Below are 57,671 nucleotides of genomic sequence, written 5' to 3'. Positions count from 1 at the left end.
CATCCTCGACCGACGCCTGCGATTCGGTAGGGGCTTTCGAGACAGGCGCACGCTTCGGAGTTCGCTTCTTCGGAGCGTGCAGCCCTTTCTCCTGCTCCTGCCGATACCGGTAGTGGTTCAATGCCAACAGCTTGTCCAACACATCAAGCTGCGCCTGCGGGCTGATCGTGAACCGCACACCTTGCCGCGTCTCATGAAACCCATGCCCAAGCTCGATCTCCCGCCAAGAAGGCAGCGGCGCAGACGCAACCCGCTCCTCGAACTCCCGAATCCCCGGCTCCCGCTCCTCATCAAGCGCATAAGCCTCCCGCACCGCCTCATCGATCTCGATGTGGCTCTCCCGCAGTCGCAAGATGTCTGCGTCTGTGGTTAGGGAATCGTTCACCAATTGGTAGATTGCTGTTAGGCCAGCTTGAGAAGATCTTCTCGTATTGAGAATGGAACGTCGGTACTCGTCCATGCTCGCTCCCGCCTGATCCATCTTATTTGTTTGACGGGGGAGAGGAAATGTTTCAAAACCGTCGGACGGTGTATATCTGGCATCGGTTCGGAGTGTTGATTGGCCCTTCGAGGTCCACCACAGGAAGTGAAAAGAGCTGCTAAGGAGACAGAGTGAGTGGTCTCGGTCTGTTGCGAATATGGCAAGCATATGCGAAAAAACTTGACCAGTTCGTTGCCAAGTGGGCATTCCGGTTCTGCTGACGAGTGCGATCGCCAGGACGCGTTCCAATGTGGAGGTTTGCTCGTAGAGTTCGATTGTCGGCCTAGTGAATCTCCACCAGATCTCACGGCGTCTTGCGTCTCTATTCTTGGCGCGCTCGGGCTTGACTTTCTGCTCCACTATCCTGAAGGGAGAAATGTATTTCCGTGCTTCCTCTATAGACCAGTTGTGAAAATTAATAACCCAGCGGCTCGCGGAAGAATTCCAGGTCTGATTTAGATCCTCTCCGTTCAGATACGGGAAGATTACTTCTTTGTTCTTTGGGTCTTCAGTGATCAGTTCCTGAGCTTCCTCAGGAGTGAGGATGAAGCCTTTACCTAGAACGTTGGAGCCTTGGAATGCTTGGTCCTTGTTGGCGGCGAGGCGGTAGGGCTTGCCGGTTACTCGCGAGATGGGGTCGAGGGACGTGGTGATGGCCGGGACTTTGTTGCCGTCCAGCACTCGGGTCTCGTCCTTGGGTGCATGCCCTTCCCAGACCAGGGAGACTTCAAGTGACGCTGTTCCTGGCCAGGGTTGGGACTTTACGGCGCGGTAGATGTCCCAGTTCCAATCGGCGGCTTGGTCGAGGCCGACCTCTCTGGTGTCTCCCTGGGCGATCGTGTTGGTGGCGATGATGCCCGTCCGGCCCTGCGGTGCCAGCTCCAGGTCGCGCAGTAGGAAGTAGGAGCAGAGGTCCGCGCTGCCTCGCTGGTCTCGGGCGATCCAGCGGACGAGGTATTCGCGGACGTCGTCGCCGATGCTGCCGGTCAATTTCTGTCCGCCGATGAAGGGTGGGTTGCCGACTACGGCGTTGAAGCCGTCACGGCCCATGACTTCGGGGAATTCCAGGGGCCAGTGCAGGGGGCGGATGGGGTCCTTGCGGGGGCCTTGGAGCATCGGGGTGGTGAGTTCGCGGACTTCCTTGGCGGCGCGTTCGGATTCTTCCTGGAGGGTGATCAGGTCTGCGGTTCCGGCCCAGCCGTGTAGGAGGGCGTCTAGGCGCGTGGTGTATTCGGATGGGTCGAGGTTCTCGTCTTCGAGGGAGCGCAGGGCGGCGGCGACTCCGGCCAGTGCCGTTTCCACGTCCTCGGTGAGGCGGGAGAGGCGCTGCGCGTAGTGGTCCTCTTCGGGTTCGTCCGGGTTCTCCCAGTGGGGCTTGCGGTTCTGCTTCTTGTCGAGCGCGGCGGTGAGGGCGGCGGCCACGACGGCGTCGGCGGCGAAGCGCAGGTCGTCCACCAGCCTGTCGGCCAGGGCGAGCTTTCTCGCGAGTTCCTCGCCGTGGACGGCGTCGCGGACGGGCTCGGCCTCGATCTCCCGGCGCAGCCGCTCGACCTGCTTCACGATCACCTTTGTCGTGTCGGTGAGGGTGTTGGTCAGCCGCGAGTTGACCCGGAACCCCTCCTGCGGGTCCAGGTGGAAGGCGAGGAGCTGGTCGATCGATGTCAGCCCCACCAGGGAGTCGCCCGCGCGCAGGGCGTGGTCCAGGAAAGAGAACGGCTTGTCCTTGGCGAGGGTCACCAGCCACATCGACAGCTTCGCCAGTTCCACCGCCATCTCGTCGCGGTCAACGCCGTAGATGCAGCGGGAGGCGACGCGGCGGCGGGCCTCCAGGACGAGGTCCTCGCGGTCGTGGCCGGGCCCGGCCGCCGTCCGGACGTCGTCGGGGAGGCCGTCGCGGTCCCAGGCGTCCATGACGCGGTCGGCCAGGTATCGGCAGGCGGAGACGAGGAACGCGCCCGAGCCCATCGCGGGGTCGAGCACCTTCAGCTCAAGGAGTTCGTCCGCCGACCTGGCGCGCCAGGCCGCGGGCTCGGCGCCCTGGGCGGGGCCGGGAGAGAAGCAGAGTGGTGCGAGGGTGTGCTCGACCACCTCGTCCGCGAGTTCGCGGGGCGTGTAGTGGGTACCGGTCGCCCGCCGGTCGCCGACGCGGCTGATGATGAGCGAGCCGGCCGGGGACACCACCGGACGGCCGCGCAGGTCCTTCTCGTAGAGGCCGAGGAAGGGCAGCGCGCGGGCCGCGAGGTCATGGTCGTTGTCGCAGGCCGCGTCGAGCCTGCCGACATCGGCCTGGGCGGGCTCGGCGGAAAGGGCCCTGGTGAGCTGGGACGGTGTCGCGCCGCTCCGCTGGGCCAGCCAGTCCTTGAAGCCGTCGCCGCTTTCGGCCGCGGCTTCCAGCGCCGACAGCGGGACCTTCGCCTCGTGCTTGCCGATGAGCCGTACGTACGGTTCACCGGTGATGGTGCAGGAGAACTCCAGAAGGCCCTCGTAGACGTGGCCGATCTGCTCGACGCCGAGGCCCTTGTAGGACAGGCGCTCGCCGCGCTTCTTCAGGAACAGCAGCGCTTCGAGGACGGCGTGCACCACCAGGTCGGAGACGGGGAGGTGCTCCAGCCAGGGGAAGCGCTCGGGATCGAAGAGCCGTCCACCGTACGGGGGGATGCGCATCGCGTCGTGCTGGGAGCCGCCGTGCACCGCGCGGAAGGTGGCGACCAGCCGGGGCCACGCCGCCGACCTGCGGTCGCCGACCCCCGGGCCGTGCCGGGAGCGGTCGTCTTCCAGCTGGTCGAACAGTTTGCTGACCGAGTACGACAGGTCGTACAGCCGGGTGCCGACCGGCATCAGGCGGGCCTCCTCGGCGTACAGGAGGAACACCAGCCGCATCATGACGACGAGGGCGCTGCGGTAGGCGTCGCGCGGCTCCACTCCCGCGAGCAGGCGGCCTCCCACGGCACGGTCGAGCTGCCCCATCTCGGCGACGAGCAGTTCGACCGCGTCCCGCACCTGGGCGCCGAGCGTGGTGGTGATCTCGGCCTGCGCTTCGGCGCTGCGCGCGAACAGGGCCGCGAGGCTTGTGGAGTGGCCGCCGTCCGGCGCCGTCGCGGAGGGCAGGACGCGCTGCGCCGACAGCAGGGTGGTGAAGGCGCGCAGGAGGTCGGTCTCCTCAAGCCAAAGGTCGGCGTCGAACTTCGCGATGGTGGTGGGCACGGCGGGGCGCGCGTGAACGAGGATCCAGGACCGGCCGTTCGTCAGCAGGGCGAGGGGCGTTCCCCTGCGGCGGCACAGATCGGCGGCGTGCTCGACGGGAGTGCCGATGGCTCGTCCCGGCCTGTCCAGTGCCTCGGTCCACGGGCGCCGGTACAGCAGCAGGCGCTCGGCCCGGCCGCCCTTGCCGTCGGGGCCGTACAGGACGCCGTCCGGCCGGGCCCGATGGTCTCCGGGAGCGGCGCGCAGCGCGCCGGGGAGCGCCGCGCCCTCAGCGATGACCGCGCCCGTGAGGCGCAGAACCTCTCGGAGGATGAAGTCGCACCACGCGGCGTTGAGGAGGTCCGGCGCCTCCTGGACCTCCTTCCACGCGCTCCGCAGGCGATCCATCACCGGCGCGGGGACGGTGTCCAGCCCCTGCCCGAAGACCGCGGTGAGGACGGGGACGGCGATGAACGGGCCTTCGGCCGGCAGCAGCCGGACCCAGGCGGCGTGCTCCTTAGCGATGGACGGGGCCTTCGGCCTTCTTCCGCGCGGTGGCATTACCGGTTGCTCCCGTGGGCGATCGAGGCGGGCACGAGGAACGTCACGGCGGCGGGGAACCACCGCGCCTTCGGCTCGGCATAGCGGCGGCGGAGGGCGTCGGTCTCGTCCTGGAGCTGCGCGGGGATCGTCGCGAGCCGGCTGCGGAGGGCTTCGCGGTCGGCGCGCAGCTGGCGCTGCTCGACCTCGAACAGGCTCGGCTGCTCCCACTGCTCGTCGTCGTCGAGGGCGGTGCGGATCGACTGCTCCAGCTCGGCCAGGACCCGCTCCATGGCGGCGATCTCCTGGGCGCAGCGGGTGTCGAGGTCCGAGCCGAGCCGTCCCTTGCGCTGGTTGGCCCGGGTCTCCAGGACGCGGGTGAGGCGCGGGTCCAGCTCGTCGTCCCAGAGGGCGGTCAACCGGTCGAGCACGTGCGCGGGCGGTCGCTCCTGCGTGGCGGCGGCCAGCCACTCCTCCAGGTCTTCGGCCTTCACCCGGACGAGCCTGCCGCCTTCCAGGATCCCGCCCGCGACGATGATCTCCTCGTGCAGGCGGGTTCCTTCCGCCCCGGTCACCACCACCCGCATGTGCGCGGCGATGGCGGGGACCCGCAGGAGGTCGCCGGGGACGATCCGGGCGGTCACCCGGTTCAGCTTCGTCTTCCGGGCGATGTCGTGGGCGCTCGACCACAGTTCCGCGCGCAGCAGGCGCAGGCACATCTGGACGAGGCGATGGCCGAGGTGCAGCAGGACCAGGTCGGTGCGTCCGCCGACGGCGTCACCGTCGAAGGTCACCACGCGCTCGGCGCCGGTGAGCGGGTGGTGCAGGCCGTCGTTGCGGGCGGTGGCCCATGAGCCGGACAGTGCGGGCAGCCGGAAGCAGGCCGCCGGGAAGTCCGGGGGCGAAGGCGCCGGGATCAGGTCCTTGTTGTGCTCCAGCCGCAGGGCGGTGCGCACGACCCGCTCGATGGTCTCTGGAGACAGGTTCAGCTGGGTGCGGCTCCCGGCCAGGGTTTCGGCGAGCCGCTGGAGGTCGCGGGCGAGGTCGTGCTTGACCTTCAGGGCGGCCCGGCCGCCGCGCGTGGAGATCTCGGCGTCGGCGGTCTGCCAGTCCGCGCGCCTGCCGAGCATCTTCTGCTCGACCTGGACGGCGATGACGTCACCGGCGCTGCCGAGGTCCTCGCGGATCTGCTCGACCTTCTTGGCCGCCACGTACAGGAAGTGGAGCTCGTCCTCCAGCGAGCCGTCCTCGCGGGGCCGCGTCCCCTCCCAGCCCTCGGGGACGAAGTGGAACACCTCGACCCGGTCGGCGGTCTGGCCGTGCCGGTCGATGCGGCCGTTGCGCTGCTCCAGCCGGTTCGGGTTCCACGGGATCTCCCAGTGCAGCAGCCGGTGGCAGTGGTTCTGCAGGTTGATGCCCTCGCTGGCGGCGTCGGTGGCGAGCAGCACGCGCACCTCGCCGCCCTTGATCCGCGGGTCCTCCTGGAAGACGTTCTTGACGTGCTCGCGCTCCTTGACGTCCTGACCGCCGTAGAGCTGCGCGATCCGCGCCGCCGGATAGCCCGCGGTGATCAGGCGGTCGCGGAGCCAGCGCTGCGTGTCCAGATACTCGGTGAACACGATGACCCGCTGGTCGGTCCAGCCGCCGTCCGGGGTGCGCACGATCGGCTCCAGCCACTTCAGGAAGGCCTTGAATTTGGCGTCCTGCCGGTCCTTCGCCTCGCCCGCCCAGGTGTGGAGCTCTTTGAGCAGCCGTTTGTCGTCGGCACTGAGCGGCGCCATGACGCGGCGTGCCGCACCGAGCGCCTCGCCCTCGGTCTCGGTGTAGGCGTCGTCCTGCTCGGCGGTCTCTTCGAGACGTTCGATGAGGGGACGCAGGACGCGCTCGCCCGCCTTCCCGGCGGCCCGCTCCAGCTCGTCCGGCCGGTCGGCTGCACGCTCCCGCTCGGTCATCGTGCGCAGGTGCGTGCCGACCGTCTCGTAGAACGCCTTCGGCGAGGAGAACAGGCGCTTCTTCAGCAGCATCGTCACGAAGTCGGCGGCGGTCCGGCCGCTCTCGGAGGAGGCGGCCTTCCGGCGGCCGTTCGCGTAGGCCGCGAGCTTGGCGTGCGCCTGGCGCTCCTCGTCGGAGTAGGCGGTCTCCAGGTAGGACGTGACGCGCTCGGGGAACTCCGGTGACCCGTCCCAGCGCCTGGGCAGCTCCCGCTTGAGCCGCCGGACCATGATCTGGGCGAGCTGCTCCTCGCTCGGCGGGACGTTGCGCGCGAAGCGCTGGTCGTCGAGGAGTTCCAGGAGGGCCGTCCAGGACTCCGGGTAGCCGTTGTGCGGAGTCGCGGACAGGAAGAGGCGGTGCTCGCAGTGCGGCGCGAGCAGGCGGATCGCCTCGGTCCGCCTGGAGTCCATCGCGTACCGGCCCCGGGTCGTCGGCGCGCACGTGTGGACCTCGTCGACGACGAGCATGTCGAACCTGCGCGGATACTTCGGGACGTCGGGAAGGATGTCGCGCAGCAGGCGTCTCGGACGGTCGCGCTTGAGCCAGTCGATGCTGACGATGATGCGCGGGTAGTGCTCCCAGGGGTTCACGTACAGGCCGCGGGACCTGCGCAGCTCCTTCAGCAACGCCGAGTCCAGCACGACGAAGTCGAGGCCGAACTTGTCGCGCATCTCGGCCTGCCACTGCAACGTCAGGCCCGCCGGGCAGACGATCAGCATCGTCCGGGCCCGGTGGCGGAGCATGAGCTCCTGCATCACCAGCCCGGCCTCGATCGTCTTGCCGAGGCCGACGTCATCGGCGATCAGCAGGTTCGTGCGGGGCATGGACAGGGCCCGCACGACCGGGTCGAGCTGGTAGTCCTTGATCTGCACGCCCGAGCGGAACGGCGCCTGGAGGACCGTGCGGTCGGCGGACGCGATGGCCCCCCACCGGACCGCGTCCAGGAACGCGTCGAGTTCGCCCGGGTCGTCGAAGCCCCTGCCCGGATGGGGGAGCGCGTGCTGGTCGTGGGCGACCGCACCGGGCTCCAGCTCCCAGACCACCTCCAGGCGCTCGTCGCGGGCGTCGTCCTCGATGCTGATGAGCTCCACCAGGTGGGGCGTGCGGCCGGTCAGCATGTTGTCTGTGGCGCCGCTGACCGTCCCCGGCACGACGTTGGCGGCGACCCATACGCGGTTGCGCACCGTGACGAGCTGCCCGTGGGCGGGAACGTCGCTGTCGAGTGCCACCGTTTCCGCCATGCGTTCTCCGCTCCCCGCTTCACTTCAGGTGGACATCGTGCCCTACCAATCACGAGAATTCACCGGGAACCGCCCGCATCACCGTGCCCTCTGCTCAAGAACCACGGAGGCGAACAAGCGTGCCGAGACTCGCGATCGCGAAGAGCTTTCTGACAGGCTATGCAAACCTGGAGAAAACGGTGCGCAAGTCGGTCGATGAGGCCATTGACCGATTCGAGCACCACACCTTCGCGGGCCTCCACCTGGAGAAGCTGCACGCCGCCGAAGACCCCAACGTGCGCACGATCCGCATCGACGGGAGCCGACGCGGCATCGTCCTCAAACCCGAGACCGGCGACGTCTACTGCCTCATCGCGGTGATGGAGCACGACGCCGCGATCAAGTATGCCAAGAGCCGCAAGTTCAGCGTGAACCAGAAACTGGGTGTACTCGAGGTCCGCGACGCGACCGCACTCGCCCAGGTCAAGCCCGCACTCGACGCGCTGGCGCAGACGCAGCCCGAACGGCTGTTCGCGGCGTACGGCGACGGCGAACTGATCAATCTCGGGCTGGACGCGGACGTGCTCCCGATCGTCCGGCTGCTGACAAGTGAAGACCACCTGGTCGCGCTGGAGAGCATGCTCCCCCAGCCGCAGTACCTCGCGCTCGTGGCCCTCGCGAGCGGGATGAGCCCGCAGGAGGCATGGGAGGAGATCTGCGGGCTGCTGCCGGACTCCTCGCCGCCGGAGGCCGTGGACACCTCCGACCTTGTCACGGCCATGGAACGGTCGCCGGGCGACGTGGTGTTCGTCTCGGGCCCGGACGACCTGGCGCAGATGCTCGCCCACCCCTTCGCGCTCTGGCGCATCTTCCTGCATCCTTCCCAGCGCAGACTCGCCGGGCGACGCTCGTACAACGGTGCCGTCCAGGTCACGGGAGGGGCGGGAACGGGGAAGACGGTCACGGCGCTGCATCGCGCCCGTCACCTCGCCGAGCTGGGGGAGCCCGTCCTGGTGACCACTTTCACCACGACCCTCGCCGAGACCCTCGACGGCCAGCTCGACCTGCTCATCGACGATCCCGAGGCCCGCGACCGGGTCGAGGTGATCAATATCGACAAGCTCGCCTACCGGATCGTGAAGGACGCCGGCGGGCACAATCCCAAGATCGCGGGAAAGGCCGAGATCCAGGCGCTCTGGAACATCGCGATTGAGCACACCGCCGCGCCGTTCTCGGCCGCGTTCCTGCGCCGGGAGTGGGAGCAGGTCATCCTGGCCCAGGACCTCTCGGGGCGGGAGGCGTATCTCGGCTGCGTCCGCCGTGGGCGGGGAAGACAGCTCAACCCCGCCCAGCGGGAGAAGGCGTGGGCGGCGATCGCGCGGTTCCTGGAGTTGCTCGCAGGTACGGGCGCCCGCACCCACATGCAGATCGCGGCCGAGGCCGCGCGGATCCTGGCCGCCGAGCCCGCTCCGCGCCACCGGCACATCGTCGTCGACGAGGCCCAGGACCTGCACCCCGCCCAATGGCGGATCCTTCGCGCCGCCGTCGCGGTGGGACCGGACGACCTGTTCATCGTCGGCGACCCGCACCAGCGCATCTACGATCACCGGGTCTCGCTGAAGAGCCTGGGCATCACCGTCACCGGGCGCAGCCACAAACTGAAGCTCAGCTACCGCACGACCGCGGAGATCCTGAACTGGGCCGTCCGCCTGCTCGGGGTCGAACCGGTCGCAGGCCTGGACGACACGCAGGACAGCCTGGCCGGTTATCGGTCGTCCCTGCACGGGCGGCGCCCGGTCGTCAGAGGATTCCCCGACCGGAACGCGGAGCTCGACGCGCTGGTGGAGCAGGTCAGAGCCTGGCTCGACGCCGGTGTCGAGCCCCACGCCATCGGGATCGCGACCCGCTTCGTCAGCGGCGTCGGCAGGATCGAGCAGGCGCTCGCCGCCGAGGGGATCAGCACGGCGTCCCTGGCGGCCAGCGGGTCGGCCCAGGAATGCGTGCGGGTCGGCACGATGCACCGCATGAAGGGGCTGGAGTTCCGCTGCGCCGCGGTGACCGGCGCGGATGCCGAAGCCTTGCCCGCGGCCGTCGCGCTCACCGACAAGGACGAGGACCCGACCGCGCACGCCCACGACCTTCAGCGCGAACGCTGCCTGTTCTTCGTCGCCTGCACCCGGGCACGTGACTCGCTGTACGTCTCCTACACCGGTGCACCGAGTCCGTTCCTGCCTGGCCGTGCCGGCTGAGGGAAGCGGGGCGCCGGTCTACGTGCCCGGCTGAAGAAGGTCGTATCGGCGGAAGGGGGAAGTGATGGCGCCGCCGCGGGTCCCAGCGGAGATGTTCCAGTTCACCACCACCGAACGCGGTGATCTGCACACCGCGGTCATGTACGCCTTCGGGGACGCCAACGAACGCCTGGAGACCTTCCTGACGTTCGACCAGGTCCGTGAACGGCTGCGGGCGATCGGCTGGTTCGCGCCGCTGGACGACACCGGTCTGAATCGGACGCTCGGGCAGCTCGTCCAATGGAAGCTCCTCGACGTGGTGCAGAACCATGCCGGCGCCTATGCCACGGCCGAGGAGTACGAACGCAAGAACCTGCAGTACTCGCTGACCCGCCGCGGGGAGGCGGCATTCGCCGGAGTCCAGCACGCTCTCACCGTCCTCGAATCTTCAGGTGCCCTGCAGACGGCCGTCCTGGACGCGATCGCCGACCGGCTCGGTGAGCTGGACGCGTTGCTCGGAACGGGCGACGCCACGGTGAACCGCCGGATCTTCACCACCCTCCAAGAGCTCGAAGGACACCTGGACGCACTGCGCAACAACACCAAGCAGTTCAACGGCGAGCTGCAGCGCCTGATGCGGGCCGAGGGCGCCGACCTCGCCACCTTCCACGAGGTCAAGAGCGCCACCATCGCCTATCTCCAGGAGTTCGTCACCAACCTGGACTCGCGCGCCGAGGCGGTCGGCACCGTTCTCGCGCAGGTCGAGCGGCGGGGCGTCAGCGTCCTGCACCAGAGGGCGCTCGTCGGAGCCGAGCTGCCGCCGAGCCCCGGAGCCGATCCGGCGGCGGCCTGGCTGACCGCCCGCCGCGCCAAGTGGGACGGCCTGCAGCTGTGGTTCCTGCCCGACGGTGACGCCGTCCCCCGCGTCCGCCAGTTGCACGATGTCGCCCGCCGGGCGATCGTCTCGCTGCTCCAGGTGCTCGACCGCATCACCGAGTCGCGACGGCGTTCGTCCAGTGCGGCCGCGGACTTCCGGGCGCTCGCCCGCTGGTTCGCCAACGCCCCGTCGGAGCAGGACGCGCACCGACTGTGGGGAACGGCCTTCGGACTGGCGCCCGCCCGGCACGCCCACCTCGCCCACGAGGACACCGAGCTGATCCCCGCCGGGGTCCCGTGGGCCGAGGCGGAGCCGGTGCACGTCTCCGCGCACCTGCGCACCAGCGGCAGGACCGAGCACATCGGCCGCACCGCGAAGGTGCGTGATGTGGCCTCGGTCCGCGCCGCGCGGCGGGAACGCGCCCGCCGTGAAAGGGCCGAACTGGAGGCCGCGTGGCAGCGGCTCGCCACCGGCGGGCGGGTGGAGCTGTCCTCGTTCGGCTCGCTCGAACACGACACCTTCCGGCGGCTCCTCGACCTCCTCGGACGGGCCCTGGCGGCACGCCCCGACGCGAGCGGCCTGCGTCGCGCCGTCACCACCGACGGCCGCATCGAGGTCACGCTCTGGCCCGCTCCCGACGGGCCCGGCGTCGAACTGCGCACCGAGCTGGGGCGGTTCACCACTCCCGACCATCCGGTGGAGATCCGCTTCATCGGCGGCGGCCCGAAGGCGCCGCGGGAGGTGCCCGGCACATGAGCACTCTGGCGAACCAGCTCGTCAAGGCGGAGAAGGAGGAGCTGGCCAGGGCGATCCGGATCCTGCTCGGACGGCCCCTGATCTCCCTGCAGGCCGATCCCGAGGTCTTCGACCTGATCCGGAGACGCCATCACGCGCTCGCCCGCTGGTTCGACTACTACTGCGGATGGCGGCTTCTCGTGGAACCCCGTCTCGGCTACGCGCGGCTGGTCAAGGTGACGGAGTCGGCCGACCCGAGTCGTCCGGCCAGACGGCGGCGCTCGACCCGCGCCCCGTTCGACCGGCGCCGCTACACGCTGCTCTGCCTGATCGCCGGTGAGGCGCTCACGACGCCCGTGACCACGATCGGGATGCTCGCGCAACGCGTCGTCCAGGCCGCGGCCGCCGACGAGCACATCACCGGGTTCGACCCGGTGCGCGGCGACGAACGCGCGGCGTTCGCCGACGCGTTGCGGCTGCTGGAGCACTACGGGGCGGTGACGGCCATCGACGGCGTCACCGACTCCTACGTCGACAGTGCCGAGGCCAAGGTGCTGTACCGGGTGGACACCACACGCCTGCTCAGGTTGCTGGCGGCACCAGTGGCGCCATCGGCGGTCGCGGACTCCTCGAACGACCCGGCGGCCTGGCCCGACCTGCGGGAACTGACCGTCGAACCCAGATACGGGGCCGCCGCCGATCCCGCGGTTTCCGCCGAGGGGGCCTCGGAGACGCAGCGCAACCTCTGGGCCAGACATTCACTGCTGCGCAGGCTTCTCGACGACCCGGTGGTGTACCGCGCCGACATGACCGCCGCGCAGCTCGCCTACGCGGGCTCGCCGACCGGCCGGCAGATCATCCGCCGCGCGGCCGCGGAGGCGGGCTTCGAACTCGAAGAACGGGCCGAGGGCTACCTTCTGATCGACCCGGACTCGCTCGCCTCCGACGGCAGGTTCCCCGACGAGGGCGCACACGCCAAGGTGGCCGCGCTGCTCCTGCTCGACGTGCTGGCGGCCCAGCCCGGGAACCGAGCGTTCAACGACCTGGTCGAGGAGTCCGCTCGGCTCCTCGACCGCTTCCCGAAGTGGGCCAGGGCCTACCAGTCGGAAGGGGGAGCGAGCCGCCTCACGGGCGACGCCGTCGCGGTGCTCTGCGATTTCGGGCTGGCGCGCCACGCCGGTGGCTCCGTGCGCCTGATGCCCGCGGCCCTTCGTTACACCGTCGATCGCGAGGAGGCATGATCGTCACCGAATCCGGCACGGACGAGGCGAACCTGGCCCGATGGCGGCCCACCCGGGCCGGCATCCTCAACGTCTGGCGCTACTACGACGAGGTCTTCGAGTTCCATCGCGGGCGGTTGCTCCTGCGCGGGCCGAACGGGAGCGGAAAGTCCAAGGTTCTGGAGCTGCTGCTGCCCTACCTGCTGGACGCCAGCCTCAAGCCCAACCGGCTGTCCACGTTCGGCGGCAGCGAGCGCACCATGCACTGGAACCTCATGGGCGACGGTCATACCGGCAGTACCAGGGTGGGCTACGTCTGGCTGGAGTTCGCCCACCCGGGAGACGATGAGGACGAGCCGCGCTGGTTCACCTGCGGTGCCCGCCTGCAGGCAACGGTCAACACCAAGAACGTCACCGTCGCCTATTTCACCAGCGGACAACGGATCGGAGGCCAAGGCGGCCTGAGCCTCACCGGTGAAGGTGGCCAGCCTCTCACCCGGGCCGCGCTCGACGATGCGCTGGGCACCGCCGGAAAGGTTCACGAATCGGCGGACGCCTACCGGACGACGGTACGCCGGACGCTCTACCGCGGCCTGACCGAACAGCGCTACGACTCGCTGCTCACGGCGCTGCGGCAACTCCGCACCCCCAAGCTCTCGGAACGGCTCGATCCCGGCCTGCTCTCGCAGCTGCTCTCCAGTGCCCTGCCGCCGCTCGGCGAAGGTGAGATCCACGAGATCGCCGAGGGCTTCGAACGGCTGGACCGCCAGCGGGAAGAGCTGCACCGGCTCGACGGGCACGTCGCGGAGGCCGGGCGGCTCGCGGCCCGGCAGCGCACCTATGCACAGCGAGTCCTGCGTGCCGCGGCCGCATCCTTGATTTCGGCGACGACGACCATGGACCGGCTCACGGGCACGGCCCGCGTGGACAAGGAGAAGCAGGCCCATGCCGTCGCTGAGCATGAGGCCTCCAGCGTGCGGCTGGAAGAGGAAGAGCGCCGGGAGCAGACCCTCGGCGGGCGCATCGAGGGTCTCCTCGCCAGCCCGGCGTACCAGGCTGGACATGAGCTCGACGACCTGCGGGAGAACGCGCGCAAGGCCGAGCGCGCAGCGGCCGAATCGCGGCGCACCGCCGAGCGCCATGCCGCCGACGCGCGGCGCAGACGGGACGAGGCCGAGCAGGCCGTGTCCGACGCCGCCGACCGGCGATCACTGACCGAGCGAGCCCGCGCCGAGGCCGCCCGTGCGGCAGAGCGTGCGGGCTTCGCCGTGTCCCATCAGGAGGCGGCGGACTGCCTTGAGCCGCTCCTCCGCCTGTCGCGTTCCGCCGAGCCGGGCGATGCCGCCGGCGCGACAAGGCGGGCCCGGGATCTCCTGCGCGCGTCGACGATCAGTCGCGAGAAGCAGATCGGTGAAGTGCGGAAGGCGATCGACGTCCACGAACGGGCCCGTGAGCGCCGCGCCGAGGCCGAGGCCGAGGCCGACCGGAGCCGGACCCGGCTGGAGAGATCGGTGGAAGCCCGCGACGCGGCGCGGGACGAGCATGCGGCGATCCGAAAGACCCTGGCGTCCGAACTGGCCCGCTGGGCGCGCACGTGCCGGTACCTCGCCCCGCTCGACCCCGATGCGCTCGCGTCGGCCGTCGAGGACGAACACGACTGCGACGAGATCATCTTCACGGCACGCGCCGAGGCGATCGAGAGGTTCGCCAAAGAGGAGAACACGCTTCGGACCCGCCGGGAGGAGACCGTCGCAACGCTGGACGCCCGTGCTCATCGCCGCGCCGTTCTTGTGGAACAGAGCGCTGTCGAACCTGAGGCTCGATACACGCACACCGCGGTCCGAACGTCGCGGCCGGGTGGCCCGCTCTGGCGACTGGTGGCCTTCGCGGACGGTGTCACTCAGCCGGTCCAGGCCGGGATCGAGGCCGCACTGGAGGCTTCGGGCCTCCTGGACGCATGGGTGATGCCGGACGGTGCCGTCCTGACCGACGAACTGGACACGTTCCTGTCCGGTCGTCCGACCGTCCCCGCACCCGGCCCGAGCATCGCCGACGTGCTGGTGGCGGAGTCGGACACCGCCGTCGCACCTGAGGTCCTGCATATCCTCCTCTCCGCGGTCGCCTTGGGAAGCACCGCGCGGTACACGGATCATCCGGCCGCCGTGGGCACGGACGGATCCTGGCGCCTCGGCCCCGCGTCCGGCCGGTGGAGCAAGCCCGAGCCCGCCTTCATCGGAGCGACCGCCCGGGAACGAACCCGGCGCCGCCGCATCGAGGAACTCGACGCCGAGATCGGAGAGCTGAACGCGAGGATCAGCGAGATCGACGAACTCCTCGGCCGCCTTCGGACGGGGAGGGCGGCACTGGGCGCCGAACTCGGCGACAGACCTTCGCACCGGCCGCTCAACAACGCCGCGCGGGCGCTGGCCGAAGCGGAACAGAAGGTCGGCGAGCACGGCGACCAGCTGAAGCGGGACCAGGAACGGCTCGGTGATCGGGAGAACCAGCTGAAGTCGGCGCTGAACGCACTCGCCCTCCTGGGAGCGGAGCACGATCTCCCGGTCCAGACTGGCCCCCTCGACGCTCTCACCGACGCTGTACGTGACGCTGGTGAGAGCGGCATCGTCTGGATCGAGCACTGCACGGCTCTGCTGGCCGCAGACGCCAGAGCACGATCCACGACCGAGGCATCCGAGGACTACGCACGCACGGCCTTAGAGTCCGCCGAGTCGGCGGCGGAAGCGGCGGGAGGGGCCGAGGCGCTCGCCGAACGGCTCGCCACGATCGACGCGTCGATCGGTGTCGAGCACCGGCAGGTCCTCGAACGGCTCACGACGACCAGGCGGGAGCACAACGAGTGCCGCCGTACCTGCCAGGACATCCGGAACACGCTGTCCGACCTGCGCGAACGTATCGGCGCGCTGAAGAAATCAGTCACCGCGGCGGAGCAGGCGCGCGACGACGCCGTGGCCGCCAGGGATCGGGCCGCCGCTCGTTTTCGCCATCTCGCCACTGGGCATCTGGCCGTCGACGCCGACCTCAAAGCCAAGGCGGCGCCGGACGACGGTGTCAGAGCGACTCTGGAAAGCGCCCGTGCCGTCGCTGCCGCGCTCGAACGCACCCCGCACGAGCCCCAGCATGTGAGGGACGCCGGCGCTCGCCTGTCCGAGGCCATGCATCATGCTCGCGACGTCCTGGCGGACCAGGCCGACCTGGAACTCGTGCCGGATGAGGACGTCCAGATCCTCACGGCGACCATGCAGGGCATCCGCGTCGGAGCGACCGAGCTGAGCACCGCCCTCGCCGAGGAGCGGAACAGACGGCGCGCCGACATCACGGACAAGGAACGCGACCTGTTCGACCGCACTCTCGCGGGCGACACCCGCCGCCATCTCGCCGACCGGATCCGGCAGGCCGGTGACCTCGTGGACGGCATGAATCGCCGCCTCGAACGCGTGCGGACAGCGTCCCAGGTCGCCGTGCGACTGGTCTGGGAGGTCGACCCGCAGCAGACGGTCGGCATCCGCACCGCCCGTCAGCTCCTCCTCCGCGATCCAGCTGGACTGGGAAACGAGGACAGGGAGGCGCTCTACCGCTTCTTCCGAGAACGGGTCGAGGAGGCGAGGGCCGCCAACACCGCCGCCAGCTGGGAGGAACAGCTGATGGAGGTGCTCGACTACACCGCCTGGCACCGCTTCACCGTGCGTCTCGAACGCGCGGACGGAAAAGGATGGCAGGACCTGACCCGCAAACTCCACGGCGCGCTCTCCGGCGGTGAGAAGGCGATCGCGCTTCACCTGCCGCTCATCGCCGCCGTGGCGGCCCACTACCAGACCGATCCCCGCTGTCCCCGGTTCATCCTGCTCGATGAAGTGTTCGTCGGTGTGGACACCACCAACCGCGGCCAAGTATTCGACCTTCTGGTGAACCTCGGCCTCGACCTCGTCCTGACCTCCGACCACGAATGGTGCGACTACCGCGAGCTCGACGGCATCGCCATCCACCAGCTCATCACCGGAGCCGACGGCGATGGCGACAACGCCGTCACCACCGCCCGTTTCATTTGGGACGGCTACCGCACCGTGCCCGCCGACGACGGCCTGTTCGCGATCGAGGACCTCGATGGCGCTTCCTGACCGGCTCCGGGCCTCCGACCTCGTCCCGCTGTGGAAGGAGCTGCACCGAAGGTTCTCCTCGGGCGCCCCGGTGAGCAGGGTCACCGTCAGCGGGCTCGGAGAGCGCCAACGTGCCGCGCTCGCGGACCTGCTCGGCATGGACAGGTATCCGCCGTCCACACTGACCATCGCGGTCACCCGCCTGGACGCCGTGATGGACGAGATGGCCGGCTGCGACACCCGGACCGCCACTGAGACGATCATCGGACCGATCGGGGATCGGGCGGCCGAGCGCCGTGACTGGGAACGAAGACGCACAGCCCTCTGGAGCTGGCTGGTCGAGCATCCGGTCGTCGTCGCCGAACCGGCGCTCCTCGACTGGGTCGCCGACGTCCGCCGCCGCGGTCTCGTCGCAGGCTCGCTCGAGGACACCCGCGCCATGCTGGAGCAGGCCCTGTCGGTGCTCGCCGTACTGCCGGCCGACGGCCGTCCGCTCGCCGCCTTCGCGACCGACACGCTCGGCGACCCGCACGCGCTGGACGAAGGCCGTCGCCTGTCCGGCGTCGTTCTGAAGGCCCTCTCCTGCGTGTATGCCATCGCCCCTCCGGACGATGCGGTCGAACGCAGAGCACTCTGGGAGAGGGCCGGTATCGCCTGCGACTCCCTGTCCACGACGGTGCTTGTCGCAGGAATGCGTCCGAGCGGCTCGGACGCTCTGGCCCACTCCCTGAACAGCTGGGCGGATGCCGGACAGGCATCCGTCCTCACGCTCGCACAACTCGCAGTTTCTCCCAGCCTGCATGACATCGGACCGACGGTGTGGGTGACGGAAAACCCTTCGATCGTCGCTCTGGCCGTTCAGCACCTCGGACGGCGATGCCCGCCGCTGGTCTGTTCGTCGGGCTGGCCCAACAGCGCCGCCATCCGCCTCCTGCGCGACCTTGCCGCCTCCGGCTGCGTGCTTCGATATCACGGGGACTTCGACGGTGAGGGCCTGCGTATCGCCGCCCATGTCATCGTCAGAACGGGTGCGCGGCCATGGCGGATGTCCGCAGCGGACTACCGGGCGGCCCTGGTCAACGCGCCCGGACCGTTCCCGTCCGCGGGCCGTGTCTCCGACAGCCCTTGGGATACCGAACTCGCCCGATTGCTCGCCGCTCACGACGCCGCAATCGCGGAGGAGGCCGTGGCCGAGTTCCTCCTAGCCGATCTGGAGAGCGAATCAGACGAGCGCATCGATCACTGACGAACCTCCCGTAGAGCGGTCACCGTGGCCGCTAGCGGGTACCGCTCCTGCCGGCTTCAGACGGTCCCGACGGTGCACGAGGGAACTGATGCACCAGGCCGGCATTTGTGCCACGGGATGGTGCAGAGGCGTGCCGGTGGATCGCCGTGCGCCACGCAAACGATCACATCAATGTCGTGGCCACGCTCGCACGTGAGGATGGTCGCAGACCGAACGTCACCCGGGACTATCACAAGGCGCGGAAGGCTGTCAGTTCGTCGAGCGGCGGTACGGCTTGTTCCGGACTGCGCCCGCGGACCGGACGGCGACACCGCGTCCATCGCGCGCTGAACTGGAACGAGCAGAGCGCGCCGGGTCTGGAGGAACCGCCTCGAGTCAGTTTGCGGACCGTGGCTGCGGTGGCAGAGAGCGAGGCAGCGTTCTTCGTGGGTCTGTGTGAGCGCCGGTCTCTTAGTCCGGTTGAGATTCAGTGTCCCGACACCGGGCCAGATCATCGAATACGCGGTAGCGGTTCCGGGATACACGAACAGCGCGAAATCCCCGATCAACTTCTCTAGCGGCAGGCTTGCCGCTGACCTCACATTTGCCGAAGCTGCGGCATCGGTGGGGTGTGGGTGCGGCCGTCCCGACCGCGCGTCCGGTGCCCGGGGCTCGGCAGTCGGCTCTCGGCCATGAGGCGCGAATCGCGGCTTACCGGGAGGCCGCACATGCGGCTACGGCGGCCTGGCACATGGGGCATTCCAGTGATCCTGGAGTGCGCGCGGACGTCGCATCGGCGACTTCTGACGTCTTGCACGTGACACCGGATATCACGGGCAACAGGCCTTGCCCACCACGACGAACGTCGAAACAGCCGCACGTGCCCTTGGGCTGGGGGCGCACGCGCGCTTACGGACTCGCCCGGACGGGAGAGTTCCCCTGCAAATGATCTGTGCGGGTCAGCTACCGCGTCGTCACCGCCTGACCAACGTCGGCTGCTCGGGGTAGGAGCGAACTAGAAAAACGTCCGCTGGCTGATTGCCCGGTTCCCGGCGGGAGCCGGGCAATCAGCGTTGGGCCTGCCTGCTCCTGCGCCGTGTCGACCTTCAATGGGGGCGGTCACGACATGATCATTAAGGTTTGCAGATGAACCAGGATGCGCTCAGGCGTGCCGGATCCCAGTGCCAAAATGGGTGATAAATGATCTTGAAAGAGATTGTCAGGATCGCCCTGCAGGGCTCTGACCTGGAAACGAGAGAGCGGGCGACGGGAATCGAACCCGCGTAGCCAGTTTGGAAGACTGGGGCTCTACCATTGAGCTACGCCCGCGTGCGGAGGAGGGCTGGTGGCCCTCCGATCGCCAACCCGTAGCGTACAGGGTCCGGGGGGCGGACGTGTCATGCGCCGGGCGGGGCCGATCGGGACTAGACTTCTCGCGTCATCGTGCACGGCGGTGGCGTGCGGGCTGTAGCGCAGTTTGGTAGCGCACCGGCTTTGGGTGCCGGGGGTCGTGGGTTCAAATCCCGCCAGCCCGACCGGAACATCGGTCCCGGACGGGCCGGCGGATGTGTCGTTCAGGCCAGCAGGGCGCGGGCGTCGCGCGCCGCGGTGCGGATCGCCTTCGGCAGGTTCTCGGGGTGGCGGCCGCCCGCGTTCGCGATGGGGCCCTTGCCGCCCGCGCCGCCGCCGACCTCGCGTGCCGCGCCGGTCAGGAGGTCGCGGGCCTGGACGCCCTGGCGCGTCGCCGCGACCAGCGCCGCCTTGCCGGACGATTCCGTGCCGAGGATGACGATGCCGCCGGGAAGGCGGTCGAGGATCGTCGTGGCGACGGTGCGGAGGTCCGCGCTGGTCAGGCCGGGGACGAGCGCCGCCACCAGCCGTCCGCCCGGCAGTGGTTCGGCTTGGGACATGAGGCGTTCCGCGTGCGCGTCCAGTTCGGCGCGGCGCATGGTCTCCAGGTGCCGCTGGGTCTCCGCGAGTGTCTCCAGGCGTTGCCGTAGCCGGCCGGGCGCCTGGTCGGGACGGACGTGCAGCAGCTCCGCGAGCTCGCGCAGGAGGTCGCGCTGGTGGTCGTAGTGGCGCAGGGCGTCCGCGCCGGTGAGCGCCTCCACGCGGCGCAGGCCGGTGCCGATGGACGACTCGCCCACGATGTGGACGGGGCCCGCCTGTGAGCCGTGCCCGACATGGGTGCCGCCGCACAGTTCGCGGGACGCGTCGCCGATGTCCACGATGCGGACGTCGTCGCCGTACCTCTCGCCGAACAGCGCCAGCGCGCCCGCCTTCTCCGCCTCGGCGCGGGTCGCCTCCCAGACGCGGACGGCGGGGTCGTCGAGGAGGTAGTCGTTCACGAGGGTCTGGACGGGCGCGGTGTCGACGGGGGAGAAGTGCGCGAAGTCGAAGCGGAGCCGGCCCGGCTCGACACGTGAGCCGCGCTGGGCGGCGTGGTCGCCGAGGAGCCGGCGCAGCATCGCGTGGAGGACGTGGGTCGCGCTGTGGGACCGTGCGGTGGCCGCCCGGCGGTCCGCGTCGACGGTCGCTTCGGCGTCGTCGCCGGGGCGTACTTCGCCGTCCAGGACGCGGACGGTGTGGACGTGCAGGCCGTCCAGGCCCAGCTGGGTGTCGACGACCTGGAGCGCCGCGCCGGAGGTGCGCAGCGTGCCCGTGTCGCCGACCTGGCCGCCCGATTCCGCGTAGAACGGCGTGCGCGTCAGGATCAGTTCGATCTCGTCGCCTTTGGTCGCGGTGCGCAGTGTTCCGCCGGGGCCGACGAGGGACAGGATTTTCGTTTCCGCCGTCGCCGCGGAATAGCCGACGAAAGTGCTGGGGCCGTGTTCCGCGGTGATGCGCCGGTAGGTGTCCTGGCGCGCGACGGCGTCGCCTTTCCGGCCCCGGTTCGCTTGCTGCGCCTGGCGGCGCTGTTCTTCGAGGAGTTCCGCGAATTCGTTCTCGTCGACCATGAGGCCCGCGGAGCGCGCGGCGTCGACGGTCAGGTCGATCGGGAAGCCGTAGGTGTCGTGCAGGTCGAACGCGGTGCGCCCGGAGATGGCGGTCGTCGCGCGGCCGATCGCCGATTCCAGGATCTGCGAGCCCTGGCGCAGCGTTCGTTCGAAGCCTTCCTCCTCGGCCGTGACCACCTGCCGGATGAGGTCGTTTTGCCGCGTCAGTTCCGGCCATGTTCCGCCGAGGTTGTCGATGACGCTGGACGTCAGCGCAGGCAGGCTCAGATCGTCGATGCCGAGTTTGCGCGCGTGGCGGACGGCGCGGCGCATCAGGCGGCGCAGGACGTAGCCTCTGCCGTCGCGCGCGGGCATGACGCCGTCCGCGATGAGGAACGCGATCGAGCGCGAATGTTCGGCGACGATGCGGAAGGACGTGGAATCGTCGCCGCCGTCGCGTCCCGGGTAGCCGCGGCCCGCCATTTCCTGGACGAGCCGGAATGTCGGCGCGAGCAGATCCGTCCCGCAGACCGTGTCGACGTCCTGCAGAATCGCCGCGAGGCGGTCGAGGCCCAGGCCGGTGTCGATGTTCCGCGCGGGCAGTTCGCCGAGAATGGGGTATCCGCTCTTACCGGATCCCTCGCCGCGGAGGTTCTGCATGAAGACGAGGTTCCACAGTTCCTGGTAGCGCTCGCCGTCGGCGGCCGGTCCGCCTTCACGTCCGAAGGACGGCCCCCTGTCGTAGTGGAGTTCGGAGGACGGGCCGCATGGGCCGGGCACGCCCATCGACCAGTAGTTGTCCTCCATGCCGAGGCGCTGGATCCGTTCCGGGGGAACGCCGACGCCGCGCCAGAGTCGTTCGGCTTCGTCGTCGTCCAGGTAGACGGTGACCCATATGCGGCCGGGGTCGAGGTTGTAGTGGCGGGTGAAGAGCTCCCACGCCCAGGAGATCGCCTCCGCCTTGAAGTAGTCGCCGAACGAGAAGTTGCCGAGCATTTCGAAGAACGTCGAATGCCGCGTGGTGCGGCCCACGTTCTCGATGTCGGACGTCCGCGCGCATTTCTGCACGGTCATCAGCCGGGGATGGTCCGGCGTCGTCTCGCCGAGGAAGTATGGCTTGAACTGGTTCATGCCCGCGTTCGTCAGCAGCACCGTCGGGTCGGACGGGATGAGCGGGCTCGACGGCACGACACGGTGGTCGCGCCGCTGGAAGAAGTCGAAAAAGGTCGAACGAATGTCAGAAGAACGCATGGGACGGCCTCACGAGGTCGATGGGATGACGGCGCACACCGCCGAGCCGGGCCGGGCACGACTGCTCGTTCCCCAGCTCGGCGCGGCTAGCTCGCCGTCCCACCTCGTGAAGGTCCATCCCCACCAAGCTACCTCGCCGCCGCTAATGACGGCACACGGTTTTCGGCCGTGGACGGCCCTATGCACGCGCTCAGGACGGCCCTATGCACGCGCTCAGGACGGCCGTTTTAGCGCGTCGATCTCGGCGGCTCGGGCGTCGTAGTCGGCGCGGGCGGCGTCGATCTCGTCGAGGTGGTTCTCGGCCCAGTAGACGAGGGCGTGGGCCGCGTCCATCAGCGTCGCGCCCAGCGGCGTGAGCGAATAGTCGACGCGCGGCGGCATCACCGGATACACGGTCCGGGTGACGATTCCGTCGCGTTCCAGGCCGCGCAGCGTGACGGTGAGCATCCGCTGGCTGATGCCCTCGATCTCGCGTTTGAGTTCGGTGAACCGCTTGGTGCGCTCGCCGAGCAGCGCGATGACCTGCAACGACCATTTGTCGCCGACCCGGTCGAGGATCTCGCGGGCCCGGCAACTCGCCGCGTGCGGCTGCAATCCCATGGTTCTCTCCAGGTGACCGAGGCAGAAAAAAGTGCCTTCTTGTGCCGACTCCGAGGGTGTCCGCACCATGGAGGCGGTTCCGATGGTTCCTGATCGGAACCGCCTTACCATTCATAACCCTAGGAGACACGATGACGACCGAGCTTGTCGAGGTCCCCGGCTACGTCGCGGGCACCTGGACGATCGACCCCGTCCACTCCGGCGTCGGCTTCACGGTCAGGCACCTGATGGTCAGCAAGGTCCGTGGCCGGTTCGGGACGTTCGAGGGCACCCTCGTGACCGCCGACGACCCCCTCGACTCGACCGTGACCGCGTCCATCGACCTGGCCTCGGTCGACACCGGGAACGCGCAGCGGGACGAGCACGTCAGGTCCGCGGACTTCCTGGAGGTCGCCACGTACCCGACCATGACCTACCGCTCCACCGGACTGCGCCGCGGCGGCGAAGGCGAAGGCGACGGCTACGTCCTCGACGGCGAGCTGACCTTGCGCGGGACGACCAGGCAGGTCCCGCTGACGCTGGAGGTCGACGGGTTCGGCCCCGACCCGTTCCGGGAGGACGACCCGTTCAAGGGCGCCCGCGCCGGGTTCACGGCGACCGGCGAGATCAACCGGCTGGAGTTCGGCGTGGGCGACCGCACCACCATCGCGGGCGGCGCGCTGGGGCTGGGGGAGAAGGTCCAGATCGTCCTGGAGATCCAGGCGGTCCTCCAGACCGGCTGAGGGTTCCCGTTCACCTTCCGTTCCCCGGGATGAGTGATCATCCGTAATGGGGTGGAAACGGGCCCGCCGCCCCGCGATCGTGGGGTCGGGACCGGACGGAGGGCGGAGGGACCGGATGCCGGACGAGACGTCCACCGGCGCGGCGCGACCCCTGCCCGAAAGGCGGGCCCGGCTGGCGGCGCCGTGGATCGTCGGCGGTCTCACCGCGGTGATCACGGCGGTGACGACGTCGCTGGACGCGCTGGATCTCGCGGCCCCCGTCCAGATCCTGGTCACCAGCGGCGTCGCGCTCCTGGCGGGGATCGCGGCGTGGGGGACGCAGCAGGCCCCGCCCGGCGGCGAGCGCTCCGCCGACCGGGACGAGGCCGGGTCCGGGGTCGCGCCGGCGCAGCTCCCGCCCGTGATCGCGCACTTCACCGGGCGGGACGGATCGCTCGCCGAGCTGCGCCGCGCGGTCGCCGACGGTTCGGGCTCCCCGGCGTCGCCGCTGGTCGTGTCGCTGCACGGCCCGGCCGGGGTCGGCAAGTCGTCGCTGGCGGCCCGGTTCGCGCACGAGATCGCCGCCGAGTACCCCGACGGCTGCCTGTACTTCGACCTGCGCGGGACGGGCGACGCCCGCGCCGAGCCGGAGGAGGTGCTGATCGGGTTCCTGCAGGCGCTGGGCGTCCGGCTGTCCACCGACCCCGGCGGGCTGCCGGAGCTGCAGAAGTTGTGGTGGACGTGGACGAAGGGCCGCCGCCTGCTCGTCCTGCTCGACAACGCCCGCGACGCCGACCAGGTGCGGGCGCTGCTGCCGCCCGTCGGGGGCTGCGCGGTGATCGTGACGTCGCGGCAGCCGCTGCACCTGCGCAACACGTTCGACCGGCGGCTGCGGGAGTTCACCGACGACACGGCGGTGGAGCTGCTCGGCCGGCTCGCGGGCCGGGAGCGGATCGCCCGCGACCCGGCGGCGGCCGCCGAGATCGCCGAGCTGTGCGGATACCTGCCGCTCGCGATCGGGATCTGCGGCGGCCGCCTCGCCGCCCGCGAGTCGTGGACGCCGCGCGCCATGGCCGACCGGCTCGCCGACGAGCGCCGACGAGCGCCGCCGCCGGCTGGACGAGCTGGAGACCGCCCGCGACATCGACACCAGCGTCCGGGCGAGCCTGGCGCTCAGCTACGACGACTGCAGCCGGACGCAACGCCGCCTGCTGCGCACCCTGGCCATGCTGGACGCGCCCGACGTGCAGGCGTGGGCGGCGGGCGCGCTGCTCGGCGTGTCCGACCTGGAGGGCGACGACCAGCTGGAGGCCCTGGTCGACGCGCAGCTCGTCGAGTGCTCCGGGACGGACGCCACCGGACGGATGCGGTACCGCCTGCACGACCTCGTCCGCCTCTACGCGCTGGAACGGACGGAAGTGGAGGACGCCGAACACGAGCGTGACGCCGCCCTGGAACGCGTCCTCGACGGCTACCGCGAACGCGCCGAACGGGTGGCCGCGAGCCGCTGGCCCCAGGACTGGCACCGCCGAGCGGGCGAGGCGCCCGCCTCCGAGTACTCGGCGCCCGACTGGCTGACGAGCGAGCGTCCCGCCCTTCTCGCGCTCCTCGCGCAAGGCGCGGAACACGAAATGTGGAGTCTGGTGTGGCGCCTTGGCCGCGCCACCTGCTCGCTGTTCCATTCGCTGCGCATGTTCTGGCCGGAGTGGCGGGCGGCGGCCGAACTGACCTACACGGTCGCCACCCACATGAACGACGACCAGTCCCTGGGGATCGCCTTGCTGGAGCGGTCGTCCGTCCAGGGCAACCAAGGGCTCATGGAGAGCGCGTACAACGACGCGTCCGAGGCGCTCCGCATCTTCACCGGCGGCAGGGAGCGGTGGTGGCGCGCCCGCGCGCTCCGCGCCGTCGGCATGTGCCTGCGGGACGCCGGCAACGTCGACGAGGGCCAGGGCTACCTCATCGAGGCGATCGACGCGTTCACCGAGGAGGACGACGCCTGGTGGCGGGCCAGGACGCAGCGCAACCTCGCCGAGCTGAGGCTGGCCCAGCGCCGCTACGCGGAGGCCCGCGGCCTGCTCGAAGAGGCGCTGCGGGTGTTCCAGCGCAACGGCAACCGGTACTCGGAGGCGCAGACGCTCCGCGCGCTCGGGGAGGTCCTGGCCGCCGAGGCGCGGGCGCTCCGCGGGTCCGGCGACCACGCGGCCGCCGACGTGAAGCACAGCCTGGCGGCGCCGACGCTGGAGCGGGCGATCGAGGCGTTCCGGCTGCGCGGCGAGCAGTGGGAGGCGGCCCGCTGCCTGCGCGCCGCCGGCGAGACCGGCGACCCGCGCAACGGGCTGCGGGAGCTGAGGTTCGTCCGCGAGTCCGCGCGGGCGCTGGAGGCGCTCGGCGACACGTGGGGCCTCGCCCGCAGCCGCCTGTCGGAGGGCCGCGCCCTCGGCCGGCTGGGACGGCACGACGAGGCGGCCGAGGCGCTGCGCCGGTCCGTCGAGGCGTTCGACGAGCTCGGCGACCGCTGGTGGCAGGCCCGGAGCCGCCGCACCCTCGCCGAGGTGCTGCTGGACGCGGGCCGCCGCGACCAGGCCGCCGCCCCCGCCCGCGAGGCCCTCGACCTGTACCGCAGCCTCGGCAACGCGTCTGGCGAGGCCCGCGCCCGCGCCGTCCTCGCCCGCACCGACGGCTGACGCAGCGCGTCGCGCTCCGACGGCTGATGCCGCGCGTCGAGTACCGCGCACCGACGGCTGGACGCGGCGCGTCGAGCGCCGCGCGGGGGCCGCCCAGGCTGATCTGGCGCAAGGCCCCCGGACGGACGCCGACCCAGGGCGCGCCCTGGTAGCTCCGGCGCGCCCTGGGAAGGGGAGGGCCCCTGACCGGCGTCCGGTTGGTCAGGGGCCCGATGTCTCGGCTGCCTTAAGGGGCTGGGAGGACCCCCTCTGCGAACAGCTCAGCCGAGACCGCTATTTGATGGCGGAGATGAGCTCACCGTTGCCGGTGTCGCCGCTGAGCTCCCAGAAGAACGTGCCGCCCAGTCCCTCGGACGCGGCCCAGTTCGACTTTCCGCCGATGGTGGAAGGTGTGTCGTAGCTCCACCACTGGTTACCGCAGAAGGCGTAGGCGGTCCCGGCGATGGTGCCGTTCGAGGGGCATCTTCCCTTGATGTCCTTGTAGTCCTCGATGCCCTGCTCGTACTTGCCGGGCGCGGGGCCGGTGGCCGTCCCGCCGGGTTCCTTCTGGGTGACGCCCGTCCATCCGCGGCCGTAGAAGCCGAGCCCCATCAGGAGCTTGTTGCCGGGGATGCCGAGCCCCTTCAGCTTGGCGATGGTGTCCGCCGTGTTGAAGCCCTCGTGCGGGATGCCCGGGTAGGACGTGAGCGGCGAGTGCGGCGCCGTCGGGCCCTTCGCGTCCCATGCCCCGAAGTAGTCGTAGGTCATGGGCAGGTACCAGTCGACGTACTGCGACGCGCCCTTGTAGTCGGCCGCGTCCATCTTGCCGCCCGAGCTGGCGTCCGCGGTGATCGCGGCCGTCACGAGGTTGCTCGACCCGAACTTGGTCCGCAGCGCGGACAGCAGGTTCTTGAACGAGTCCTTGCCGCTGGTGTCGCAGGAGAGACCGCAGGCGTTCGGGTACTCCCAGTCGATGTCGATGCCGTCGAACACGTCCGCCCAGCGCGAGTCCTCGACCAGGTTGTAGCAGGACTCGGCGAACGCCGCCGGGTTCTGCGCGGCCTGGCCGAAGCCGCCGGACCACGTCCAGCCGCCGAACGACCAGAGGATCTTCAGGTTCGGGTGCTTCTTCTTCAGCTTCCGGAGCTGGTTGAAGTTGCCGCGCAGGGGCTGGTCCCACGTGTCGGCGACGCCGTCGACGCTCTGGTCGGCGCCGTACGCCTTCTCGTAGTCGGCGTAACCGTCGCCGATGGTGCACCGGCCGCCCTGGACGTTGCCGAACGCGTAGTTGATGTGCGTCAGCTTGTTGGCGGAGCCGCTCGTCTCGATGTTCTTGACGTGGTAGTTCCGCTGGTAGACGCCCCAGTTGACGAAGTAGCCGATGACCCGGTCGGCGGAGCTGTTGCCCCCTTCGTCGGTGGTGACCTGAAGGGGAGCGGAGGCGAGGGAGCTCTTCCCTGAGGCGTCGTTCGCCTTGACCACGAACGTGTAGGCGGTCTTGGGAGTGAGGCCGCTGATGGAGACGCTGGTCTCGGTCACCGCGGCGACCTTGGTGGTGTCGCCCTGGTACACGTCGTAGCCGGTGACGCCCACGTCGTCGGTGGACGCGTCCCACGCGAGCGAGACGGTCGTGGCGGTCTTGCCGGTGACACGGAGGCCCGCGGGGGTGCTGGGAGCCTCGGTGTCCTCGCCGGTGCCGCTGCCGTCGCAGGCCACGCCGTTGATCTTGCAGCCGGTGAACCAGCCCGACCCGGTCCCGTTGAAGCCGAAACTCGTCGTCGTGTTGGCGCCCAGCGTGTTGCTCCACGTCGGGTTGGTGAAGGTGTAGTGGTTACCGGAAACGGTCTTGGTGGCGTTCCATACCGACGTCACGCTCGTCCCGGATGGCAGGTCACCTTCGACCTTCCAGCCGTTCAAGGGGGCGTTCGTCCCGTTCGTGATCGTGCACGTGCCGCCAAAGCCGGAGCCCCAGTCCTGGGTCTTCTTACACTCGGCGGTGACCGTCCCGGCCGAGGACGCCGGTGGCGCCGCCAGCAGGGCGGTGGCGACCGCCAGGGTTGCTGCGCCGGCGAGCGCGATGGCCCGCCGTCCGCCCGGTCTTGACATGATTCTCCGTTCGTTCGGCCCCCGAAGCAAACAGGAATCCCCGCATAAATTCTTAGGAAACTTTCCTAAGAATTGGGGGGATCGTAACCGGGTGGAACGGTGCGTTCAAGAGCCCAGCGGCTGGTCGGACGCAATGGCGCCGGTGGTCTAAGCGGCTGCCTGGGCACATACGGGCCCGTACCCGCCAAGAAAATTTCAGGCCGAGCCGAACCAGCCCGGCGCGTCGAGCCGCCACGGGTCGTCCGGCGTGACCCGGCGGAGATCGTGCTCCAGGGCCCGGACGCGGCCGGCGCCGAGCCGCCGGACCCAGTCGTCCCGGATCCGGTCGAAGATCCGCGCGGAGCGGGCCAGCGAGTCCGCGCCGCGCGCGGTCAGCCGGACGATCTTGCGCCGCGCGTCGGCCGGGTCCGCGCCCCGCTCGACGTACCCGGCGCGCTCCAGCGACTCGACCATCTTGCCCGCGGCCTGCTTGGACACCCCGAGCCGCCGGCCGAGCTCCACCGCGGTCGTGCCGTCCGGGCCGATGGCCTGGAAGACGAAGCCGTGCATGGGACGCAGGCCGGGATGCCCCTGCTCGGCCAGCTCGGCGTGCACCTCGTCGACGATCACGCGGAAGGCGAGGAAGAGCCGCAGCGGCAGCTCGTACCCGGGCGCGTCGGCGGGCCCCTCGGCGGGCTCGTGGCTTGACATAAAAGACAACCTCATTGACTATAAGGACAACCGTGTTGTCCAATCTAGGGGATCGGGTCCCATGACGCTCATCCGCGACACCGAAAGCCGCCGCACCGGCACGCCGAACGGCACCATGACCACCCTCGCGACGCCCACCCAGGGCGGCACCGAAGGCATCGCGCTCTGGCGCGTCGACATGGCGCCCGGCAGGACCGGGCCGCTGCACGCCTTCGACACCGAGCAGATCTGGACGTTCCTGGACGGCACCGCCACCGTCGACCTGGACGGACGCAAGCTGGAGGCGGGCCCGGGCGACACCGTCGTCCTGCCCGCCGGCGTCCCGCGCCAGCTGACCTCGCGGCCCGACGCCGGATTCACCGCCGTCGTCGCCGCCCACGCCGGCTGCCTCGCCTACGACCCGGACGCGCTCGTGGACGAAACGAGATGCGACATCGCCCCCCAGGGCGACGAGCGGCTCGTCCCACCCTGGGCGAAGTAGACCGGCGAGGTAGACCGGCGAGAAGGTCAGGTGCCCAGGTAGGCGAGGACGGCGAGGACGCGGCGATTGTCGTCCTCGGACTGCGGCAGCCCGAGCTTGCCGAAGATGCTGTTCGTGTGCTTGCTGATCGCCTTCTCGGTGACGAACAGCTTCCCGGCGATCGCCGCGTTCGACCGGCCCTCCGCCATCAGCCCGAGCACCTCCCGCTCGCGGGGGGTCAGCTGCTGCAGCGGCTCCTCGCGGGCGTGCCGGGTCAGCAGCTGCGCGACCACGTCCGGGTCGAGGGCGGTGCCGCCGTCCGCGACCCGGCGCACCGCCTCCACGAACACCTTGACGTCCGACACCCGGTCCTTCAGCAGGTAGCCGATGCCGCCCGTGCTGTCCGACAGCAGCTCCCGCGCGTAGAGCTGCTCGACGTGCTGCGACAGCACGAGCACCGGCAGCCCCGGGATCTCGCGCCGCGCCTCAAGCGCCGCCCGCAGGCCCTCGTCGGTGAACGTCGGCGGGAGCCGCACGTCCACGACCGCCACGTCCGGACGATGCGTCATCAGCGCCCGCTGGAGGGAAGGCCCGTTGTCGACGGCCTCGACGACCTCGAAGCCGAACGCGCCGAGCAGGCGGATCAGCCCGTCTCTGAGGAGGGCGAGATCTTCGGCGATGACAACGCGCACGGCAGCTCCATGGTCACGACGGTCGGCCCGCCGGGCGGGCTCGTCACCGCCATGGTCCCATCGAAGGCCGCCAGCCTGCGCTCGATCCCGCGCATCCCGGACCCCCGCGCGGGGTCGGCCCCGCCCGTCCCGTCGTCCCCGACGATCATAAGCAGCCGGCCGTCCGCGTGCTCGATCTGCAGCCACGCGCTGTGCGCGCCCGAGTGCTTGACGACGTTCGCCAGCATCTCCGCGACCGCGAAGTACGCCGCCGACTCGACCGGCGCGTCGGGACGTCCAGGCAGATCGGTCCGGACGTCCACCGGCAGCGGCAGGCTCAGCGCCAGCGCCCGGACGGCCCCGTCCAGCCCCCGCTCGGCCAGCACCGGCGGGTGGATCCCCCGCACCAGGTCGCGGAGCTCCGTCAGCGCCGTCCCGCTCGCCGCGCGGGCCTCGGCGAGGAGCTGCTGCGCGGTCTCCGGATCATGCTTCATCATCTCCTCGGCGAGCCCGATGTTCATGCTCAGCGCGACCAGCCGGGCCTGCGCGCCGTCGTGCAGGTCCCGCTCGATGCGGCGCAGCTCGGCGGCCGACGCGTCCACCGTCTCCGACCGCGTCTCCGTCAGCCGCTGGACGCGCTCGGTCAGCGCGGCCCGCGTCGGCGCGAGCAGCGCCTGGCAGAACAGCGCGTGCGCCTTCAGGAAGAACGGCCCCACCGGGACGGACACCGCCACCAGCACCGCGCCGAGGACGACGGTGGCGAGGCTCCCGAGCACCCCGTAGTCGTCCAGCGGCCAGAACGGGCCCCAGCCGTACTCGGTGATCTGCGCGAGCCACGGCGCGACGAACACGCCCTCCAGCCCGTAGATCCCCAGCAGCCCGCCGAGGATCCCGAGGACGAGCGCGACGGGCACGTTCAGGAACGTCCACAACAGGTCACGCCACGTCGCCGGGTCGGAGAACAGCCACCTCAGCCGCGCGAACGGCCCGAGCCCGCCCGGCGGCTCCGGCCGGTACGGGACGGGGATCTCCACGCCCCACCACTCGGCCGCCCACACGCGCTGCTGGTTGGCGACCGCGCGGATCGCCTGCATCATCACCGGCGTGAGCACCACGCCCACCCCCAGCGGGATGAACGCGATCGACAGCACCGCGAGGATGAACAGCGGCAGGTTCGCCACGTACGCCATCACGATCTGGATCACGGCGCGGACGATGCTGGTGAAGGCACGCCGCCCATACGCGCCGAATCGCGGCCCGATGACGACTTCGCGGTCGCTCACCATTCCTCCACGGGGTGCTGTGTCCGGTAGGTCCCGACTCCTTCATTGTGGTCGACCGGCGCCCGCCGCTCGGTGGTGCCAGGCCCCCTATTCGCGGCGCGGACGGTGGACCTAGACCTACCCTGCCCTTGTGCGATACCTGTTCGGCGGGGCCGGGGGCCACCTCGTCCCGCTGTCCGGCGCCGACTGTGGGATAACTCAGACTGAAAGCGAAAACGAGCTGTGACAGCGACCATCAGCCAGACGTCCGCAGGCCAGGACGGCCCGCCGCCCATCACCCAGCGCATCGCCGAGGAGATCGGCGTCGGCGAGGGCCAGGTGCGGGTCGCGGTGGACCTGCTCGACGGCGGGGCGACCGTCCCGTTCATCGCCCGCTACCGCAAGGAGGCGACCGGGACGCTCGACGACGCCCAGCTCCGCGCGCTGGAGGAGCGGCTGCGCTACCTGCGCGAGCTGGACGAGCGCCGCGCAGCGATCCTGGAGTCGATCGAGTCGCAGGGCAAGCTCACCGGCGAGCTGAGGTCCCAGATCATGGCGGCCGACTCCAAGGCGCGCCTTGAGGACATCTACCTCCCGTACAAGCCGAAGCGGCGCACCAAGGCGCAGATCGCCCGCGAGGCCGGGCTCGAACCGCTCGCTGACCTGCTGCTGAACGACCCGTCCCACGACCCGCAGGCCGCCGCCGCCAGCTATGTGGACGCCGGCAAGGGCGTCGCCGACGCGGCCGCGGCGCTGGAGGGCGCCCGCTCCATCCTCGTCGAGCGGTTCGGCGAGGACGCCGACCTCATCGGCGCGCTGCGCGAGCGCATGTGGAACCGGGGCCGGATGGTGTCGCGCGTCCGGGACGGCAAGCAGGAGGCGGGCGCGAAGTTCTCCGACTACTTCGAGTTCGCCGAGCCGTTCGCGAAGCTGCCCTCGCATCGCGTGCTGGCGCTGTTCCGCGGCGAGAAGGAAGAGGTCCTCGACCTCGACCTGGAGCCGGAGGACGAGCCGGAGCCGGGGGAGCGCACCTCCTACGAGATGGAGATCGCGCGCCGGTTCCAGATCGTCGACCAGGGCCGTCCGGCCGACAAGTGGCTGGCCGAGGTGGTCCGCTGGGCGTGGCGCACCCGGATCCTGGTGCACCTCGGCATCGACCTGCGCACGCGGCTCCGCCAGGAGGCCGAGGACGAGGCCGTCCGCGTCTTCGCCGCGAACCTGCGCGACCTGCTGCTCGCCGCGCCCGCCGGGACCCGCGCGACCATGGGCCTCGACCCCGGCCTGCGCACCGGCGTCAAGGTCGCCGTCGTGGACGCCACCGGCAAGGTCGTCGCCACCGACACGATCTACCCCCACGAACCGCGCCGGAAATGGGACGAGTCGATCGAGACCCTCGCGGGGCTCGCCCGCGCGCACAACGTCGACCTGGTCTCCATCGGCAACGGCACCGCGTCCCGGGAGACCGACAAGCTCGCCGCCGACCTGATCGCCCGGCACCCCGACCTCAAGCTCACCAAGATCATGGTGTCGGAGGCGGGCGCGTCGGTGTACTCGGCGTCGGAGTACGCGGGCCGCGAGCTGCCCGGCATGGACGTGTCGCTGCGCGGCGCCGTCTCCATCGCCCGCCGCCTCCAGGACCCGCTCGCCGAGCTCGTCAAGATCGACCCGAAGTCGATCGGGGTCGGGCAGTACCAGCACGACGTGTCCGAGGTGAAGCTGTCCCGCTCCCTCGACGCCGTCGTCGAGGACTGCGTGAACGCCGTCGGCGTCGACGTGAACACCGCGTCCGCGCCGCTGCTCACCCGCGTGTCCGGCATCGGCGAGGGGCTGGCCGAGAACATCGTCGCGCACCGCGACGCCAACGGCCCGTTCCGCAGCCGCCGCGGGCTGAAGGACGTCCCGCGGCTCGGCCCGAAGGCGTTCGAGCAGTGCGCCGGGTTCCTGCGCATCCCCGGCGGGGACGACCCGCTCGACGCGTCCAGCGTGCACCCGGAGGCGTACCCGGTCGTCCGGCGGATCCTGGACGCGGCGGGCAACGACCTCAAGGCCCTCATCGGCAACTCCGCCGCGCTCCGCGCGCTGCGGCCCGCCGACTTCGTGGACGGCGCGTTCGGGCTGCCGACCGTCACCGACATCCTCGCCGAACTGGAGAAGCCCGGCCGCGACCCGCGCCCGGCGTTCAGGACCGCGACGTTCAAGGAGGGCGTCGACAAACTCGCCGACCTCGAACCCGGCATGATCCTGGAGGGCGTCGTCACCAACGTGGCCGCGTTCGGCGCGTTCGTGGACGTCGGCGTGCACCAGGACGGGCTCGTCCACATCTCCGCGATGTCCGCCAAGTTCGTCTCCGACCCGCGCGAGGTCGTCAAGCCCGGCGACATCGTCCGCGTGAAGGTCCTGGACGTCGACCTGCAGCGCAAGCGCATCTCGCTGACGCTCCGCCTCGACGACGAGCCCGGCCGCGACCAGCAGGGCGGCGGACGGCAGAAGGGGCGTCAGGGCGAGCGGCGCGACGGCGGCGGCCGCCAGAACCGCGGCGGTCAGGGCGGTCAGGGCGGCCAGGGCGGTCAGGGCGGCCAGGGCGGCCAGGGCGGCCAAGGCGGTGGGCGAGGCCAAGCCCGCGGCGGGCAGGGCGGCGGACGCGGCCAAGGCCGTGGCGGCGGCGAGGGCCGTGGCGGTCAGGACGGCGGCGGGGGCGGCGGCGCCATGGCCGACGCCCTCCGCCGGGCCGGCCTGGACAAGGGCCTCCCCGGCAAGGACGGCAAGGACGGCAAGAACCGCAGGGGCCGCTAGTCGCTGAACCCGCGCCAGCGCCCGTCCGACCCCGTCTCGGTCGGAGTGGGGGCATGCGGACGGACGGGACGCCGCGGCGGCGTCGGCTCCGGACGCTCGTCCCGGCCCCGGCCGAGCAGGTCCTGCGCGTGCGGGGAGCGCTGCTGCGGCACCGGCGCGGCATACGGCATCCGCTGATCCGCCTGCGCGGCCGGTCGCCTGCCGGACGCGCGCTCGCCGAACGGGTCCCGCGCGGACGACGCGCCCTCGCGGGACGACGTCCGCGGCTCGTCCGCGATGGGCCGGTGCCGCGGGAACTGCACGACGGCGACCGCGCCGAGCACCAGCGCGCCCAGCCGCATCCCCGAGTGCGCCATGTCCCGCGGCCACGGCTCTCCGTACAGGAACGTTCCCATCGTCAGCAGGTACGTCTTGGCCGCCACCGTCATCACGGTCGACACGATCGAGACCCGGCAGCGCTGGAACGCCATGACCATGATCCCGAACCCGATCGCCGCCGAGAACACCGTCAGGTACGGCCACGGCGTCAGGACGATCTCCAGCCGGGCGGCGTCCGCGTGGTCGCTCCACCCCTTGATCGCCAGTTCCGCCGTCCCGACCGGGAAGCCCGAGCCCAGCCCGTAGGCGATGCCGGTGACCGGGCGGGCGTGCCGCCCGTCCGGCCGGTGGTCGCCGAGCATGAGGATCAGCACCGGCACCGCGATCGCCGGGGCGACCACGACCGCGATCCTCCACAGCGGCGCGTCCGCCCGGCCGATCGGCTCGTCCCCGCTGAGCGAGGCGGTGAGCAGCAGGATCGCGCCGCCGATCAGCAGCAGGCTCAGCCACTCGCGCGCGGTGAGCCGCTCGCCGAAGAACACCAGCGCGATCAGCAGCAGCGGGACCATGCCGGACATGAAGATCGGCACGGCGGTGGACAGCGGCAGGTTCCGGAGCGCCATGATCTGCAGGCTGAGGCCGCCGAGCACGAACGCCAGCGCGATCAGGAAGACCCAGTTGCCGACGATCGTCCAGGTCATGTGCAGGATGCGGTTGCCCCGGAGCGGGGCCATCCGGTCCGCCGCCACCTTGAAGAAGGCGAACCCGAGGTAGTAGAGACCGGTCGCACTGAAGGCCGCGGCTATCCCGTTCATCCCGGACGAGTATGGGGGTTCTGGTGCTGGATGTCACTGCCTGTGCGGGATTGCTAACGCTGATTCGCCGGTATCGGGGGCGTCCGATGTCCGCAGCCGCCGCCGCTACCCCATAGACTTGGCCGCGCGAAGGCGCGGAGCCGTGTCCGGCGTGCCCGCGCCGCCGAGAGACTGACCGGCCGATGGACGACGCGGACGGGCCCACGAGACGGAGGCCGCCGCGCGGAGGCCGAGGGCCGCCGGCAGCACCCAGAAGCACGCGTCGAACGCCGCGGCGAGAAAGCGCCCGATCAAGGAGACCGACCCCAGTGAAGACCGATGTCGAGGAGCTGACCCCCACGCGGGTCAAGCTCACCGTCGAGGTTCCGTTCGACGAGCTCAAGCCGAACCTCGACAAGGCGTACAAGGAGATCTCGCAGCAGGTGCGGATCAAGGGCTTCCGGCCCGGCAAGGTCCCCGCCCCGCTGATCGACAAGTACGTCGGCCGGTCCGCGGTGCTGCAGGAGGCGGTCAACGACGCGCTTCCCGGGCTGTACGGCCGCGCCGTCGAGGAGACCGAGATCTTCGTGCTCGGGCAGCCCGACGTCGAGGTGACCGAACTGGAGGACGGCACCCAGTTCGCGTTCACCGCCGAGGTCGACATCCGGCCGAAGTTCGAGGTGCCCGACTACGACGGCCTGGAGGTCGTCGTCGACGACGCCGAGGTCACCGACGAGCAGGTCGACGAGACCATCGGCAACCTGCGCGAGCGGTTCGCGTCGCTGACCGCCGCGGAGCGGGCCGTCGAGGAGGGCGACTTCGCCACCGTCGACCTGGTCGCCAAGATCGACGGCGAGGAGGTCGAGGACGCGTCCACGTCCGGCTACTCCTACGAGGTCGGCAGCAAGTCGGCCGTCGAGGGCTTGGACGACGCGCTCATCGGGCTCGCCGCGGGCGAGGACGCCACGTTCACCAGCACCCTGACCGGCGGCGAGCACGCCGGCGAGGAGGCCGAGATCACGGCCACCGTGCAGAGCGTGAAGATCAAGAACCTGCCCGACCTGGACGACGAGTTCGCCCAGCTCGCCAGCGAGTTCGACACGATCGACGAGCTCCGCGACGACGTCCGGACGCGGCTCGGCCGCCAGGTCAGGGCGCAGCAGCTGTCCGACGCCCGCGACAAGGCCCTCGAGGCGCTGCTGGAGAAGATCGACATCCCGCTCCCCGAGAAGGTCGTGGACGAGGAGGTCGGCCGCCGCAACCAGCAGCTGGAGCAGCAGCTCCAGATGGCCGGCATGACCAAGGAGGACTACCTCAAGGACGAGGAGAAGTCCGAGGAGGAGTTCGACACCGAGGTCGCCGACGCGGCCAGGCTCGCGGTGAAGGGCGGCTTCGTCCTCGACCAGCTCGCCGTCCAGGAGGAGCTGAACGTCGAGAACGAGGAGCTCAGCGAGTACGTCGTCACGCAGGCCATGCAGATGGGCGTGCAGCCGCAGCAGCTCGCCCAGTACCTCACCGACAACAATCAGCTTCCGGCGATCGTGTCCGAGGTGCTGCGCAGCAAGGCGCTGAACCTCGTCGTCGGGCACGTCACCGTCAAGGACGAGTCGGGCAACGTCATCGACGTCGAGGCCGTCCAGCGCGAGCTGAGCGGCGAGACCGTCGATGCCGAGACCGACACGGACACCGCCGAGCCCGACACGGACACCGCCGACGCCGCCGAGCAGGCCGCCGAAGTCGACCAGACCGACGCCGCCGCGCAGACCGAGCCGGAGCCGGAGCCGGAGGCCTCGGAGGCCGAGGAGACGCCCGAAGACGTGGCTGAGGCCGCCGCTGACGAGTCCCCGGCCGCCCAGCCGGAGGAGGCCCAGGACAAGTCCTCCTAGGACTTTCTGGACGTTCTGCACAGCACGGGACACGCCCCGCATCCGTACACCGGGTGCGGGGCGTGTCGCGTATTCCCGTGACACGCCCGGTCGCGAGCGGGTACGCCCCTGGCGAAAAGGCGGCCCCACGGGCTTAAGCGGGCCCGTGAGCGCGTTAATGTCCAATCATCCGAACCGATTAAAAGGACCGGAGGAACACCCGGTGAGCATGCCTCCGACTTTCGACGAGTCGTCGCGGATCCAGGCGCGGGTCGCCGAGGCGCCCCTGGCGCCTCTGGGCGACCAGCTGTTCCAGCGGCTGCTGCGCGAACGGATCGTTTTCCTCGGCCAGCAGGTCGACGACGACATCGCCAACCGCATCTGCGCGGAGCTGCTGCTCCTGTCGGCCGAGGACGGCCGCCGCGACATCACGATCTACATCAACTCGCCAGGTGGCTCCGTCACCGCGGGCATGGCGATCTACGACATCATGCAGTACGTCCCGAACGACATCGTCACGGTGGGCATGGGCCTCGCCGCGTCGATGGGCCAGTTCCTGCTGTGCGCGGGGACGCGCGGCAAGCGCTACGCCCTGCCGCACGCGCGCATCATGATGCACCAGCCGTCCGGCGGCATCGGCGGCACCGCCTCCGACATCAAGATCCAGGCGGAGCAGATGCTGTACGTCAAGCGGACGCTCGCCGAGAAGATCGCCGAGCACACCGGCCAGCAGCTCGACCAGATCGAGCGCGACTCCGACCGCGACCGCTGGTTCACCGCCGACGAGGCCAAGGACTACGGGCTGGTGGACCACGTGGTGCTCAGCGCCACCCAGGTGCCCTCCCAGGGCACGGTCTCCTGACGACCCGACCTGATCATTAATCGGAGGCACACAGTGAGCGACCTCATCCGACCCGGCTTCACCGATCTGGCCCCGTCCGTTCCGGGGGGTGCGGGGCGTCGTCCCCCCATCGGGGACAGGCCCGGTGTCCAGGCGGGCGGGAGTCCGGCTCCGGTCGAGAACCGGTACATCATCCCGTCGTTCGTCGAGCGCACCACGTACGGCGTCAAGGAGATGAACCCGTACAACAAGCTGTTCGAGGAGCGGATCATCTTCCTCGGCGTGCAGATCGACGACGCGTCCGCCAACGACGTGATGGCCCAGCTGATCACGCTGGAGTCGATCGACCCCGACCGCGACATCAGCATCTACATCAACTCGCCCGGCGGCTCGTTCACCGCCATGACGGCGATCTACGACACGATGCAGTTCGTCAAGCCCGAGATCCAGACGGTCTGCATCGGCCAGGCCGCGTCGGCGGCGGCGGTGCTGCTCTCGGCGGGGACGCCGGGCAAGCGCGCCGCGCTGCCCAACTCGCGGATCCTGATCCACCAGCCCGCGACCGAGGGCACCTACGGCCAGTCCAGCGACATCGAGATCCAGGCGCGCGAGATCATGCGGATCCGGGAGCTGCTGGAGACCATCCTGGCCGAGCACAGCGGCAAGACCATCGACGAGGTCCGCCACGACATCGAGCGCGACAAGATCCTCACGGCGGACGAGGCGAAGGACTACGGTCTCATCGACGACGTCTTCGCCAGCAGGAAGCGCAAGGCCGAGGTAGTGTCGTCCTGAGACGACACGAGGACGCGGGAGACCCCCGAGCCCGGGCGTCACACTTCCGGGCGAGGGGCTTCCCAAGTCCGTTGGAGGCGGTAACGTCGAATCCAACGTCGAGAGCCTTCGGGACGCAACCGAGCTGCGCCGCAGCCTCCATGGCGGCCGGCCCCACGAAAAGGAGACAGTTGGGTGGCACGCATCGGCGACGGTGGTGACCTGCTCAAGTGCTCGTTCTGCGGAAAGAGCCAGAAGCAGGTCAAGAAGCTCATCGCGGGTCCGGGCGTGTACATCTGCGACGAGTGCATCGATCTCTGCAACGAGATCATCGAGGAGGAGCTCTCCGAGACCTCCGACCTCAAGTGGGACAACCTGCCCAAGCCGCGGGAGATCTACGAGTTCCTCGACTCCTACGTGATCGGGCAGGACACGGCGAAGAAGGCGCTGTCCGTCGCCGTCTACAACCACTACAAGCGGATCCAGTCGGGCGAGGCCGGCCGGGACGACCCGGTCGAGATCGGCAAGTCGAACATCCTGCTGCTCGGCCCCACCGGATCCGGTAAGACGCTGCTCGCGCAGACGCTCGCCAAGCTCCTCAACGTCCCGTTCGCGATCGCGGACGCCACGGCGCTGACGGAGGCCGGTTATGTGGGGGAGGACGTCGAGAACATCCTCCTCAAGCTGATCCAGGCGGCCGACTACGACGTCAAGAAGGCCGAGACCGGGATCATCTACATCGACGAGGTCGACAAGGTCGCCCGCAAGAGCGAGAACCCGTCGATCACCCGGGACGTGTCGGGCGAGGGCGTCCAGCAGGCCCTGCTGAAGATCCTGGAGGGCACGACCGCGAGCGTCCCGCCGCAGGGCGGCCGCAAGCACCCGCACCAGGAGTTCATCCAGATCGACACCACCAACGTGCTGTTCATCTGCGGCGGCGCGTTCGCCGGCCTGGAGAAGATCGTCGAGTCGCGGGTCGGGAAGCAGGGCATGGGCTTCGGCGCCCAGATCCGCTCCAAGTCCGACTTCGACGAGTCGTCCGCCGTCCTCGGCGACGTCATGCCGGAAGATCTGCTGAAATTCGGCATGATCCCCGAGTTCATCGGCCGGCTCCCGATCATGACCTCGGTGCACAACCTCGACCGCGAGGCCCTGATCAACATCCTGACCGAGCCGAAGAACGCGCTGGTCCGCCAGTACCACCGGCTGTTCGAGCTCGACGGCGTCGACCTGGAGTTCACCGACGACGCGCTGGAGGCCATCGCCGACCAGGCCATCCTGCGCGGCACCGGCGCCCGCGGCCTGCGCGCCATCATGGAGGAGGTCCTCCTGTCGGTGATGTACGAGGTGCCGAGCCGCCAGGACGTCGCCCGCGTCGTCATCACCCGCGAGGCCGTCCTGGAGCACGTCAATCCGACCCTCGTCCCCCGCGACCGTCCCAAGCGCGAACCCCGGGAGAAGTCGGCGTAGGCGGATGCGCAGACGCAGGAGCGCCCTCGACCTCGCGGTCGGGGGCGTTCGGCTTGGAGCGGTGGGTCAGTGGCGGGTGGTGGACTCGCCGAGGCCCGCCTCGCGGGCGACGACGATGGCCTGGGCGCGGTCCGCGACGTGCAGCTTCATGAAGATGTTCGAGACGTGGTTGCGGACCGTCTTCTGGCTGAGGAACAGCGTCCCGGCGATGTCGCTGTTGCTGCGGCCCTGCGCGATCAGCCCCAGCACCTCCCGTTCCCGCTCGGTGAGCTCGGGGAACGCGGCGCGGCGCGGGTCGGGCATGTCGGTGAAGTAGGTGAGGACGCGGCGGGCGATCTCGGGGCCGTAGATGGCCTCGCCCGCGGCGACGGCCTTGACCGCGCGGGCGATCTCCTCGGCGCCGGACTCCTTCAGCAGGTAGCCGCGGGCGCCGGCGCGCATCGCCGCGAAGACGGAGTCGTCGTCGCGGAACATCGTCAGCACCAGCACGCCGATGCGCGGGCTGGTGCGGGTGATGGTGCGGGTGGCCTCGATGCCGTTGCCGCCGGGCATGTGCAGGTCCATCACGACGACGTCGGGCTGTAGTTCGGCTGCCAGCTTCACCGCGTCCGGACCGTTCTCGGCCTCGCCGACGACGTCCACGCCCAGCGCCTGCAGCAGGCCCTTCAGCCCCTGCCTGAACACCGGGTGGTCGTCGGTGATGAGGACCCGGATGGTCTCCGACATCTACGCCCCGCCCCTTCCCGTGAAAGGACGATGGTACCCGGCTGCGGCCGCGGCGGCGGCGACCGGGAGGTGGGCGGTGACGACGGTCCCGCCGCCGTTCCTGGACGTGATCGCGCAGCTGCCGCCGACCTCCGCGGCCCACTCCTTCATCGCCGCCATGCCGCGCCGCGGCCGCGGCTGGCCGCCGTTGCGGGCGGAGTCGGGAAGGCCGGGGCCGGTGTCGGCCACCATCAGGTGCAGTTCGGCGTCCCGCGCGAGCCGGACCGTCGCGGTGCTCTCGGGCGCGTGCAGGCGGACGTTCGTCAGCGCCTCCTGCGCGATGCGGTACGCGGCGACCTCGACGGCGGCGGGCAGTTCCAGGTGCTCGCCGTCGAAGCGCACGTCCACGCGTTCGCAGGCGCCCTCGGCGAACGACTCGATGGCGGCGACGAGGCCGAGATCGTCGAGGGCGGGCGGGCGCAGGCCGTGCGCCAGGTCGCGGATCTCGCCGACGGCCGAGGCCAGCCGGTCGCGGACGTCGGCGAGCAGCGGGTCGGCACGTTCCGGTTCGCAGGCGAGCGTGATGCGCGCGGCGTCCAGCGACATGGCGAGGCTGGCGAGCGTCGGCCCGAGCCCGTCGTGCAGGTCGTGCCGGAGCCGGCGCCGCTCCTCCTCCCGGCTGGCGAGGATCCGCTCGCGGGAGCGTTGCAGGTCGGCGGTGAGGCTGCGGAGGTGAGGGATGGTCGCGGCACGCGCCGCCACGGCCCCCGCGGTGAACGCGCCGGCCAGCACGGCTGCGCGTGCCAGTACCGCTCGCATCCCGTCCCTCTCCCTTCGCCCCGCCGCCGTCGCGGGTGCTCCCCGCAACCCTTTCCGGCGGGGCGACCCGGTGTCAGGTGACCTGTGTCCCGACCACGGCGGGAAACGCCCTCGTTCAGTCCTCCACGTCCTTGCGGATGCGGCGCATGACGCTCGCGAGGTCGATGCTCTCGGACGGCTTGCCGGCCTGCATGACGATCCCCATCGTGGTCCTGGTGGACCAGGCCGCGAGGTGGCCGGTCGAGGTCGTCGTCCCGGACGGGCCGATCAGCTGGATGTTGATCGCGGTGGACAGTGCGGTGCCGTCGCCGCCCGCGTCGGAGATCTTCACGGTGCTCGGGGAGTACACGGCGCCCTGGATGCCGGTGAACGCGGACGCGACGGCGGCGTTGAAGTCCTGCTCCGGGTACTTCAGGTCGTGCTCGCCGGTGCCGCCGACGAACAGGTACCGCTCCTGGCCGGTGCCGTAGATCGCGCTGACCTGGTTGTAGACCTTGTAGTCGCTGGCCCGGCTCAGGACGTTCTTCAGCCGGTTGATCGCCTCGCCGGCCTGCGCCTCGGCCTCGCTGTTGCGGGTCATCCCGCCCGCCGACATCGGGGCGGACAGCGTGTGGGACGTCCGCTGCAGGTAGTAGACGTATCCGCCCACGCCGAGCAGGAGGGCGGCGACGACGCCCACCACCAGGAGGGCGAGGAGCTTGCGTCCGGCGGACCCGCGGCGCGGCGGCAGGTAGGGCGCTCCAGGGAACGGCGCGCCGGGGGGAAGCGGCGCGCCCGGCGGAACCGGCCCGCCGGGAGGGCCCGGCCTGCCCGGAGGGAAAGGGCCTCCCGGCTGGACGGGGCCGCCCTGGGGGAAGGGGCCTGCGCCTGGAGGAGCGGGATGGCCCGGAGGGACGGGGCCTCCCGGAGCAGCGGGATTGCCTGGGGGAGCGGGGTTGCCTGGGGGGACGGGGCCTCCCGGCTGGACGGGGCCGCCCGGTGGGGAGCCGTACGGGCCGTGCGGGCCGTTCGGGGGGCCGCCCGGCTGGGGAGGGGGGTTCCAACCGCTCAACGTGTTTCCTTCCCGGTGGCTGAACGGCGAGGCGATGTGGCGGGGTGCTCGCCTGTACAGATTCTGGCGCAAACGCCTTCCTCCCCGGGACACTCCGCTCATGTCGTCCCCGTAGAATCGTCAGCCGTGACACAGCCCAGCACTGAGCGCGGCCAGGGGGCCGCAGCGGACGTCGACCTGCCCACCCAGTACCGACCGGCCGATGTCGAGGGCCGGCTCTATGAGCGGTGGGTATCGGCGGGGCTGTTCACCGCCGGGCAGGACGGCCCGCCGTTCTCGATCGTGATCCCGCCGCCGAACGTCACCGGTTCGCTGCACATGGGGCACGCGCTCGACCACTCCATCCAGGACACGCTCGTCCGGCGGCGCCGCATGCAGGGGCACGCGACGGTGTGGGTGCCCGGCATGGACCACGCGGGCATCGCCACCCAGAACGTGGTGGAGCGCGAACTGGCCAAGGAGGGCCTGTCGCGGCACGACCTCGGCCGCGAGGCGTTCGTCGAGCGGGTCTGGCAGTGGAAGGCGGAGTCCGGCGGCCGGATCCTCGGCCAGATGCGCCGCCTCGGCGACAGCGTCGACTGGACGCGCGAGGCGTTCACGATGGACGACGACCGGGCCACGGCCGTCCGGACGATCTTCAAGCGGCTGTTCGACGACGGGCTGATCTACCGCGCGGAGCGCATCATCAACTGGTGCCCGCGCTGCCTGACGGCCTTGTCCGACATCGAGGTCGAGCACGAGGACGTCGACGGCGAACTGGTGTCCATCCGCTACGGCTCCGGCGAGGACGAGATCATCGTGGCGACCACGCGGGCGGAGACGATGCTCGGCGACACGGCCGTGGCCGTCCACCCGGACGACGCCCGGTACGCGCACCTGGTCGGACGGGAGATCGAGCTTCCGCTGACCGGCCGCCGCATCCCCGTCGTCGCCGACGAGCACGTCGATCCCGGGTTCGGGACCGGCGCGGTGAAGGTGACCCCGGCGCACGACCCGAACGACTTCGAGATCGGGCGGCGGCACGCGCTGGCGTCCCTGCCGGTCCTGGACGAGCGGGGCGTCATCACCGCGCCCGGGCCCTTCGAGGGCCTCGACCGGTTCGAGGCGCGCCCGGCGGTCGTGGCCGCGCTGCGCGAGCAGGGCCGGATCGTCAGGGAGGTCCGCCCGTACGAGCATTCGGTCGGCCACTGCCAGCGGTGCGCCACGGTCGTCGAGCCGCGCGTGTCGCTGCAGTGGTTCGTGAAGGTCGAGTCGCTGGCGCGGGAGGCGGGCGACGCGGTCCGCGACGGCCGTGTCACGATCCACCCGCCGGAGATGGCGGCCCGCTACTTCGAGTGGGTCGACAACATGCACGACTGGTGCATCAGCCGGCAGCTGTGGTGGGGCCACCGCATCCCCGTCTGGTACGGGCCGGACGGCGAGGTCGTCTGCCCGGAGCCGGGCGAGGACCCGCCCGCCGGCTGGACGCAGGACACCGACGTCCTCGACACCTGGTTCTCCTCCGCGCTGTGGCCGTTCTCGACGCTCGGCTGGCCCGCCGAGACCGAGGACCTGAAGCGGTTCTATCCGACGTCGGTGCTGGTCACCGGGTACGACATCCTGTTCTTCTGGGTCGCCAGGATGATGATGTTCGGGTTGTACGCGATGGACGGCGTCCAGCCGTTCGACACGATCGCGCTGCACGGGATGGTCCGCGACCAGTTCGGCAAGAAGATGTCCAAGTCGTTCGGGAACGTCATCGACCCGCTCGAATGGATCGACGCGTACGGGGCCGACGCGACCCGGTTCACGCTGCTGCGCGGCGCGAACCCGGGCGGGGACGTCCCGGTGGCGGAGCAGTGGGCGCAGGGGTCGCGCAACTTCTGCAACAAGCTGTGGAACGCGACGCGGTTCGCGCTGATCAACGGCGCGCACGTCCGCGGCGAGATGCCCGAGAAGCCGACGACCGTGGACGCGTGGATCCTGTCCCGCCTCCAGACGGTCATCGCCGAGGTGGACGCGCACCTGGAGTCGTACGACTTCGCCAAGGCGTGCGAGGCGCTCTACCACTTCGCGTGGGACGAGGTCTGCGACTGGTACGTCGAGCTGGCCAAGGTCCAGCTGGCCGACGACCGGGCCGAGGCTACGCGCCGCGTGCTCGGCGAGGTGCTCGACAAGCTGCTGCGGCTGCTGCACCCCGTGATCCCGTTCGTGACCGAGGAGCTGTGGACGTCGTTGACGGGCGGCGAGACGCTCGTCACCGCGCCGTGGCCGTCCGCCGAGCCCGGACGGGCCGACCGCGACGCCGAGGCGCTGATCGAGTCGCTGCAGCGGCTCGTGACGGAGGTCAGGCGGTTCCGCGCCGACCAGGGCCTCAAGCCGGGCCAGAAGGTCGCGGCGGCGCTGGAGTGGGGCGGCTCGCCGCTCGCGGCGCACGAGGAGGGCGTCCGCGCGCTGCTGCGCCTCACCGAGCCGGGCGACGGCTTCGCGGCGACCGCGTCCCTGCCCGTCGAGGACGTCATCGTCCGGCTCGACACCGCCGGCGCGATCGACGTCGCCGCGGAGCGCAAGCGGCTGGAGAAGGACCTCGCCGCCGCCCGCAAGGAGGTGGACCAGGTCGGCCGGAAGCTCGGCAACGAGGCGTTCATGGCGAAGGCGCCCGAGGGTGTCGTCGCCAAGAACCGGGACCGGCTCGCCCAGGCCGAGGCGGACATCAGGCGGCTGGAGTCGCAGCTGACCGCGCTGCCCGCGCGCTGACACGGCAGCCGAACCATCGGGAGTGCAATGGCCGAACCACCTCGGTCCGACATGCCGGACTCCTCGTCCGGCTCGTCCGGCTCGTCCGGCTCGTCCGGCGATGACCTGAACGCTCCGCAGGTCGTCGGGGAAGGGGACCCGCCCGAGGGCGCCGCGGAGGCGCCCTGGGGCGGCGCGCCGCCATGGTGGTCGGCCGACCCCGGCGACGGGACGGGCCCGCAGATCGTGATCCGGGACGCGTCCGGCGGGCACCCCGTCGTCCCTGACGGCACGGGGCCGCTGCCGATGGTCCCCGTCCCGCCGCCTCTCCCGATGCCGGTGGCCGGCGAGCCGAAACGGGTACCGAGGCTCCTGCTCGTCGCGGGCGCCGCCGCGGTCGGGGCCGTCGTCCTCATGGCGGGCGTCCTCGCGTTCCGGACGGACGGCGGTAGCCGGGGAGGCGGGGCCGGTGCGAAGGACGCTCGCACCTCCACCGGCGAGGCCGCCGCGTCCCAGAAGGTGATCAGCGCGGGCGCGACCGCCGGCGGCCTGCGCCTGGACGGCCGAACGCCCCCGCAGGTGAGCGCTGCGTACCCGTTCGTCGCGGGCGCGGTCGAGGACGCCGGGATACCGGTCGCCGAGCGCGGGCAAGCCGTGTACAGCGAGGAGCCCGTCCGGCCGATCAACGTCCTGTTCGTGGGCGGCACGGGTCAGGTCGGCGACCCGGCGGGCTTCCTGCAGAAGGCGCAGCCCACGACGTTCATCGCCGGGCAGGACGCCGACCCGGGCGGGCAAGGCGGAAAGGCCGTCTGCGGGACGTTCGCCGTCCTCGCCGAGACCCACACGTACTGTGCGTGGGCGACCGCCGACTCCTACGGCGTCGTCGCGTCCAACCGTCCTTCGCTGAACCCGCGGTTCACGCTGATGGCCGAGCTCATGCGCCGGATCAGGCAGGACGTCGAACGGCCGAGGTGACGAAGAGCCGCTCCGTGCGGGCGCCGACCACGTCCAGGACGAGCCCGGTGAAGTAGACCGTGCCGAGGACGACGACGCGCCGCCCGAGGGCGGTGAGGGACGCGGGCGTGACGGCGTCCGCGGCGACGACGTCCCAGCCGGGCGGCAGCGGACGGGTGAAGCGCAGGTGGGAGTGGGGCAGCCGGACGAACGTCACCGGCGGCCCGTCCAGTTCGGCGACGGCCCCGTCCAGGTCCTTGTGGTCGGGGAGGCAGACGACGACGTGGTCGATCGCGCCCCAGACGCGCAGCGCGGCGGCGAGGGCGGCGGCGATTCCCGTCCCGTCGACGGCGGAGTCGACGAGCAGCCGCGTCGCCGACCCTGGTATGTCGAGCGGAGCTCGTCCGTTGAATGGCGGTGGGTGGGGGCTGGAGGACGGTACGTCGTGCCAGGACAGCCGCCCCGGCAGGACGACCGACGCCAGCACCTCGCGGAGCAGCGCTTCCGGCGGCTCGGTGACGCCCGGCAGGCGGCGGGCGGCGGCGACGCCGAGTTCGGCGCTGCCGCGTGCCAGCCCGTCCGGCAGCAGGTCGGCCGCGACCCCGCCGCCGCCCGCCTCCACCCGTTCCACCGCTCCGAGCACCCCGGTGACCTCCGCCGACTGCGGCGCGGACAGGACGGTCGCCGCCGGACCCGCCACGCCGAGCTTCTCCTCCGCGATCTCCGCCGGGGTGTTCCCCAGCACACCGGCGTGCTCCCGGAAGATCGGCGTGATCGCCACGACGTCCGGCGGGAAGAGGGAGACCTCGTCCGACCGTCCGCCCATGCCCGCCTCCAGGACGATCGCGTCCGCCCCGACGCGCCGCGCATGCACGACACCCGCGATGGTGAACAGCCCGGACGGCGACAGATATCCGTCCGCCGGTGGCGGCAGAACGGCGATGGCCTCGTCCAGGACGCGTCCCAGAAGGGCCAGTTCTTCTTCGGAGACGGCGCGGCCGTCCACCCTGATCCGTTCGCGGTCGCTGCGCAGGCCGGGGCTGGTGACCGTGCACACCCGGAGACCGGCGGCCGCCAGGTAGGCGGAGGCGTAGGTCGCCGCCGTCCCCTTGCCCTTGGAGCCGACGACGGTCAGGACCGGCGCGTCCGGCGCGAGGACGTCCAGGACGGCCGCCAGATCGCGGGCCCGCCCGATGTCGCGGGTCTCGCCGGGGCGCCGCCGGTCCCACTCGCGGAAGAAGACGTCCATGACTCCAGTGTGGGCCGGTCCGGAACCGGTGGAACCGCCGAGTAGGCTCTGTGACCGTGAGTCAGGTATCCGAGGCGTCCGACTACCGGCGCGCTGTCGGCGCGATCATGGCCCGCGGCGTCGAGTGGGAGATCGACCCGACGCTCGACCGCGTCCGCGACCTGGTCGACGTCCTGGGGGAGCCGCACCGCGCGTACCCGGTGATCCACATCGCGGGGACGAACGGCAAGACCAGCACCGCCCGGCTCGTCGAGGCGCTGCTGCGCGAGCGCGGCCTGCGCACGGGCCTGTTCACCAGCCCGGAGCTGACCACGCTGCGGGAGCGGATCGCGATCGACGGCGAGCCGGTAAGCGAGGAGCGGTTCGTCGCGGCCTACGAGGACGTGCTGCCGTTCGCCCAGCTGGTCGACGGCAAGCACGAGGCGCGCCTGTCGTTCTTCGAGGTGCTCACCGCGATGGCGTTCGCGGCGTTCGCGGACGCGCCCGTCGACGTGGCCGTGGTCGAGGCCGGCATGGGCGGCGCGTGGGACGCGACGAACGTGGCCGACGGCGTCGTCGCCGTCATCACCCCGATCGGCCTGGACCACACCCGCTACCTCGGCGACACCCTGGAGGAGATCGCCGGAGAGAAGGCGGGGATCATCAAGCCGGAGTCGGTCGCGGTGCTGGCGCAGCAGCCGGTCGAGGCGGCCGAGGTGCTGCTGCGGCGGGTCGTGGAGACCGGCGCGGCGGCGGCGCGCGAAGGCGCCGAGTACGGCGTGCTCAGCCGGGACGTCGCCTTCGGCGGGCAGCAGCTGCGCATCCAGGGCCTGCACGGCGTGTACGACGAGGTCTTCCTGCCCCTGTTCGGCGACCATCAGGCGAGCAACGCCGCGACGGCCCTCGCCGCCGTGGAGGCGTTCGCCAGCGGCACGCCGACCAGGGGAGAGCCCAACCTGGAGGCTGCCACCCGCGTCGCGCCCGGCGAGACCTACCTCGGCGGGAACGAGGGGCAGCTCGACCCGGCGCTGGTGCGCAGCGGCTTCGCCAAGTCGGCGTCGCCCGGCCGGCTGGAGGTCGCGCGGACCGGCCCGACCGTCCTGCTGGACGCGGCGCACAACCCGGCGGGGATGGCCGCGACCGTCGCCACGGTCACCGAGTCGTTCGGCTTCACGCGGCTCGCCGGGGTCCTCGCGATCGCCGCGGACAAGGACGTCGCCGGCGTCCTCGACCAGCTGGAGCCCGTCCTCGCCGAGCTGGTCGTGACGCGCAACTCCGCGCCGCGCTCGATGCCGCCCGAGGAGCTGGCGGAGATCGCCGTGAGCGTCTTCGGGCCTGAGCGCGTCCATGTCGAGGAGCGTCTGGACGACGCGATCGACCGGGCGATCGGCCTCGCCGAGGAGACCGGCGAGTACCGGGGCGCCGGGGTGCTGATCACCGGCTCGGTGGTCACGGCCGGCGACGCCCGGATCCTGCTGCGCGTCGGGGAAGGCAGGTGACGGGCATGGGCGGCCGTACCGCCGCGAATCCGGCCCGGAACCTGTTCGCCGCCGTGCTGGGCTGCGAGGCCATCGTGATCGCGCTCGCGATCCCGGTGGCGGTGACCGTGCTGGACGTGGACGGCGCGCTCGCCGGCGGGGTGTGCGGCGGCCTGGCCGTCGCGTGCCTGCTGGTGGCGGGCCTGCTGCGGTTCCCGTGGGCGGTCGCGGCCGGCGGCGTCCTGCAGGTGCTGATCGTGGCGACCGGGTTCATGGTGCCGGCCATGTTCTTCCTCGGCGTCGTTTTCGGGGCGCTTTGGACGACGGCCATTTGGATGGGACGCAAGGCGGCGAGCGCCGCGTCGCGCTAAATTCGCGAGGACGCATTCATTCATCTGCCGATTCCGTGCAATTCACATTGTTTCCCTAATTCTGGCATTCTTCTCATTTGGGAAACGCTCGTGCGGCGGATGACGATCCTGCGAAGGAGCAGGCCGTGTCCCTGCGCGCACGCGGACATGCACCCGGCACCATGGCCCACGGATACCCGGCCGCCACTCCGGCGGCCCGCGGGGCCCGCGGGGGGCGCGCGGGATTCGCGCGCCGCCGGCTCGCCGCGTTCGGCGCGCTGCTGCTGACGCTGACCGCGCTGCCCGCCGCCGTCCTCGCCGTGCCGGACGCCGTCGTGAACGTCGTCCCCGCCGCGGCGAGCGCCCTCGAACTCGGCGACGCCGAGATCGCCGGGCTGCTGCGCGCCACCGGGCTGTCCCTGCCCGCGCTCGTCGTCGCGGTGCCGCTCGCCGCCGTGGCCGCGCGCCGGTTCTCGGCGTGGCCCGTCCTCGTCACCGGCCTCGCCGTCCTGCTCACCGGGCTCGGCGCGGTCAAGTTCGCCCACTCGGTGCCCCTCGTCGGGACGGTCCGCGCAATGCAGGGCGCGGGCGCGGGCATCATGCTGCCCGCCTGCCTCGTCCTGGTCTGGGAACGGCGGAGCCGGGCCCTGACCGCCGTCTGGGCGGGCGCTCTCGCGGGCACGCTGATCCTGGCGATGCCCTTGGCGCTCAAGGCCGTCCCGGTGCCCGCCGACGGCGTCGCCGTCCCGGACTGGCGTGTCGCGCTCGTCCCGTACCCCTGGGCCGCCGTGGCCGCCGCCGTCGCCGCGCTCGTCCACCTGCTCCTGCGCGGACGCGCCCCGTGGGAGCTGCCCGCGTCCAGGCACACCGAACGCGGCCAGCTCCTCCTCCCGGTCGTCCCGGCGGCGGCCTTCGCGTTCCTCACGGTCGTCGCCGCGTCCGAATGGTCGCCCGGCGCCCGGCTCGTCGTGGCGGGCTTCGCGCTGACCGCCCTGCTCGGCCTGGCCCTCGCCGCCGGCCGGGACGCGGTCGCGGGCAGCCCGTTCGGCTGCGCCATCGTCATGATCGCCGCCGGCCTGCTGAGCCACCCCGTCGCGGGCCCGCTCGCCGGCCTCGCCGCCGCCGACGCCCGCGAGCGGACCGGCGCCGCCGACGTGCCGCTGCTCCCGTTCGCCGTGGCCGCCGCCGCCGCGATGGCGGGGGCGCTCGCGTCCGTCCGCGCCGGCGCGCGCCACGCCGTCCGGACCGGATATGTCCTGATGATCGCGGCGCTGCCGCTCGGCTTCCTCACCCATCTCGACGACCGCCGGACGGTGCTCGTCCCGCTCGTCCTCCTCGGCGCCGGCCTCGGCCTGGCCCTCGCCGCCTCGCTGCGGGACGCGGGCGTCGGCGCCGCGCTCTTCGGCCTGTCCCTCTGCTTCCCCGCCGTGCTGGCCGGGCAGCTCCTCGTCCTGTCCCTGCAGGCGGCGCGGCTGGAACGGCTGCGGCCGCTCACCGAGGCCGAGCAGATCCACGCGCTGCGGCACGGCTACCACGTCTGGCTCGTCGTCGCCTGCGCCGCCGCCGTGCTCCTCGCCGCCGCCACCGCGCGACACACCCGCAAGACCGCCGCAGGCCCTGGAGCCCGGTAGGATTCGCGGGCCGAACAATCCGAAGTTCCCCAAGGAGAACCACCCGTGTCCGAGCGCACTCTCGTCCTTGTCAAGCCCGACGGCGTCCGCCGGGGCGTCATCGGTGAGGTCATCTCCCGGATCGAGCGCAAGGGCCTGAAGCTCGTCGCGCTGGAACTCCGCACCCTCGCCCGCGAGACCGCCGAGGCCCACTACGAGGAGCACGCCAGCAAGCCGTTCTTCGGCGAGCTCGTCGAGTTCATCACCGGCGGCCCGCTCGTCGCCATGGTGGTCGAGGGCCCGCGCGCCATCGAGGCGTTCCGCGCGCTCGCCGGCGCCACCGACCCGGTCAGCGCCACGCCCGGCACCATCCGCGGCGACCACGCCCTGGAGATCGGCGAGAACATCGTGCACGGCTCCGACTCGACCTACTCCGCCGACCGCGAGATCAAGCTGTTCTTCCCCGAACTCGGCTGAGCCCTGTTGACCCAGGGGGACGACCCCCTGGAACCCCCGTCACCGGCCGGGCAGCTGTTTCCCGAGCCGCTGGCGCGTCTCGCGAAACGGCGCTTCTAGCCCAGGGGGCGACCCCCTGGAACCCCCGTCACCGGCCGGTGAACCGTTTCCCGAGCCGCTGGCGCGTCTCGTGAAACGGCCCCCCGGCCGGCGGGTCGTGCGACCTCCGGCGCTGGGCGCCTCCGGCCGCACGACCCGTGACCCCGGCTGAGGTTCGGCCTTCCGGGGGCGGGGCGGTGTGGATCCGGTCGCGCGTCTTTGGTGAATGCCGGGCTGCTCAGGGGGCGTTTTTTGATCGACTCGCGGGCGGTTGGTGACTGCCCGGGGACGTCCGCGCACGTTACGATGGACGCGCCGCTATACACGCCCGTCAATCATGAAGGGCTCCCTTTCTTCATGGGTAACAAGCTGTCGTTTCTAGGCCGTGACATGGCGGTCGATCTCGGTACGGCCAACACCCTGGTGTACGTCCGCGGGCGTGGCATCGTCCTCAACGAACCGTCCGTCGTGGCGATCAACACCAACACCGGGAAGATCGTCGCGGTGGGCATCGAGGCGAAGCGGATGATCGGCCGCACGCCCGGCAACATCGTCGCGGTCCGTCCGCTGAAGGACGGCGTCATCGCCGACTTCGACGTCACCGAGCGAATGCTGCGCTATTTCATCCAGAAGGTGCACAAACGCCGGCATTTCGCCAAGCCGCGGATCGTCGTCGCGGTGCCGAGCGGGATCACCGGGGTGGAGCAGCGCGCGGTGAAGGAGGCCGGTTACCAGGCCGGCGCCCGCCGCGTCTACATCATCGAGGAGCCGATGGCCGCCGCGATCGGCGCCGGGCTGCCCGTCTACGAGCCGACCGGCAACATGGTCGTCGACATCGGCGGCGGCACCACCGAGGTCGCGATCATCTCGCTCGGCGGGATCGTCACCAGCCAGTCCGTCCGCGTCGGCGGCGACGAGCTCGACCAGGCCGTCATCTCGTTCTCCAAGAAGGAGTACTCCCTGATGCTCGGGGAACGTACGGCCGAGGAGATCAAGATGGCGATCGGGTCCGCGTATCCCGGCGGCGACGACGAGCCGCACGCCGAGATCCGCGGCCGCGACCTCGTCAGCGGGCTCCCGAAGACCGTCGTGATCTCCGCCGAGGAGGTGCGGCGGGCCATCGAGGAGCCGGTCAACGCCGTGGTGGACGCGGTGAAGACCACGCTCGACAAGTGCCCGCCCGAGCTGTCGGGCGACATCATGGACCGCGGGATCGCGCTCACCGGCGGCGGGGCGCTGCTGAAGAACCTCGACGAGCGGCTCCGCGAGGAGACCGGGATGCCCATCCACCTGGTGGACAACCCGCTCGACTCGGTGGTGCTCGGCACCGGCAAGTGCGTGGAGGACTTCGAGGAGCTCCGGCAGGTCCTCGTGCCGGAGCCGCGACACTGACCCCCCGGTGGACTAGGAACGGGAGGTCGGTGGGGTGAAGGACACCCGGCGCACCCGCGTCGTCCTCGGCGCGCTGCTCGTCGTGGCGCTCGCGATGATCACCATTGACTACCGCGGCGGGGACGACTCCCCGCTGCGCGGCCTGCGCGACGTCGGCGCGACGGTGTTCGGTCCCGTGGAGCGCGCGTCGGCGTCCGTCGTCCGGCCGGTGAGCAACACCTTCGACGCGATCACCGACGCGCCGGGCGAGCGGCAGCGCGCCGACCGGCTCGAACGGCAGAACCAGAAGCTGCGCGAGCAGCTGCGCTCCATGCGCCTCGACCAGGACCGGTCCGCGCAGCTGCAGCGGCTGCTCGGCACCGCGGGGATGGGCGGCTACAAGATCCGCGCCGCGCAGGTGATCTCCGCCGGGCAGGGCTTCGAGGACACCGTCACCATCGACGCCGGCAGCCGCAGCGGCATCAAGCGCGACATGACCGTGATGAGCGCGGACGGGCTCGTCGGCCGCGTCACCCGCGTCGGGCCCGCGACGGCGACCGTCCTGCTCGCCACCGACCAGACCTCGTCGATCGGGTCCAGGCTCGAAGGCTCCAAGGAGATCGGGATCGTGCAGGGCCGCGGGCGCCGCGGCCTCGGCGGGCACGGCGCCACGCCGCTGCGCTTCCAGCTGCTGGACGCCGCCGCCCCGATCCAGGTCGGGCAGCGGATCGTCACGCTCGGGTCGCAGGGGCAGCGGCCGTACGTCCCTGGCGTCCCGATCGGCGTCGTCGAGCGGATCGACCGCTCCACCGGCGGCCTGACCCGCACCGCGTACGTCCGGCCGTTCGTGAGGTTCACCAGCCTGGACGTCGTCGCCGTCGTCGTCGCCCCGCCGAAGACCGACCCGAGGGACGCGGTGCTGCCGCCGAAGCCGAAACCGCCCGCGACGCCGACGCCGTCCGTCACGCCCAGCGTGAGCCCGTCGGGGAGCGGCCGCCCAGAGGCGCGGCCGAGCGGCCGGGAGAGCCCGTCCACGAATCCGACCCGGGGGGACTGACGTGCTGAACCCGCCCGAGACATCGCCCGCCGGCCGCGGCGCGGTCGCCGCCGTCGTGATCGGCGTGACGCTGATCCTGCAGGTGTCGGTCGCGAACCGGCTGCCGCTGCCCGGCGGCGTCCAACCCGACCTGGTGCTGCTGGCCGTCGTGGCGCTGGCGCTCGTCGCCGGGTCGATGACGGGCATGGTCACCGGGTTCCTCGCCGGCCTCGCCGCCGACATCATCCCGCCCGCCGACCACACCATCGGCCGGTACGCGCTCGTCTACTGCCTCATCGGCTACCTGTGCGGCGTCGCGTCCGCCGAGATGGACCGGCAGTCGGTCGTGCCGTTCTTCGCCGTCGCGGCCGGCGCGCTCGCCGGGACCGTCCTGTACGCGGGGACGGGCATGATCCTCAGCGACCCGCGCGCCGAGTGGGCCACCGTGTCGAGCATGGTGCCGCTGCAGGTGCTGTACGACGTGATCGCGAGCCCGTTCGTGGTGTGGGCGGTGCTGCGCGCGACCCGCAGGTACGAACGGGGCGAACGGGCGCGTGGCGGCGACAGCCTCTCGGTGCCCGCGGCCCGCTACCGCGCGATGTCCGGACGGAGCTGAGGCCGGTGAACCCGCGCACCCACTTCCGCCTCGTCGTCCTGTACGTGCTGGTCGCCGCGCTGCTGCTCGTCCTCGTCGGGCGCATGTGGACGCTCCAGGTCCTGGAGGGCGAGCACTACCGGGGCATCGCCGCCCAGAACCGCACCCGCGACATCGTCGTCCCCGCCGTCCGCGGCATGATCCTCGACGACCGGGGGCGGCCGCTCGTCCGCAACACCAGCGCGCTCGTCGTGTCCGTCGACCGGACGACCCTGTCGCGCCAGAAGGACGGCGGCGAGGGCGTCCTGAAGCGGCTGGGGTCCGTCCTCGGGATCGGCCACGACGAGATCACCAAGCGCATCCGGCTGTGCGGGCCGGGCATCAAGCGGCCGTGCTGGCCCGGGTCGCCGTACCAGCCGATCCCCGTCGAGGACCACGTCGACCCCAAGCGCGCGCTCCAGATCATGGAGCGGCAGGAGGAGTTCCCCGGCGTCACCGCGCAGGTCCAGGCCGTCCGCGACTATCCGGAGCCGGAGGGCGCGAAGCCCGCGCAGGTCCTCGGCTACCTCCAGCCGATCACGCAGGAGGAGATGGACAAGCGCACCGGCCTCAAGGTCACCGGCTACAGCGGCGTCGACCTCGTCGGACGCGCGGGCCTGGAGGCGCAGTACGACAAGGCGCTGCGCGGCGAGCCCGGCTTCCGCAAGGTCCTCGTCGACAGCCAGGGCCGCGTCACCGGCACCGCCGACGAGCAGACGGCCGTCCCCGGAAACCACCTCGTCACCAGCATCGACGCGGGCGTGCAGGGCGCCGCTGAGCAGGCGCTGAAGCACGCGATCGACGCGGCGCGCAAGGCGGGCCGCCCGGCGGACGCGGGCGCCGCCGTCGTGATGGACGTGCAGACCGGCCGCATGATCGCGATGGCCAGCCACCCGACCTACGACCCGGCGATCTGGACGGGCGGCATCTCCCAGGAGCAGTACGACGCGCTGCTCGGCAAGAAGAAGGGCGAGCCGCTCATCTCGCGCGTCACGCAGGGGCAGTTCGCGCCCGGCTCGACGTTCAAGATCTCCTCGGTGTCCGCCGCGGTGGAGGACGGCAACAGCCTCAACGGCATCTACCCGTGCCCCGGCTCGTACAACGTCGGGAACCGCGCGTTCCGGAACTTCGAGGGCCAGGGGCACGGCCCGATGAACCTGCACATGGCCCTCGTGAAGTCCTGCGACACGATCTTCTACCGGTTCGCGTACCAGGAGTGGCAGCGCGACGGCGGGATGAAGCCGAAGAAGAACCCGTCCGACCCGATGGTGAAGATGGCGCGCCACTACGGGTTCGGCTCGCGCACCGGCATCGACCTGCCGAGTGAGAGCGAGGGCCGCATCCCGGACCGGGGCTGGAAGAAGAACTTCTGGGACGCCACCAAGGAGGCCAACTGCAAGGGCGCCAAGGAGGGTTACCCGCAGGTCGCGAAGACCGACCCGGCCCGCGCCGCCTACCTGAAGGCCGTCGCGACGGAGAACTGCACCGAGGGGTTCGTGTGGCGTCCCGGTGACGCCGCCAACTTCTCGGTCGGGCAGGGCGACGTCCTGGTGACGCCGCTGCAACTCGCCCGCGCGTACGCGGCCGTGGCGAACGGCGGCAGGCTGGTGGTGCCGCGGCTCGGCGTCGCGGTGCTGCGCCCGGACGGCTCCGTCGCCCAGCGGATCGAGGCGCCGCCGCCCGAGCGGCTGCCCGTCGACGCCAAGGTGATCAAGTACATCCGCGCCGCCCTCGGGGACGTCCCCAAGCAGGGCACGGCCGCCGGCGCGTTCTCCGGGTTCGACACCAAGACCGTCGAGGTGGGCGGCAAGACCGGCACCGCCGAGGTGTACGGCAAGGAGGACACCTCCTGGTTCGCCTCGATCGGCCCGATGAAGAAGCCGCGGTTCGCGGTGGTGGCGATGGTCTCGCAGGGCGGGACGGGCGCGTCCACCGCGGCGCCGGCCGTCCGGGAGATCTGGGAGGCCATGTACGGGACGAAGGACCGCAAGCCCCTCCTCAAGGACGGCAGGCTCCCGTCGGAGCTGCCGGCGCTGCCCGGCGGCGAGGGAACCGCCCCGTGATCACCGGGACGGGCGTCGGGAGCGTCGAGGGCTACGCGGCGCGGCGGGGGCTGCGCAGCAGGCTCGGCGGGCTGCGGCGCCTCGACTGGCCGCTGTTCACGGCCGTGCTGGCGCTGTCGGTGATCGGGGCGCTGCTCGTCCGCTCCGCCACGTTCCAGCTGCTGACCGAGCAGGGCAAGGACCCGGAGGGCTTCCTCAAGCGGCACATCCTCAACCTGTTCATCGGGTTCGCGCTCGGCGGGCTCGTGACCGTCCTCGACTACCGGCTGCTGCGCGCGTACGTCCCGATCCTGTACGCGGTGGCGTGCGTGGGGCTGGTCGCCGTCCTGTCCCCGCTCGGCGAGACGATCAACGGCTCGCACTCGTGGATCGTGATCGGCGGCGGCTTCCAGGTGCAGCCGTCGGAGTTCGCGAAGGTCGGGCTCGTGGTGCTGCTCGCGATGATCCTGGGCGAGCCGCGCGACGGGGAGATCGGCCCCGGCCGCCGCGACGTGCTGCTGGCGCTCGCCCTCGCTGGGGTGCCCGGCGTCCTGATCATGCTGCAGCCCGACCTCGGCACCACGCTGGTGTTCATCGCGGTGGTGCTCGGCATGCTGGCGATCTCCGGCGCGCAGAAGCGGTGGCTCGTCGGCCTGGTCGGCGGCGGGTTCGCCATGGGCGCCGCGGTGTGGTTCTTCGGCCTGCTGGAGGACTACCAGATCGACCGGTTCACCGCGTTCCTGGACCCGGAGGCCGACCCGCGCGGCGCCGGCTACAACGCGCAGCAGGCCCGGATCGCGGTCGGGTCGGGCGGCGCGTTCGGCAAGGGCCTGTTCGACGGCGAGCAGACCGGCGGGCACTTCGTCCCCGAGCAGCAGACCGACTTCATCTTCACGGTGGCGGGGGAGGAGCTCGGCTTCGTCGGCGGCGCCGTGATCGTCGCGCTGCTCGGCGTGGTGCTGTGGCGGGGCCTGCGCATCGCCACCCAGGCCGCCGACCCGTTCGGGACGCTCGTCGCGACCGGCGTCGTGTGCTGGATGGGGTTCCAGACGTTCCAGAACGTCGGGATGTCGATCGGCATCATGCCGATCACGGGCCTGCCGCTGCCG

The 57,671-nt window shown here is 71.0% G+C and carries 38 protein-coding genes and 2 tRNA genes (1 of these 40 running past the window's edge); 26 read left to right on the top strand and 14 right to left on the bottom strand.

The features are described 5' to 3' along the window. Positions 1-4,225: the 5' portion of an Eco57I restriction-modification methylase domain-containing protein gene (locus tag ACH34T_RS34570; protein WP_396025239.1), read on the bottom strand. It extends 32 nt beyond the left edge of the window; the window shows 4,225 of its 4,257 coding nt (coding positions 1-4,225); the start codon lies at positions 4,223-4,225; its stop codon lies off the left edge, out of view. Then, on the bottom strand, positions 4,225-7,437 hold the full coding sequence (gene drmD / locus ACH34T_RS34565) for a DISARM system SNF2-like helicase DrmD (RefSeq protein WP_396025170.1): 3,213 nt from the start codon (positions 7,435-7,437) through the stop codon (positions 4,225-4,227). The genes ACH34T_RS34570 and drmD overlap by 1 nt, the downstream gene beginning before the upstream one ends. Before the next feature lie 179 nt (positions 7,438-7,616). On the opposite strand from drmD, the gene ACH34T_RS34560 reads away from it, so the two are divergent. The 5 genes from ACH34T_RS34560 (at position 7,617) to ACH34T_RS34540 (ending at position 17,837) form a co-directional block, all read left to right on the top strand. Continuing rightward, positions 7,617-9,665, top strand: a complete 2,049-nt coding sequence (locus ACH34T_RS34560) for a UvrD-helicase domain-containing protein (protein ID WP_396025169.1) — start codon at positions 7,617-7,619, stop codon at positions 9,663-9,665. Positions 9,666-9,729: 64 nt separating this feature from the next. Then, on the top strand, positions 9,730-11,277 hold the full coding sequence (locus ACH34T_RS34555) for a TIGR02677 family protein (protein ID WP_396025168.1): 1,548 nt from the start codon (positions 9,730-9,732) through the stop codon (positions 11,275-11,277). Continuing rightward, positions 11,274-12,497 carry a TIGR02678 family protein gene (locus ACH34T_RS34550; protein ID WP_396025167.1) on the top strand — a complete coding sequence of 408 codons (1,224 nt, stop codon included), beginning with the start codon at positions 11,274-11,276 and terminating at the stop codon, positions 12,495-12,497. Before ACH34T_RS34555 ends, ACH34T_RS34550 begins: the two co-directional genes overlap by 4 nt. Continuing rightward, positions 12,494-16,612 carry a TIGR02680 family protein gene (locus tag ACH34T_RS34545; RefSeq protein WP_396025166.1) on the top strand — a complete coding sequence of 1,373 codons (4,119 nt, stop codon included), beginning with the start codon at positions 12,494-12,496 and terminating at the stop codon, positions 16,610-16,612. Before ACH34T_RS34550 ends, ACH34T_RS34545 begins: the two co-directional genes overlap by 4 nt. Before the next feature lie 70 nt (positions 16,613-16,682). Further along, positions 16,683-17,837 (top strand): TIGR02679 family protein, encoded by a 1,155-nt coding sequence (locus tag ACH34T_RS34540; RefSeq protein WP_396025165.1) that lies wholly within the window; start codon positions 16,683-16,685, stop codon positions 17,835-17,837. A gap of 1,237 nt (positions 17,838-19,074) precedes the next feature. Here the strand turns inward: ACH34T_RS34540 and ACH34T_RS34535 are convergent. Then, positions 19,075-19,145 (bottom strand) — tRNA-Gly (locus ACH34T_RS34535). A 132-nt stretch (positions 19,146-19,277) separates the two neighbouring features. Here ACH34T_RS34535 and ACH34T_RS34530 point away from each other — a divergent pair. Further along, a tRNA-Pro gene (locus tag ACH34T_RS34530) sits at positions 19,278-19,351 on the top strand. 39 nt (positions 19,352-19,390) lie between these two features. On the opposite strand, the gene alaS is transcribed toward ACH34T_RS34530, so the two are convergent. Next, complete coding sequence (gene alaS / locus ACH34T_RS34525) at positions 19,391-22,003, bottom strand: alanine--tRNA ligase (RefSeq protein WP_396025164.1); 2,613 nt, start codon at positions 22,001-22,003, stop codon at positions 19,391-19,393. A gap of 213 nt (positions 22,004-22,216) precedes the next feature. Then, a complete protein-coding gene (locus tag ACH34T_RS34520) occupies positions 22,217-22,603 on the bottom strand; it encodes a winged helix-turn-helix transcriptional regulator (RefSeq protein ID WP_396025163.1) in 387 nt (128 codons plus the stop codon). A 131-nt stretch (positions 22,604-22,734) separates the two neighbouring features. Between ACH34T_RS34520 and ACH34T_RS34515 the strand changes: the two genes are divergently transcribed. The 3 genes from ACH34T_RS34515 to ACH34T_RS34505 all read left to right on the top strand — a co-directional run bounded on the left by ACH34T_RS34515 (position 22,735) and on the right by ACH34T_RS34505 (position 25,991). Then, positions 22,735-23,325, top strand: coding sequence for a YceI family protein (locus tag ACH34T_RS34515; protein ID WP_396025162.1), 591 nt, complete (start codon positions 22,735-22,737; stop codon positions 23,323-23,325). A gap of 115 nt (positions 23,326-23,440) precedes the next feature. Next, positions 23,441-24,748 carry an NB-ARC domain-containing protein gene (locus tag ACH34T_RS34510; RefSeq protein ID WP_396025161.1) on the top strand — a complete coding sequence of 436 codons (1,308 nt, stop codon included), beginning with the start codon at positions 23,441-23,443 and terminating at the stop codon, positions 24,746-24,748. Next, positions 24,669-25,991 (top strand): tetratricopeptide repeat protein, encoded by a 1,323-nt coding sequence (locus ACH34T_RS34505; RefSeq protein ID WP_396025238.1) that lies wholly within the window; start codon positions 24,669-24,671, stop codon positions 25,989-25,991. The genes ACH34T_RS34510 and ACH34T_RS34505 overlap by 80 nt, the downstream gene beginning before the upstream one ends. 273 nt (positions 25,992-26,264) lie before the next feature. On the opposite strand, the gene ACH34T_RS34500 is transcribed toward ACH34T_RS34505, so the two are convergent. Continuing rightward, positions 26,265-28,076, bottom strand: coding sequence for a glycosyl hydrolase family 18 protein (locus ACH34T_RS34500; protein ID WP_396025160.1), 1,812 nt, complete (start codon positions 28,074-28,076; stop codon positions 26,265-26,267). A gap of 195 nt (positions 28,077-28,271) precedes the next feature. Next, positions 28,272-28,766, bottom strand: coding sequence for a MarR family winged helix-turn-helix transcriptional regulator (locus ACH34T_RS34495; RefSeq protein ID WP_396025159.1), 495 nt, complete (start codon positions 28,764-28,766; stop codon positions 28,272-28,274). A 61-nt stretch (positions 28,767-28,827) separates the two neighbouring features. Between ACH34T_RS34495 and ACH34T_RS34490 the strand changes: the two genes are divergently transcribed. Continuing rightward, the gene (locus tag ACH34T_RS34490; RefSeq protein ID WP_396025158.1) at positions 28,828-29,247 is read left to right on the top strand and encodes a cupin domain-containing protein; all 420 of its coding nucleotides are present in this window, start codon (positions 28,828-28,830) and stop codon (positions 29,245-29,247) included. 26 nt (positions 29,248-29,273) lie between these two features. Here ACH34T_RS34490 and ACH34T_RS34485 read toward each other — a convergent pair whose 3' ends face one another. Then, entirely contained in the window at positions 29,274-29,918 is a 645-nt protein-coding gene (locus ACH34T_RS34485; protein WP_396025157.1) for a LuxR C-terminal-related transcriptional regulator, read from the bottom strand. Then, a complete protein-coding gene (locus ACH34T_RS34480; RefSeq protein ID WP_396025156.1) occupies positions 29,870-31,180 on the bottom strand; it encodes a sensor histidine kinase in 1,311 nt (436 codons plus the stop codon). Before ACH34T_RS34480 ends, ACH34T_RS34485 begins: the two co-directional genes overlap by 49 nt. Before the next feature lie 222 nt (positions 31,181-31,402). Here ACH34T_RS34480 and ACH34T_RS34475 point away from each other — a divergent pair, with 222 nt between their 5' ends. Continuing rightward, positions 31,403-33,952, top strand: a complete 2,550-nt coding sequence (locus ACH34T_RS34475; RefSeq protein WP_396025155.1) for a Tex family protein — start codon at positions 31,403-31,405, stop codon at positions 33,950-33,952. Here ACH34T_RS34475 and ACH34T_RS34470 read toward each other — a convergent pair. Further along, positions 33,949-35,085 (bottom strand): hypothetical protein, encoded by a 1,137-nt coding sequence (locus ACH34T_RS34470; protein WP_396025154.1) that lies wholly within the window; start codon positions 35,083-35,085, stop codon positions 33,949-33,951. The genes ACH34T_RS34475 and ACH34T_RS34470 overlap by 4 nt on opposite strands. Before the next feature lie 308 nt (positions 35,086-35,393). Between ACH34T_RS34470 and tig the strand changes: the two genes are divergently transcribed. From tig to clpX, 4 genes are all read left to right on the top strand, one after another. Continuing rightward, positions 35,394-36,950: a trigger factor gene (tig, locus tag ACH34T_RS34465; RefSeq protein WP_396025153.1), complete on the top strand. Its 1,557-nt coding sequence runs from the start codon at positions 35,394-35,396 to the stop codon at positions 36,948-36,950. Between the two features lie 208 nt (positions 36,951-37,158). Further along, complete coding sequence (locus ACH34T_RS34460; protein WP_396025237.1) at positions 37,159-37,791, top strand: ClpP family protease; 633 nt, start codon at positions 37,159-37,161, stop codon at positions 37,789-37,791. Positions 37,792-37,899: 108 nt separating this feature from the next. Continuing rightward, on the top strand, positions 37,900-38,565 hold the full coding sequence (locus ACH34T_RS34455; RefSeq protein WP_396025236.1) for an ATP-dependent Clp protease proteolytic subunit: 666 nt from the start codon (positions 37,900-37,902) through the stop codon (positions 38,563-38,565). Between the two features lie 174 nt (positions 38,566-38,739). Continuing rightward, complete coding sequence (gene clpX / locus ACH34T_RS34450) at positions 38,740-40,014, top strand: ATP-dependent Clp protease ATP-binding subunit ClpX (protein ID WP_396025152.1); 1,275 nt, start codon at positions 38,740-38,742, stop codon at positions 40,012-40,014. 66 nt (positions 40,015-40,080) lie between these two features. Here the strand turns inward: clpX and ACH34T_RS34445 are convergent, their stop codons facing one another. The 3 genes from ACH34T_RS34445 to ACH34T_RS34435 all read right to left on the bottom strand — a co-directional run bounded on the left by ACH34T_RS34445 (position 40,081) and on the right by ACH34T_RS34435 (position 42,217). Then, positions 40,081-40,740, bottom strand: a complete 660-nt coding sequence (locus ACH34T_RS34445) for a response regulator (RefSeq protein ID WP_396025151.1) — start codon at positions 40,738-40,740, stop codon at positions 40,081-40,083. Beyond that, entirely contained in the window at positions 40,741-41,538 is a 798-nt protein-coding gene (locus tag ACH34T_RS34440) for a sensor histidine kinase (protein ID WP_396025150.1), read from the bottom strand. It abuts the gene before it with no gap. Between the two features lie 115 nt (positions 41,539-41,653). After that, positions 41,654-42,217, bottom strand: a complete 564-nt coding sequence (locus tag ACH34T_RS34435; protein ID WP_396025149.1) for a hypothetical protein — start codon at positions 42,215-42,217, stop codon at positions 41,654-41,656. Between the two features lie 498 nt (positions 42,218-42,715). Between ACH34T_RS34435 and ACH34T_RS34430 the strand changes: the two genes are divergently transcribed. Together ACH34T_RS34430 and ACH34T_RS34425 are read left to right on the top strand one after the other, a co-directional pair. Beyond that, positions 42,716-45,325 carry a valine--tRNA ligase gene (locus ACH34T_RS34430; protein ID WP_396025148.1) on the top strand — a complete coding sequence of 870 codons (2,610 nt, stop codon included), beginning with the start codon at positions 42,716-42,718 and terminating at the stop codon, positions 45,323-45,325. Positions 45,326-45,352: 27 nt separating this feature from the next. After that, positions 45,353-46,279: a hypothetical protein gene (locus ACH34T_RS34425; protein WP_396025147.1), complete on the top strand. Its 927-nt coding sequence runs from the start codon at positions 45,353-45,355 to the stop codon at positions 46,277-46,279. Here the strand turns inward: ACH34T_RS34425 and ACH34T_RS34420 are convergent. Next, entirely contained in the window at positions 46,251-47,507 is a 1,257-nt protein-coding gene (locus ACH34T_RS34420) for a hypothetical protein (protein ID WP_396025146.1), read from the bottom strand. The two genes, ACH34T_RS34425 and ACH34T_RS34420, sit on opposite strands and share 29 nt — an antisense overlap. A gap of 107 nt (positions 47,508-47,614) precedes the next feature. Between ACH34T_RS34420 and ACH34T_RS34415 the strand changes: the two genes are divergently transcribed. The 9 genes from ACH34T_RS34415 to rodA all read left to right on the top strand — a co-directional run. Further along, on the top strand, positions 47,615-48,985 hold the full coding sequence (locus ACH34T_RS34415) for a bifunctional folylpolyglutamate synthase/dihydrofolate synthase (protein WP_396025235.1): 1,371 nt from the start codon (positions 47,615-47,617) through the stop codon (positions 48,983-48,985). A 5-nt stretch (positions 48,986-48,990) separates the two neighbouring features. After that, a complete protein-coding gene (locus tag ACH34T_RS34410; RefSeq protein ID WP_396025145.1) occupies positions 48,991-49,335 on the top strand; it encodes a DUF4233 domain-containing protein in 345 nt (114 codons plus the stop codon). A 125-nt stretch (positions 49,336-49,460) separates the two neighbouring features. Next, positions 49,461-50,945: a hypothetical protein gene (locus ACH34T_RS34405; protein WP_396025144.1), complete on the top strand. Its 1,485-nt coding sequence runs from the start codon at positions 49,461-49,463 to the stop codon at positions 50,943-50,945. 45 nt (positions 50,946-50,990) lie between these two features. Next, a complete protein-coding gene (ndk, locus tag ACH34T_RS34400; RefSeq protein ID WP_396025143.1) occupies positions 50,991-51,401 on the top strand; it encodes a nucleoside-diphosphate kinase in 411 nt (136 codons plus the stop codon). Positions 51,402-51,836: 435 nt separating this feature from the next. Continuing rightward, positions 51,837-52,871 carry a rod shape-determining protein gene (locus ACH34T_RS34395; protein WP_138648699.1) on the top strand — a complete coding sequence of 345 codons (1,035 nt, stop codon included), beginning with the start codon at positions 51,837-51,839 and terminating at the stop codon, positions 52,869-52,871. A gap of 34 nt (positions 52,872-52,905) precedes the next feature. Continuing rightward, the gene (gene mreC / locus ACH34T_RS34390; protein WP_396025142.1) at positions 52,906-53,907 is read left to right on the top strand and encodes a rod shape-determining protein MreC; all 1,002 of its coding nucleotides are present in this window, start codon (positions 52,906-52,908) and stop codon (positions 53,905-53,907) included. A gap of 1 nt (position 53,908) precedes the next feature. Next, positions 53,909-54,502: a rod shape-determining protein MreD gene (gene mreD, locus ACH34T_RS34385; RefSeq protein ID WP_396025141.1), complete on the top strand. Its 594-nt coding sequence runs from the start codon at positions 53,909-53,911 to the stop codon at positions 54,500-54,502. Between the two features lie 5 nt (positions 54,503-54,507). Further along, entirely contained in the window at positions 54,508-56,583 is a 2,076-nt protein-coding gene (gene mrdA, locus ACH34T_RS34380) for a penicillin-binding protein 2 (RefSeq protein ID WP_396025140.1), read from the top strand. After that, positions 56,580-57,671: rod shape-determining protein RodA (gene rodA, locus ACH34T_RS34375; protein ID WP_396025139.1), on the top strand; the 1,092-nt coding region annotated here is incomplete at its 3' end. The genes mrdA and rodA, both read left to right, overlap by 4 nt.

Source organism: Actinomadura sp. 9N215, from assembly GCF_044326345.1.
Taxonomy (GTDB): domain Bacteria; phylum Actinomycetota; class Actinomycetes; order Streptosporangiales; family Streptosporangiaceae; genus Spirillospora.
Note: the sequence above shows the minus strand (reverse complement) of the source record. Positions and strands in the feature narration are given on the sequence as shown.

What these genes read in the sequence shown, in the direction of transcription:
- drmD (WP_396025170.1), bottom strand. Translation starts at nt 7,437, where the DNA reads ATGGCGGAAACGGTGGCACTCGACAGCGACGTTCCCGCCCACGGGCAG.
- ACH34T_RS34555 (WP_396025168.1), top strand. Translation starts at nt 9,730, where the DNA reads ATGGCGCCGCCGCGGGTCCCAGCGGAGATGTTCCAGTTCACCACCACC.
- ACH34T_RS34550 (WP_396025167.1), top strand. Translation starts at nt 11,274, where the DNA reads ATGAGCACTCTGGCGAACCAGCTCGTCAAGGCGGAGAAGGAGGAGCTG.
- ACH34T_RS34545 (WP_396025166.1), top strand. Translation starts at nt 12,494, where the DNA reads ATGATCGTCACCGAATCCGGCACGGACGAGGCGAACCTGGCCCGATGG.
- alaS (WP_396025164.1), bottom strand. Translation starts at nt 22,003, where the DNA reads ATGCGTTCTTCTGACATTCGTTCGACCTTTTTCGACTTCTTCCAGCGG.
- ACH34T_RS34520 (WP_396025163.1), bottom strand. Translation starts at nt 22,603, where the DNA reads ATGGGATTGCAGCCGCACGCGGCGAGTTGCCGGGCCCGCGAGATCCTC.
- ACH34T_RS34515 (WP_396025162.1), top strand. Translation starts at nt 22,735, where the DNA reads ATGACGACCGAGCTTGTCGAGGTCCCCGGCTACGTCGCGGGCACCTGG.
- ACH34T_RS34510 (WP_396025161.1), top strand. Translation starts at nt 23,441, where the DNA reads ATGCCGGACGAGACGTCCACCGGCGCGGCGCGACCCCTGCCCGAAAGG.
- ACH34T_RS34505 (WP_396025238.1), top strand. Translation starts at nt 24,669, where the DNA reads ATGCGGTACCGCCTGCACGACCTCGTCCGCCTCTACGCGCTGGAACGG.
- ACH34T_RS34500 (WP_396025160.1), bottom strand. Translation starts at nt 28,076, where the DNA reads ATGTCAAGACCGGGCGGACGGCGGGCCATCGCGCTCGCCGGCGCAGCA.
- ACH34T_RS34495 (WP_396025159.1), bottom strand. Translation starts at nt 28,766, where the DNA reads ATGTCAAGCCACGAGCCCGCCGAGGGGCCCGCCGACGCGCCCGGGTAC.
- ACH34T_RS34490 (WP_396025158.1), top strand. Translation starts at nt 28,828, where the DNA reads ATGACGCTCATCCGCGACACCGAAAGCCGCCGCACCGGCACGCCGAAC.
- ACH34T_RS34470 (WP_396025154.1), bottom strand. Translation starts at nt 35,085, where the DNA reads ATGAACGGGATAGCCGCGGCCTTCAGTGCGACCGGTCTCTACTACCTC.
- ACH34T_RS34460 (WP_396025237.1), top strand. Translation starts at nt 37,159, where the DNA reads ATGCCTCCGACTTTCGACGAGTCGTCGCGGATCCAGGCGCGGGTCGCC.
- ACH34T_RS34445 (WP_396025151.1), bottom strand. Translation starts at nt 40,740, where the DNA reads ATGTCGGAGACCATCCGGGTCCTCATCACCGACGACCACCCGGTGTTC.
- ACH34T_RS34440 (WP_396025150.1), bottom strand. Translation starts at nt 41,538, where the DNA reads ATGCGAGCGGTACTGGCACGCGCAGCCGTGCTGGCCGGCGCGTTCACC.
- ACH34T_RS34425 (WP_396025147.1), top strand. Translation starts at nt 45,353, where the DNA reads ATGGCCGAACCACCTCGGTCCGACATGCCGGACTCCTCGTCCGGCTCG.
- ACH34T_RS34420 (WP_396025146.1), bottom strand. Translation starts at nt 47,507, where the DNA reads ATGGACGTCTTCTTCCGCGAGTGGGACCGGCGGCGCCCCGGCGAGACC.
- ACH34T_RS34415 (WP_396025235.1), top strand. Translation starts at nt 47,615, where the DNA reads ATGGCCCGCGGCGTCGAGTGGGAGATCGACCCGACGCTCGACCGCGTC.
- ACH34T_RS34410 (WP_396025145.1), top strand. Translation starts at nt 48,991, where the DNA reads ATGGGCGGCCGTACCGCCGCGAATCCGGCCCGGAACCTGTTCGCCGCC.
- ACH34T_RS34395 (WP_138648699.1), top strand. Translation starts at nt 51,837, where the DNA reads ATGGGTAACAAGCTGTCGTTTCTAGGCCGTGACATGGCGGTCGATCTC.